The organism is Candidatus Paceibacterota bacterium (assembly GCA_035452965.1).
Classification (GTDB): domain Bacteria; phylum Verrucomicrobiota; class Verrucomicrobiia; order Limisphaerales; family UBA8199; genus UBA8199.
Genome location: DAOTCE010000039.1, coordinates 1 through 49,063, shown reverse-complemented (window position 1 = coordinate 49,063; position 49,063 = coordinate 1). Strand labels below are relative to the sequence as shown.

The window sequence follows — 49,063 nt, the reverse complement described above, 5'->3', positions numbered from 1 at the left end:
GGTGAGGCTGACATTGGGGGCCAGCGCATGACCAGGCCGCAGCGGAGGCCAGCGAGCTTGCGAGCGTTTCTGGAGCCGGGACTGGTGATGCGCTGGCCGGGGTTGCTGTTAGTTCCTCCTTTGGTTGCCTTTGAGCGCGTAGCCTTGGCGGAGCGCGAACTGGATTTCTTTCGAGCCTTGGTCGAGCTGGTTTCCTTTGCCCTGAAAGGGCTACTCAGCCGCCCACGGAGGACGCTGACGCGACGGACGCAGCCAACCGGAGAGAACGAGCCAACGCCACACGAACGGCTGCCACCAGGGAACACGAGGACGGAACTGAGGAGGACAACCCGCCGCACGCCAGAACTGCACGGGCAACGAAACGCGCTGGAAATAGAACGCAGCAACCCGACACTGGAAACGCTGCCAACGAACGCCGACCAGGAGATGCCAACGCCTAGCGGCCCTACCGACCTGAAAATGCTCTCTCACACTTTTTTATTGAGAGAGCATTTTCAGGGCGGTAGGGACGCGGGCAGCACTGGAGGCGTAGGATCACCCACGACGCCCGACAGCCCGAAGGAGTCGTGATTCTAACTTTGTCTTTTTCCGGAGCGAGTGGCAGGGCGCATTCCAATTGTCGCAGCAGGCGTGCCAGCCGCGGGGTTAAGGGGAGGCTGGCGCGACTGCTGCATCGTAAACGCGCCCGAACGAAGCTTCTGGGGGCGTGCGACGTTCTACTGGCGTTGGTTTCGGGGCGGGCGTTCGTGGTCGCGGTGGGGCATCCGAACTGGCACGAGCGGAAGCAGCAAGCGTGACAGGCCGGGGTTAAGGGGGGCCTGGCGCGCTAGCTGCGCCGCGGACGTCCGAATTGGCAAGGCGTGTTCGACGGCGCGAAGCGGGAGCGCGGTCGAACGGCATTGCTGGTTGGAATCGCAAGGGCGTATCGAGGTCGCGCCAGCTGGGTGATGGTCGAATCACCTGACTGTGAGCCGCAGGCCCCGCCACAGCCCGTTGCGTAGCACAGGGCTGTGGCGGGGCCTGCGGCGGTCGTGGCGGCCTAAGCGACTGACAGGCGGAGCGCCGGTTGCGCCGCCGAGGCGCATCCGGCGCGGAGCCTGGCAGGAGCGGTGCCTAGTGCTGGAGGTCGTCAACGGTTTCCTTCAGGAAAAGTGAGGACTCCTGATAGCGGGGGATGGCTGCTGATAGCGTGTGATGACACGGCCAGTGGGGCATCGGTTAGAGGGCAAAAAGCGATGCTAAGGTTGCGCCGATGGCCGTAAATGCGACTCATCCTGATTACGACGCCGCGTCCGTGGAATGGGCGCGAGCGCGTGATGTCCTGGCCGGCGAAGATGCCGTCAAGGCTGGGGGCGAGAAGTACCTGCCTCGGTTGGACTCGCAGACGGATGAGGAGTTTTCGGCCTATGTGAAGCGCGCCTCCTACTTCAATGCCAGCGCGCGCACGTCGGAGGCGTATCTCGGCCTGATGTTCCGGCGTCCGCCGTTCGTGAAGCTCCCCGCTGATGGTGCCGGTGTTGGCCGGGCGATGGCGGAGTTCCAGAACGACGCCGACATGCTGGGCACCACCCTCACCGGCTACGCGAAAATGGTGGTGGGCGACGTGATTGGTCTCGGTCGCGCCGGCTCGTTGGTGGACTGGGAAGATGCGGTCGAGCATCGGGCGTACGTGGTGTTCTATCGCGCCGAGCAGGTCATCAACTGGCGGGTCGAGAGGGTGAACGGCCGCAATGTGCCGACGCTCGTCGTGCTGAAGGAGCAGGTGCTTGCCGAGCCCGGTCCGGATGATGATGGGTTTGACCTGCGGCTGGTGGACCAGATGCGGGTTCTGAGGCTGGTGCCCAGCGATGGTGAGCCGGTGGCCGGCAAGCACGACTACCACTGCATCGTTGAGCTGTGGCAGCCGAAGAAGACGCAGCGGCGTGGCGCTAAGATCGAGTGGCAGCTTGTGGGGACGAGGATCCCGCTGAGGTTGGGCAAGCCGCTGCCGCTCATTCCGTTTGTGTTCCATGGGCCGCGGCACTCGCGGCCGGAGATAGATCGTGGTCCGCTGGAGGACATCATCACGGTGAACCTCGACCATTACCGCCTCAACGCTGACTTCAAGCACGGCTTGCATTTTACGGCGCTGCCCACTGCCTGGGTGAGTGGCTTCGATAAGGGCGCGTCTCTCCGCATCGGATCGAGCACGGCTTGGGTGAGTGAGACGCCAGGTGCCACTGCCGGCTTCCTGGAGTTCACCGGCCAGGGGCTGACGACTCATGAGCGAGCGATGGACCGCGACGAGCGGCTCATGGCTATCCTCGGTTCTCGAATGCTGGAGGACATGAAGAAGGTCGGCGAGACCGCGACCGCAATCGAGCTCCGGCAGGCTGGTGAGTACAGCATCCTCGGGAACGTAGCTCTCAGCTTGAGCGAGTCCATGACGCAAGTGTTGCGTTGGGTCTATTGGTGGAACTCCACGGAGGAACTGCCTGACGATGTGAAGAGCGAGCAGGTGCTGATGACACTGAACACGGATTTCAGCACGAAGGGGCTCGCGAGTCAGGACGTGCAAGCAATCGTCGCTGCCTGGCAGGCCGGTGCAATCAGCCAGGACACGATGTTTGATCTGTTCCGCCGTGGTGAGGTGCTGCCCGAAGGCAGGACGAACCAGGAGGAGGCGGCCTTGCTTGAACAGCAAAGGCGCGAGGACGCGAAGAACGGTGTGGCGAATGGCACGAATGGCCAATCGCATGTGACGGTCGGCAAATCGAGCGGCGTACCCATGGGTAGCGCCCAATCTGCGTGAGTGAGTTATGGCACTGAAATACAAGTTCAAATCGAAGGATGAAATCCCGGCTGGAATCGCGGAGCACTATGTGGAGCGCGATGGGGCCTGGGTGTGTGAGATGGAGGGGGCGGTGGAGAAGGCCCGGCACGATGAGATGCGCGAGAGGGTCATCGCGGTGAGTAACGAACTCAAGGCGGTGAAGGAGCGATACGATGGCATCGATCCAGACCAGGTGCGCAAGCTGGCGGAGGAGAAACAGCGGCTCGAGGAGGCGCAGCAACTCAAGAGCGGTGAGCTGGACAAGGTTGTCGAGAACCGACTCAAGACCGCGAAGACCGAGTGGGACAAGCAGTTCGCTGCCGTGACCTCCGAGCGTGATTCACTGAATGCGCGCCTGACTGGCATTCAGATTGATCAGGGCGTGATCACCGTCGCTACCAAGCGCGGCCTACGGCCTACGGCTATCCCTGACATCACTGCACGTGCGCGAACTGTGTTCCGCCTGGTGGATGGCGCTCCTCGCGCGTTTGAGCCCGACGGCCAGACGGTGCGTGTTGGGAAAGATGGAATCACGCCCATGACTTTGGATGAGTGGGTTGAGCAGCAGGTTGCTGACGCTCCTCATCTGTTCGAATCGAATGCGGGCAGCGGTGCTGCCAGCAACGGCTCCGGTGGAGTCGGTAACAAGTCCGTGAAGAACCCGTTCCGGAAGGACACGTGGAATCTCACGGAGCAAATGAGACTGCAGAAAACCGATCCGGGTTTGGCGGCGCGGCTAAGAGCCGCGGCGTAGCCCTGGATCACAACCGGAGACTGAAATATGGCTAAGACGTTAGTGGCGGATGTGATCATCCCCACAGAGTTCGAGAAATACGCCATTGAGCGGACGGCTGAGCTGTCGCGCTTTGGCGAGTCGGGCATTATCGAGATGGCGCCCGAGTTTGACACATTGGCGCAGGGGGGCGGTCGTGAGGTGAAGATGCCGTTCTGGAAGGACCTGACTGCGACCCGACAGTTGCTCAACGATTCGGCGTCGCTGACGGTGAACAAGATCGCGGCGGACACCGACATCGCGCGCATCCACAACGATGCGCAGGTGTGGTCGGTCAACCACCTGGCCAAGGTGGTATCGGGCGATGATCCGATGGGTGCGATCGTGGACCTGGTCGGCGCCTACTGGGCGCGAACGGATGAGTCGCTGGTGATCTCCTGCCTGAAGGGCATGTTCGGTGCCGCTTCCATGGCGGGCAATCTGCTCGCGATTCATTCTGAATCGGTGGCAGGCACCACTTCCTCGACCAAGCTCAACGGTGCGACCTTCGTCGATGCTTGCGCTAAGCTCGGCGATGCGGCCAGCAGGCTGACGGCCGTGGCGATGCACTCGGCTACCGAGGCGGCACTGAAGAAGCTGGATCTGATCGACTTCCTGCCCGACAGCGAAGGCAAGCCGAGTCTGGCCAGCTTCCAGGGCCGGCGCGTGGTCGTTGATGACAGCTTGCCGACGCGAGCTGGCACCACTGATGGCACGGTTTACACGACCTACCTGTTCGGTCAGGGCGCGTTCGCCAAAGGTGTTGCTCCGCTGAGTGGCACGCCGCTGCAAGGTGGCTTCGGCACTGAGGGTGTGGAACTGGCGCGCGTGCCGCTGGACAGCGACACGGTCCTCATCAACCGCCGGCGCTACATCCTGCATCCCCGCGGTGTGAAGTTCACCAGCGCTTCTGTGGCTGGTGACTCGCCCACTGCGGCGGAGTTGGAAACGGCCGCGAACTGGGTGCGCGTTTGGGAAAACAAGAACGTGCGCTTGGTCGCAATCACCCACAACAACTGAGCATGAGCCGGGGATGGCAGCATCCCCGGCGCTTGGCTTCTACGAAAGGACACAAGTATGGGCAAATTGATTCCCTGGAGTTTCGAGAAGATTCGGAGCGGCGAGCAGATTCAGCCTCCGACCTTCACCAATGTTGCCGCCGCCAACGCTGCTGGTGTGACTGCGGCTAAGTTCCCGCGGCGCGTCATCTACCTGAGCGCCGGCGGGACTGGCTCGGTGCCGTGCCTGGCGATCAGCGACGGCGCGAACTGGAAGCAGATCGCGATTGGAGCCAACGCCATCTGAACTATGAGCGGATTGCTTCCAATCATCCGACGGGTGCGGCGTCCGCTGTTGCCTGTAGAGGCACCGGCGGACACCAAGCCTGCGGCGGTGCCCGCTGCTGCTGCTGGCAACAGCGCGGCCACAACTAGACCCTCCAACCAACAGGAGCCCAAGAAGAATGGCCAAGTTGCTACATCTCAGCCAGCCGAGTAGGGGGCTCAGCAATATCGTGCGGACGTGGCTGGCACTGCGACAGCAGCGACGGCGACGTAGCGCAGGCAGCGGAACGCCGTCGGCGCCGGTGATTACAGGCCTGAACCTGACGGAGAGCGAGGGCGAGCCGCTTTACTGGTTCGACGTGCTGATCGATTTCTCTTTCGAGCAGGGGCGCTTTCCTGATGGCACGATCGAGCTCTACTGGTCGCGCGGGTCACAGACCTGGATAGAGGAGTACGTAGGCGCCGTATCGAGCACCGTGCGGCAGTTCCGGCACGTGCGAGCGTTTAGCGACTTCGAGAATGACGATGTGTCCTACCGGATGCGCTACCGGTGCGGCACGGAAGTTATCGGGCCGTTCGGGCCAGCTTACGAGTGGTACTACTGCGCGCCTTAGAAAGGAAGTTGTATGGCTCTGACACTGATCAAAGAAGACGGCACTGGCAGGACGGACGCGAATAGCTACGCCACGGTGGCTGAAGCGGATTCTTACTTCGAGGCGCATCTGTATGCGTCGGCATGGACGGCGGCGACTGCGACGACGAAGGCCGCGGCGTTGGTGATGGCGACGCGCTTGGTGGATTCGCAGTATCAGTTCAACGGTTACCGAGCGCATGACACGCAGGCGCTGCAATGGCCGCGTGAACGTTGCCCTGATCCTGACCGCAACCTGGTGACCAGCACGACGCTGTCGCCGGTGCTGACGAATTTCGTGCCGAGCACGCAGGTGCCGGCGCCCGTTGCGTTCGCGGTGTGCGAGATGGCTCGGGAGCTCCTGATTGCGGATCGGACGGCGGCGCCAGCCGGCGAGGGCGTCGAGTCCACGGCGACAGCAACCCACACAAAGACGAGCAGCTCGGACACGAGCAACTCGTCCACCACAAAGTACAGCAAGAGCGACACGCGGCCGATTATCTCGCGCGTAGCGCAGGCGATGCTCTCGAAGTATGGCGCTTTGATTGTCGGCGGCAGCGGCTCGGTTCAATTGGTGCGCGCATGAAGTGGTTCTGGACCATTCTGATGTTGGCCTGGCCTGTCGTGGCCGCTGCACAGCGGTTGACGCTGGCGTGGGATGCGTCGCCGTGCGCCTGCGCTGCCAGCTACAGGCTCTACTACGGCACGAACACTCGGTCCTACCAGTTGGTGACCAATACAGGGCTGGCGCTGACGCAGTCGGTGGTGTTGCCGCACGGCGGGCGTTGGTTCTTCGCGGCAACTGTGGTCAGCACCAACGGCTTGGAATCGGACTTCAGCAACGAGGTCTCCTGGGAAAGCAAGCCGACAGCGCCGGTGATGGCGGGCAGTTCGTGGGTGCGACTGACTCCGGTCTTTGGGCGGAGCACGAACCTGGCGAGCTGGGGAAGTGTGACCGGCGAGGCGACGTGGTTCCCGGCGACGAACCGAGCCGAGTTCTTCCGAGTGAATCGGCTCCTGATGGAGAGAGTGATGGTGCCATGACGAACATGAACATGAGTGAATTTCTGCGGGGCGTGGACCACGCAGCGGCAAAGGATGATCGCTGGCTCTTCATCGCCAGTCTGGTGGTCATCGGACTCTTTGGCGTGTGGGTCGTGCGTTACTTCGTAAAACAGCACGAGCAGTTGCTCGCTGACCACAAGCAGTCTCGCGAGTGCTACCAGGAAAGTTTGCGCGGCGTGGTGGCCGAGCAGAGCGCGACGAACGCCAAGCTCGTCGTGTGCCTGGACAACAACACCAAGGTTCTTGAGGAGTGCCGGGATGAACTCAGGGGCTCCTCGCGCAGGAGAAACAGAAAATGAAAACAGCAAAGGTCGGTATGTGGTGTGGTGCGGCCGTAATGGTTGCGGCAATATTGGCGGTCGGCGGAATGAGCGGGTGCTCGACGCTGCACCGGGCGTACAAACAGGAAGTGACGTGGACCAATGCGCCGGTGGTGCATCTGTTCACCAACACAGTGGTGGTCACGAACACGGTCCCTGTGGTGACGGAGCGGACCAATATCGTGTACGTGACCAACGCGGCGACCGGCGCGGTGTCCGGGTACATGTCGCACGAGCCGGTGGCAACCAACATGGTGACCGCCGTCGTGACCAACTTGGTGCCGGTGTTTTACACGAACGTCGTGCAGGTGCCGGTAACGAACTTGGTGGCCAAGCCGGAGGCCGAGGCGGTGATTCAGGCCGCGGGGTCTGTGGTCAACACGTTCGCGCCAGGCATTGGCAGCATCCTGGCGCTGGCCCTGGCGGGGTTCTATCACGGCTACCGACAGGTCCGCAATCACAAGGTGAATGAGGCGCTGGTCCAGGGCGTGGAGACGGCGCGGGCGGTGCTGACGACTACGCCGCAGGGTCAGGCCGCTGACGCGCAGTTCGTCAAGTGGCTGAAGGAGCACCAGAAGGAGGCGGGTGTCTTCAGCACGGTGTCAAGCTTGGTCGAGCAGCTCAGCGACAATCCGGCGGCAAAGCTCACAGCACAGGAGATCGCGCAGCGGGTGCAGCAGGCACAGCAGCAGCGGACGGCGAGCCAGACGGCCGTGGCCGCGTGAAGATGGTGAGGGAATCCTTTCTCGAAGCAAAGTCTTATGAATAGCGACACTATCCACGTGGCAATGAGGACCTGGGCGACGAAGGAGCTTCCGGCGCGCCTCCACGCGACGCAAGTCGCCAAACTGCTGAACTGCTCGTCGGAGGACGTGGCGATCCTCGTCAGCGCGGGCACGCTGCGTCCGTTGGGCAAGCCTCGGCCCAGTGCCGTGAAGTACTTCAGCACGATCGAGCTGATTGCCCTGTTCGCGGACCGGGACTGGCTCGACGAGGTGACGAAGACCGTTAGCTCGTACTGGCGGCGAAAAAACGAACGCCGCAAGGGCGCCCTGGTGGCGACCCGTGCGGCGGCGTTACAGTTGAACTAGGATCCGCTAGAGGCGGTTCACCCGGCTTGGGCCTGGGCGCTTTCGGGCGCCTGGGCCTGATTCGTTTCGGGGGCGGCGGGTTTGGCTTGGAAGTCCACCGCTACTACTTTCGGCTGCTGCACGGCGGCCGGGTCTTCCTTCCACTTCTTCTCCCAATCGTCGAGCGAAGGCACGGTTACTTCAGCGCGTTTGGAGTAGGCGTGATGCACCGCCATCGACTTGTGCCCCAGGGCCTGCTGCGCGAAACGCTCGGGGTAGCCGCACTTAAGCGCACGCTCGGCCCACGAATAGCGGTACGAGTGCAACGTCACGCCGCTGATGTCCAATCCCGCGCAGCGCTGCCTGAACTCCGTGGCCCGGTCGCCCGGTCGCACCGTGCGCAGGTAGGGGAAGAGCGGGCCGGACTGCGGGCGACGCCGCAGAAGGGCGGCGACCTCCTCGCCAAACCGGATCAGCGCCGGACTGATGGCGGCCCCGCGGGATTTGAGCTTCTTGCGCGAGTAGCAAATGGTGCGGCGCTCCCAGTCAACGTCATTGGCCGTCAGGCAGGCGGCGTCCGATTGCGAGGCGCCGGTGTGCCAGAGCAGCTCGTAGAAGTCGCGGCGTTCGGGGTTACGCTCGCGCGCCACGATGGCGGCGTGCTCGGCGGCGGTGATGGCGCGTTTCGGCTTGAAGACGAATCGGGGCCATTGCATGCGCGGGATGACGGATTTGAGGAGCCACTCCATGCCAAGGGCGTGGTTGTGAATGCGGCGCAGGAACATGTTGGTTGAAACTCTGCCGCCGGCCAGGGCGCGATCGAAGTGCTCGGCCCGGGTCTCAGCGACCTTGAGCTTGCGGAGGCAGTCGAAGTTCTTGTCTCGAATAGCCAACTCCCAGCGCGCACGGCTGCCGCCGGTCTTCTTTTCGACGATGTGATCCATCACCTCCTGCCAGGTCCTGGTGGCGAGCTTCGGGTCCGTGGCGTTGATGTAAACGCGAGCCAGGCCGAGGCTGATGCCGGGCTGGCGCTCCGCCTCGTTCATCGCGTTGAGCTTCTGTTCCGCCTCGGCCTTGACGCGGGTCTTGAGGCTGACCGAGTTGCCCGTGAGGTTGTCATACGCGTAATACATGCCCCAGGCGCGTTTGAATTTCCGATACCGTTGAGTCATATCCGTTCTCATCTTTCTTAGGATATGGAGGTCTGAACTCCCCTCGCATCCGGGCAACGGGCGTGTCCGCACCGTGCGTGCACCGGATAATTAACGAGGGTGAAAATCGTTGAAGGATTCGTTGGAGGTCCGCCCCTCATCTCGCTCAAGCCCTCGTGTTTTCAACCACTTAGGCAGCGAGGTGAGAGACCGGACTGAGCAGCAGAGCACAAAAAAAACATCATGAAGACCAAAGCAAATAAAAAATCGGAATCAGGGCTCCCGAGCCGTCCTGAGCAGTTGAGCACAGACAACAACACAGCAGCGCAGACCGAGGCTGCCGCCAAGAAGGAAACGCGGATTCTTCCGTATGTGAACTTCAAGCAGCGCGAGGAGAATCGCGCCCTCGCGACCGAGAAGGTTCTCGACCTCCTCCGGCAGTGGTTGCCCGCCGCCTACGACCTGGCCGAGGTTGTCGGCAAGTGGGTTTGGGTCACCTTCCCCGACCAGCCCGCCGAGCAGGTTCGCGGCCAGCTCTCGCAGTTCGGGTTCCACTGGAACAACACCCGCAAGTGCTGGCAGCACCCGTGCGGCCAGTTCGCCACCGAGGGCAGCGGCCAGGACCCCCGCCAGAAGTACGGCAGCCGGTTCGCCGCCGATCTCAAAGCCGCCTAGTTCACCCAGGGCGCGGCCCCTCGCGGGTCGCGCCCGCTTCCCCTACATGAGCATGAGCAATAACACACAGCACACAGACAGCCCCCAGTGGGATGTCGTTTACCAGTACACCCGCTCGCAGGCCATCGCCGACGGGTTCCAGATCGAAGTCACCAAGACCGCAGCCGAGGCGGGAATCCGCTTCCCGGTGTTCATCACTCGCGGAGTCTATGAGCAGTGCGTCGCCGTCCCGCCCGGTGTCACCGGCCAGGACGAGTCCGGGAGGTTGTGGGACCTGATTTGGATGCTTCGCTTCGCGATCATCCGCTCCCGCCCCGGCACCAGCCGCTTGACGGTCGCGCTCTACGTCCGCAACTCTGACACCCAGCCCTCCCGCCTGGTCAAGCTGGTCGCCACCGCCGGCGCGGTGGACGTGGACGACCCCGCGCCCGCCATTACTCTGATGCTGCCAGAGGAAGACTGACCTCCGCACGCTGGCCCCGGGCAACCGGGGCCAGCCCTTCACCATGAGCCAGACTTTCCTTTTCTTCGAGCAGCAGACCCGCGACGCCGAGCAGGCCGCGCTCGACGCCAAACGCGCCGCCAAGGAAGCCGCCGCCAAGGCCCGAGCCGAGGCCAAAGAGAAGGAGGAGCGCGAGAAGTCCATCCGCCGCCTGATGCGCCAAGACGCCTACCGCCGCAAGCACCCGCCCGGCCGCGCCCAGTGCGGCATCAATTGGTATCCCGCGGGCAGTGGTTGGACCCACTGCCACAAGTGCGGCCAGGCGCTGATCTACACCACCGACCCCGACGCCAAGCCCCAGGTCTGCGCCGGTCGCCGGCAGTGAGCTTAGGGGCAGCCACCCGGACGCCAGTCCGACGCGCGGCACACCAACACGCCAGCCGGTGGCTGCCCCGGCCTCCGGCGGCCAGGGCTCCCGCCCTGGACCTGGGCAGGGCTCGCCACCCTGCACCGGCCATCCTTTTCCGACCCCAAGGCGCTCACTCCCGCTGCCACGTCTCACGCCGTCACTCATCCTGCGTGCGCAAGCCTCGCGCCGTCATTCACCTTGCTGCTCCCGTTCGCTCCCCCACCCATCCCCCAGTGCTCGACCCCCTTCCATCCCCAAGGGGGTCTGCGCCATCACAGCCCACGCAACTTGCGTTGCGTGACCGTCCGCGACTTCGTCGCGACCAGATACCGAAGCGCGTCGGCGGCATCGTCGCCGCCGACGCCCTCCTCGTCCGCATCGACCTTCAGCACGTCCTCAGGCCGGTTCGGATCGTGCTGGAGGCTGGGCAGCGTCTCCACCAGGCGCCCGCATCGCCGGTGGATGAACAAACGGGGCGAAATTTTCCCCTCAGGGTCGCCCAACCGCTGCAATAACTCTGCCCAACCGTTGACCCGGTCCATATTCGCAGGCCGGAGGGTGATTCCCTCCCGCCCGTACTGGGCTGCGATGGTCGTCCCATCACTCTGCCGGCTAAAGACATCCGTGCCCGCCACGAACCGGCGGAGCTGCTCCACGGTCAGGCCATGCCGTGCCAGCATGGCCTTAACCGCCGCCGCGTGCCGCTGCGGCAGCCAAAGCCGTTCGGCATGCTCATCGACAACAAAGATGTTGCCGTCACCATCCGTGCAGCCGAGCAGGACAACGGTGTAGTGGGCAAAGCCGTAATCCAACGCACAGAACCACTCCCGCGCCCTGGACTCGTCGAAATCGGCGACTACGTGAACGTCGCGCCGGAACATCGTGAAGTACTGGCCCGCGGCCAGATCCCAGTCACCATCCAGCCAGGCCCGACGCTGCCAGCCACTCAAACCCTCCAGCACCCGTTGATATTCCGGGTTGTTGAACGCGCTATCGGTCACGCGAGCCGGCACGAACCGTGTCTCCCGCTCCCGCTTGTCCATGAATGGCTGCACGAACCTCATCCGGTACCACGCATGACCAATCCCTCCAGGATTGGTCGTTGAGTAGATGCGCGGGCGCCAGTTCGGCTTGCTGGTCCGGCAGCAGGTCGTGATGTCCTGGTGCTTGCGGCTGGACAAGGTTGTTGCCTCCTCAATCCCGATGACGTCGTACTCCAGGCCAAGGTAGGCATCAATGTCCTTCTCGGCCTGGAAATGGCCCGCGATGATACGCGACCCATTCCCGAAGGTCAGAACCCCACGGTAGGCGGAGAAGTCATGCTTCAACCCGCCGAAGAGCCGGCGCCGCAGGTCCTCGAAGTGCTCCATGTTGGCTTTGCCAACCTTTCGCAGCAGCAGGCATTTCAACTCCGGCACGCGCTGACAGTCGTCAGCGCCCATCTGTGCCAAGAGCCAATGGCTCTTGCCGCCGCCCCGGGCCCCGCCGTAGCCGACGGCCGTCGGCCCGTCGGCCCGGTCACACAGCCGCGCCGCCGCCGAGGCGGCGAGCTGGCGCTCCTGCAGGATGACGCCAGCCCGCTCGAAGTTGTCCATCTGGTCCGGCGGGCATCCCACCGACCGGCCGACCTCAAAGTAGCGCTCCAGCTCAGTCATGCCTCGCCTCCTCAGCGGCGGCAGGCAGCGCCGGCCTCGCTGGCTCGACCTGCACGTCCACCACCTCGCCCGGTAACGGCTTGCCGTAGATCTTCTTCAGTGCCGCCTGGACCTCCACCCGGATCGGCCCGCCGTCCGGGCCGGTTACCTCGGCCCGCTCCGTCGGCTTCTCACAAGCGCTGTGCCCGAGCTTGCTCGCCAGCTCCAGCAGGCGGGCATAGCCCTCCAGGGTGCCGCATCGCTCCGCTCGCGCCATCCAGCGCCGGCGGACCTCAGCCGCGAACGTCACCAGGTCCCAGCGTTCCTGCCACTCCGCTTCGCGGAGTTCCTGATACCGCTTCGCCCAGTCCACCCCTTTGACCCGTGTCATCGCCTCGGCTGCCTCGCGCTCGACCAGGGCCATGTGGGCTCCGTAGGCCACCACCCGGGCACCCCAGTCGAACTTGCTGGACCATTTCTCCATCAGCACCTTGCTGCGGCCAAGCTTCTTGGCCACCTTCGCCAGCGACCGTTCCGGTCCCTGGCTCAGGTAAAGGCTGAAGGCGACGAACGCCTTGTCGCTCTCCTTCGGTTGCTGCTCAAACGCTAACGCCATATGTGTCCTTTCCTGCAGCCGTAACGGCAGCGGCGGAAGGGCAACCCGACCCCAAGGAGGGTTGCTCCTTCCCCACTGCCTGTCTGGTTTCCTGCTGCATATTCATTTAAGGCATGTTGCAGTCCTGCAGTTCACTGCCCTGGTGCCCAGTAAAGTCCCCCGCCTGACCGGATTAAGCCCTTGGCAACCAACCGCTTCAGGTAGGTGGCAGTGGTCCTCGGACTCATCTTCAGTGCGGCCTTGGCGTCACTCACGATGGTGGTGAAGGCCTTGCCCTCCGAGCTAATCACCGCCTCAACAAACTCCCTGTCCGAACACACCTTGTTCTTGGACTGGGGCCGGCGCAGGGCGCTGGGATTAAGCTCAGGCGCCAGGCGCATCAGGGGGTAATCCCACTCGACGACGAACTCGTCCACCTGGGGCAGGTTGCGCAACACGGTGCTGACGGTGAAGCAGTCCGGCTCCTCGTGCGGGGTGAGCACGAGGATGCTGTCAGGGTCACGCGCCCAGGCCCCGGCCCCGCTCATCCGGTCAATCGCGTGCTTGGCCGAGCTGTCGCCCTTGGCGAAATGGTGGGCGACCACCACCGCAGCCCCGGACGACTGGGCCAGCGCCTCAAACTCATTCATCAGGCTGGCGATCTCGCCGTTGGCGTTCTCGTCACGGTCGCCGAGCAACTTGTAGGCGGGGTCGAGGATGATCAGCCCGAACTGGTGCCGGGCGAGCTGCTCCTCCAGCTTCGGCCGGAGGAGGGTCAGATCCGCGTTGCGGCCCCGAAGGTTCCACAGCGCAAGCGTGTCCCCGAGACCCTTGCACTCCGGCCTGGCGCCGGCCAGCGCGTTGATGCGCTGCCCGATGGACCATCGGTGCAGCTCGAAGTTGATATAGACGACCGGCATCTTGGTGCAGCGCCGACCCCACCAGCTCTCGCCGCTGGCGACGCTGATGGCCAGGTCGAGCAGACACCAGGACTTGTTGCTCTTGCTGGTGCCCCCGAGGATCATCTTGCACCCGCGGTGCAGGATGCCCTCGATCACCTGCGGCGGCGGCACCGGCACGCTCGCCGAAAACTCGCGCAGAAACTCAATCTCCGGCAGCGGCGGCGGCAGAACGCCCAGGTCAACCGCGATGTCCACCTGTTCAGAAGGGTCGTATGTCTTGATCTCCATTCAGTTCCTCACGTTTCCGCGCGCGCAGCGCGCCAATTCCACAAGCCCCGTTAGGGGCGACCTGATACAAGCCCAGGGCAAGGCCGCCAGGCCGCCGCCCTGGGTACCAGCGCACAAAAGAAAAATCCCCCCTCTCCCCTTCCGAAGGGGAGAGGGGCCGGGGGTGAGGGGCCCCCTTTCACACCAGCTCTTTTTTGTTTGCCAGCGCGGGCAAAAACTGCTATCAATCAGCGCGTCAGTAGCCAAATACCAAGCTGTCGACGTAGCACATTTTCGCAGCCACTTATGAAGACGCTGCTCAAGGCATTCCAGCCCTTGGCAGTGTTCTACACCCTCACCTTGCTCTCGTGGCCCACGCCGCTGGCCGCGCAGGCTGAAGACTTCACTTGGCGGACCAATAATGGCACGATCACGATCCTGCGATACATCGGCCCCGGCGGTGCGGTGACCATCCCCAGTACGATCACCTACCTGCCCGTCGTCACCATCGCCGATTATGCGTTCAATTCCTGCCTCACCCTCACCACCGTCACGATCCCGGACACCGTCACCAGCCTCGGGTACAATTCCTTCAGTGGGTGCCGCAACCTGACCAACGTCACCCTTGGCGCCAGCGTCACCAACATCGGAGAAGCCGCGTTTTATTACTGTTTCAGCCTCCGCGCCGTCATCATTCCCAGCAGCGTGACCACGATCAGAACCCACGCATTCTCCTGGTGCACCAACCTGAACAGCGTCACGATCAGCAACGGGCTCAAGACCATCGAAGGCTCTGCCTTCGACTATTGCACCGGCTTGACCAATGTAACCATCCCCAACAGTGTCACCGGTATCGGCCTCGGTGCCTTCACCCGGTGCGCCAGCCTGATCACAGCCACGATCGGCGACGGCATCGTCACCATTGGCGGCAATGCGTTCGCGTTTTGCACGAATCTCACCCACATCACCATCGGCAGTAGTCTCACCAGCATCGAGAACTACGCCTTCTATTCCTGCACCAACCTGACAGGACTCTATTTCAAGGGTGCTGCTCCCACCCTTGGTTCGGGTGTGTTCACCGGTGATGACAATGCGACCGTCTACTACCTGCCGGGCACAACAAACTGGGGTTCCACGTTCGGCGGCCGTCCGACCGCCCTCTGGCGACCGCAGATTCAGGCCAGCGACGCCAGCTTCGGCGTGCGCACCAATCAATTCGGCTTCAACATCGCGTGGGCCAGCGGCATGAGCATCGCGGTGGACGCTTGCACGAACCTTGCCACCCCCGATTGGGTTCCCCTGCAAACCAACACGCTCACCGCTGACACCTTCTACTTCAGCGACCCCGACTGGGCCGATCATCCGCGCCGCTTCTACCGCGTGCGCTGGCCGTGAGCCTCCGCGCCTCTGCGCCTCTGCGTTAGAATCCGTGTTCATCCTGTCATCTGTGGTTACTGCCTTAACCAAATGAGACGTTGCAGCCGGCCATCGCGGAATGCTCCGGGCACCCGCACCGGCTGCGAATACGTGAAAACTTTCGGGTCACACCCGAACACCACCAGCGCCGCCTTGAGCCGCTCCTCCGTTACGCGGTTGCGCGGCGCGTCGAACCAGCCGTGCAGGCTCTTGCCGGCGGTGTCGATAATGGCGTGCAGGGTAAAATGGAGCCGCCGGTTGAGGTAGGCGAAGATCGCGCCGACCTCATCCCGGGCCAGGGTGTCTGACTCAATGACGAGGAACCGATGCCCGCTCAGCTTGTCGTTGCTCCGGCTATGGCAGCCAGGCTTGAACGACGAGCCGCAAGTGTAGTTCCCCATCACCGGCCCAATCTGGTACCACTCGGCAACAGGCCGGAAATGAGTCCGATGCTCCGGTTTGCCGGAACTGTACACGTCGCCGATCCAGACGGTGGAGCACGCCGGCCAAAGCTTGAGCCAGGTCCGGAACTGGTCCTCAGCATCCCGGTTAGCGACCAGCAACGGCGAATCCTCGAGGATTTGCGCCATCGGCCACCCGAAGAAGTCGAACAACTCCGGCCGGAAACCCTCCGCCGCAACGCGGAGGGTTTCCAACAGCAACTGCTCGCCCGCTTCGCGGCCTTCGGCCTTGGCGCGGGCTTTCACGACCTCACGGGGCAGGACCACCCCGCCGGCCTGGAGCACGTCGCCGCTCCGCAGCAACTTCCCCCCCGGGAGCCGAAGCTCCCAGGGCGAGGCGCCCAGCTCCCGGCGCAAGCGCCGGTTCGCCTCGGCGACCGCCGGTGCGCACGATGCGTGGAAGCAGAAGATCGTCGGCGCCCCGTCCACGTTCACCCGGCAATCCTTCTTGCCGTTGGTGCTGGTGTGGAACGCCTCGCCGGGGCACCGGCAGAACCCGGAAACCTCGGTCTGCCAGTCAATGGCACCAAGGAGCTGGGAAGCGACATGGCGGGGGTCCGGCATGGAAAAGGGGTCATTTTTGACCTCTGCCGTCAGACCGCCACGGTCCGCTGTCTGCACCCTCGCCCGGGCCCCCGTGTTGCCACAGGGCCAGCGGGCACAGAAAAAGCCTCATTAGTGCCGGTCTCGCGGCTTAACTGCCTACATGACCAGCTCTCCGCCCAGCCCAACGACCGGGCGAACTCGAAAGTCCGGAGATACGCCCCGGCGACCGAATAGGCCACCCGTCGCCCGCCACTGATACGCGCCAGGGCGCGCGCCTGCTCGGGCTGATGTACCTGGATCCAGACCACTCCCGGCGCCACCTTCCAGCAGGCCGGCTTCATTCGTTGTGTGACTTGTGTTCTCATTTGTTTCCTTTCGCTAAAAATCCTCATGGGCCACCGCCTCCGACTCGGCCACGCCATGCACTCGTGCATGGCACTTCCGGCACAAGCCGACCAATTCAAAGGCGAACTCAGCCCCGACATGGTCGTAGGTCAGGTGATGAACATTCTCGATCGGCGCCGACAGGCACCCCTGGCAAACCACATCCCGCTTTACCACGAGCGCTCGGATGGCAGCCCATTCCGGGGTAGCCAGGTAGGCCGCATACTGAGCCCGACGCAGGGCCGCAGCCTCCTCTGCCTCCCACCGCTTCGCGGCGGCATCATCCTCCCATTGCTTCCGCTGCGCCTCCTGTCCGCGCTGCTCCAGTTCCCGGTCCAACTCCGGCGGGTCGCTCTCGTCCCGCTTCACCTTGTAGCTGGTGTGCCGGCCGCAGGTCATGCACTGGAGGCAGTGCAACACCACGCCAGCGGCATTCTTGTACTGCCGGCGTTCTAGGCGGGCGTCGCTGCACTCGCGGAGGTCTTTGCAGCAGCCCTTCATTCCAGGGCCAGTTCCGGCTGGCAGTAGCGCTTGGCCGCGGTGATGAAGTCCGCCGGCCTTTTCAAAATGGCTGCCGCCACATGCGGCGGCAGATAAAACAGATTCTTCGCCCCGTACCGGGCGGCGATGAAGCGGAGGACCTGGTCCTCCGTCACCGGGTCGCCGCCCAGTACGCGCTCAAGCCGCTGCACGGTCACCACGGGCAACCGCGCTACCGAAGGCTCAAAGCTGGCGAGAATCTTCATGGCCTCAGCACCCTCGGGCCACCAGCACCAGCGGCGCCCCGGCCTCGCCCGCCTGTTCCTCACCGGGGACGTAGTCCTTCTCGATGCACCAAAGCCGGTGCGCCGCATAAAACGCCTCCAACCCCCGACCCAGGTCCTCCTCGCGCCACACGTGCTCAACGGGTCGCCCCGCCTGCAGTGAGTTCACGATCAGGTTCAGGCACTTGACCGGACGCTCGTCCCCAATGACCACCGCATCCCGGTAGGCAGCCAACTGGTAGCACCACGATCTGTACGGCCTGGGCTTATCACCCGCCCGCACCTTCATGGTTTTGAGATCCACCAGACACAGCCCATGCTCGCGGTGCTCCACCAGTAGGTCAGCGGTGCCCGCGAACCCGCGCAACGGCTCGACCAGCGTTCGTTCCGTCCAGTGCAGCGCCGTGACCTGTGCTTGATACCAATCCCGGTAATGCCGGAGCCAATCAGCCGCCGGATGCTCCGGGTCCACTTCGAGCGTCTCCGCCACGCGCTGCGCGCCGTGGTGGAACGCCGTGCCGAAACCGGCTGCGTTGTCGCGTGTGCTGAGAGAGTCCTCCACCACCCGCTTGGCGAACGCATCTTCCGATTCCCCCTCGGCGCGTGGCAGCGTCAACGCCGCCATCACCGCCTGCTCCTGCAGCCAGGCCGTCAGCTCCGGCTTGGCGATCACCCCCAGGATATTTGTTACGCTCGGCAGCAAGCCGAGCTTGCGAGCGTCCCGCACCGTAGTCGGTCGCGGTTCGCCCTTGGCCGACGGGACGGAGTGCAGTGGCTCCCCGTCCCGCTGGTACCAGTGAGCATTTTCAGAGTTGAAAAGCTTCATGGGATTATGTCATCCGGGTCATGCGGACCGGCTGCTCCGGCAGCCGGTCCCGCAAGATCAGAACCCGACCTCGGGATCGAAGTCGGCCGGGGCCGCCGGCGCCGCAACCGGCGCGGGGCTTTTGGGCGCAGGCTGTGCGGGCTGCTGCGGGAAGGCCGCCCCCACCGGGTTCAGCGGGCGCCCGCCGCCGCCGGCCTGAGCCTGACCGGCCTCGCGGGCTTTCCATTCCGCGATCCTCTGCCGCGCCAGCGCCGGGTCGTAGCTGCCCGACGGCACCAGCCGCTTGCTCGGCTTGCTGATGGCGTCAATCGAAGCGTAGGTCCGCCCCACCAGATTCTGCTGGTGCGAGATGACCAGCGTGCAATTCGCGCCGATCAACTTCGAGAGGTCAATGCTCTCGCCCGGCACCACCGGCCGCCCCCGCCACTTCCCCAGGAAGTCCGACAACTTGGACTTCGGGTGCAGGCTGGCGGTGAACGTCTTGGTGACGATGCAGTTCTTGCCCTCCTTCGTGCGCTGTTCCGTCTCCCAAACGATGCGCGCCTTGTTGGTCCAGCGGCGCACCCCCTGCCACTCCGTTTCCACCAACCCAAGGTCAATCACGTCGAGGCAGATCGCCGGGTGAATGCCCTCGGGATGCGGCTCAAAATCGCCGCCCACTTTTGATTCGAGTACTAGTGCCATATGTTTTTTATCTCTCTTGTGCTTTGTCTTTGTTGAGTTCCTGGCGCTCCGCGCCAGTACGCTCCGGCGGCAACGTGCCGCGGAGAAATTCGAAGAATGCTTCGCCGGTCATGGTGACCACCCAGCGCCCGCCAGGACGGCGGTGCGCAAGAAGGGCAACCCGGCCTCCGGCGCTTCGCTTCGCTTGCGCCATCGCCTCATGGATGTTCAGCCGACTGCCCTCGCGGACCTGGCAGAACGCCCAGGGCAGTCCGGCAAACACCGGCGCGGGCGACCCACCGCCCATGCGCTCGGCCCAGTCGCCCGTCACGTCCACGCGCAGGAGCCGGTAGAAGCGCTCCGCATCCATGCTGACAAGCCACGGCCAGAAGTTCCGACGGTGAGCAACGAAGGCCGCCCGCCCGCCGCAGTCGCGCCGGGCCTGGTCCATCGCAGCGTAGATGTCGAGGCGTTCGGCGAGCTTCACCTCGAAGTGCGCCCAAGGCAGGCCGTCGCAAATCACATCCGGTGAATCGGGCGACCCGCTGAATTGCTGGCCGCGCCTGGCGGCGTAGCCATTGGCGCGTAACTCGTCGCGCCACTGCCGCTCGCCCCTTACCCCTTTTGCACGGCTGTTCACTGGCCACCCCCGTCAGCCGGCACAAGGACCTTCTCATTCATCCGCTTGATGGCCTCCTCGATGCTGAACCGCTTGATCCGCTTCCCGATCTGCCAGTACGAGATCTCGCCCCTGGCAATCATGCCGTTGAGGGAACGAACCGAGATCTGAATCACCCCGGCCATCTGCGCCTTCGTCAGACCGACCACGCCCATGGCCCGCAACTCCGCCAGGCTCTCGACGCAACGGCGCTTCACTTGGTCACCTCCATCTCGCCAGCCGCAGCCTGCTCCCGCGACAGCGCATTCAGAAATTGCAGCATGTCGCCAACGTGGAAGAGCGTCTGGCCCCGGTTGGCTCCCGGTGTCCGCAGGTTCACCACCCGCACGTGTTTCCGTGCGAGCCCGTCAGCGGCCAGCAGGTGATAAAGCTTTGCGTGCTTTAATCCCGTGAACTGGCAGCGTTGCCCGTTCGGCGCGATCGGCGTCCAGCGGTCAATCACTTGGCTCGCTGCCGCACTCGGTTCCTCAATCACAAGAGTTTTCATAACCACGAGTGTTTTAACCCGGGTTTTTTGAGCGAAATGGGCGCCGTGGTTTTCCCCGCGCAAGCAGGGGAATCAGCGGCGCAAACGGGGAGTTGGAAGTCGCAAGCGGGGGTCCCGCCGGAGCAAGCGGGGGAAAAGATTTCGCAGAAAGTTTTTGACGGGGTACGCAAAAAAGGCCCAGCGGCGAACCGCTGGGCCTGCAATTAGAAAATTCTTCTACCTACTTGCGCGTCTTTGCCACCGCGAACTGCTCCTGCCGCATCACCGCCAGCCAGCGCGCCACGATGGGGCACTGCATGAGCTGCGGATCGCGGAACGCGGTGTCCGGGTCTGCAACATAACCCTTCACCCGCTCGACACTCTTGTTGAACGCATCCTGGTCCCAAATCCCAAGCGGCTCCCAGGCGTGCTCCATGCATCCCCTAAGCAGGTCCGGCCCATCGGCTCTCAGCGCCAGAACCTCGCAGCTCTCATAGTGGCCTTTGGCGAGCCGGAGCAATTGCCCAAGGTGGCGCCCACGGGTGGCCTCAGTTTCATTCTTGGCCTGGAACAGAGCCTTGAGACCGGCATCGTTGCCTGGCCCGTAGCCCCAGACCTGGCTCACCGCCAGCCCGGCGCGGCAACGTGCAGTTTCCCGGCTTTCCCGCACCCTCTTCGGCGACATCCGGCCCGGTGCCGCGCTCGCCAAATCGTTGTGAGTCAGGATCAGCGCTTCCGCATGAGCGGTCCAATCCTCCGCATTCAGAAGCAACAACCCCCTCATCAACCCGCGCGCCTGGACCTCAGGGAGCAGCTCCCGGCCTGCCGCATCCCAAATCTGCCGTGCCACGGCGACCAGGTCGCCGACGTTCACATCCCCGCTGGTTCCCCTCGCCAGAGTGGCGGCCAGGTGCGCGAGCTGAAACTGCCTCGGCGGCTTCACCGCCGCAGTGAGCGGAGCGGCAGTAACGCCCTCCGCTTCCAGTCGCCCGCTGTAATTGTACTGCTTCTTGCTGCCCGCCGCCGGCTGGCTCGTCTGCCCGTTCTTCTTCATAGCGCAATCTTCGGCAGCTTCTTCACTGCCGCCCTCAGCGTATCAAGCTGGGTGTGAGTGTAAACCCCGTGACTCCGCTCGTCAGAGTGGCCGGCCAGTAGTTGCCGCACGTCTGGCGCGATGCCCGCGTTCGCCAGCGACGACACAAAGCTGTGCCGCAGGCTGTGGAACGTATACTTGTTGAACTCGTGGCCCGCCTTCCCCCCGGCCGCAATCGTCTCCTGCTGGATCTCAGCCCTCGCCAGGATGGTGTGGAACTGGATGCTCAGGCCATATTTCCCGCTCACCTTGCGCTTCGCGAGCGTCGGGCACAGCAGCCCGCCGGCATCGGCGACCGGCAGGTCCAGGACGTGGGCCTCAAGTTGAGGGTGGAGGGGAATGATCAAATCCCGCTTCTTCCGGCTCGTCTTCTGCGGGCGCACCTTCAAAACGTGCTGCTCAAGGTCGAAGTTCCCGAGCGTCATGTTGACCGCGTCGCCCAGCCGGACGCCGGTAAAGAACCCGATCATGATGCACGTTTTCCACTCCTGCCAATCAGCCGCCTTCTCAGGCTGCTCCTTCGCGAGCGCCCCAGTCGCTTTCAGCAACAGGCCAACCTGCTCGGCGGTGAACGGAGCGCGGCTCTCCTTCTCCCCATCAGGGATTTCCGCCGCCGCCACCGGATTCATGAGCATGAGCCCCTGGCGCACCGCCAGCGCAAACGGTGCATTCAGAATCTTGCAGTCGGTCCGCACCGTGCTGGGGTTCCGCCCGTTCTCAAGGCGCGACTCGATAAACTTCTGCACATCCTGGACCGTGACGTCCGCCATGGCAGCCTTCACCTTTGACCCGAGCGACTTCTTGAAGTTCTTCACGATGCCGTTGTAGCGCTCGTAAGTCCCGCCCGACTTCGTCTTCTCGGCCCTGCCCAGCCAATCATCCAGGAACGTCTCGACTACCTTGAACTCCATCCGGCGCTCATTCACCCGCTCGGAAATGTCCCCCAGCAACTTCCGCCAATGCGCCTCAGTGGCGTTGCCCCGCTCGGCCTCTTCCAACCGCGTCGCCATCTCCATCGCCAGGCGCCGGTTCGTCGCCGCCTTGACGGCCCTCTCTTTCGTGTCCTTGCCTGAGGGTCCGTGCTCGATCTTCGTGGAGACAAAGTGCTGCTTCCCGGCCGCGTCTCGGTATGAAGCAAACCAGTAGCTCCTGCCCGACTGCTTGTGTATGCTCGCCATGTGATGTCCTTCGATTGCCGTTGTTATGGTTCCCACCGGCAGACCCACCGCCTGCCGGTGCATAATATTTGCATAACAGACAGTGCTAGTCAACATGGTTTTGTCAGTTTTATTGAAAATCACAAATCACCTGTAAACATTGGTCAGAAGTGACTTTTACCCAGAAACAAGGACCTTCGGAGAATTGCGGTGATTGAAATGAGGGTTCGATTCCCTTCACCCGCTCCATTGATTTTATTGGGTTTTATTGAGGTGTGCAAGTAAAGTGCAAGTAAATCCCCCCTCCCTGTGTCCCTAGAAAGTATTCGAGAAGTCCCGCGTTTGGGGCCGATTTAAGGGAATCGAACCAAGCGTCACCAAACTCCGTACCGCACTGGGAAAACCCGACCTTTGAACGACCCCCGCGAGAGTGCAAGTAGAGTGCAAGTAGATCAGCCGCCCTCCGACACTTACCCTGTCGCGCCGCTTACCTGTCTTCCAAGAGAATCCGCACCGCCCGCGGTGGCAACCCCTCGAGGCTCATACGGCGTTCGCTGGCAACTCTCGGTTTAACCCTCTCCCTCGGTTCGAGACCCCCCGAGCCCAAGCCAGCCTGCACCCGACGCCACTCCGTAAAATCTTGCCAGAACACGAACCCCCGAAATACCGGGAAGCCTGGAACGCGAAACCACTCCAGCGCCGAGGAGTAAGAAATGCCGGCCAGAACCGCGAACTCCTTCGCGTTCAGCGCCTGATCCAGCCGGCGCTTCTCAATCACTGCCTCAAGGGACACCCCACGGAGCTGCTTGTCCTGCGTCATAACCAACTAGCGCCGCATTCCCGCCTCAGCCCGCCGCCACCGTCGTCTGGCTCGCCGTGCGTTGGCTCTGTGCTCGCTGGACTCGCTCCGCAATCTCCTGTGCCGACATCTTCGCCGCAGGATTGTCACTGAGCTGCTCGACCAGGCCGGACACCGTTGTGAACACGCCCGCCTCCTTCTGGTGATCCATCAGCCATTTCACGAATTGCGCATCCGCCGCCTGCCCCTGCGGCGTTGTCGTCAGGATCGCCCGGGCCGTCTCGACACCCTGAACCAGCGCCTCATTCACCTTCCGGTGGCGCACCTGTCGGTACCCGTGATAAAGCCCTGCCAGCGCGAGCGCCAGGATGCTCCCGATGCCGGGCGCGAAAGTATTGACCACCGACCCTGTAGCCTCAATCACCGCCACTGCCTCCGGCTTAGCCACGAGATTCGTTACCGGCACCCGCACGACGTTCGTGTAGAAGACCGGCACGAAGTTGGTCACCACCGCCGAAACCAAATTCGTCGCCACCGGCTCACGCTCCAGGTAGCCCGCCACGGCTCCAGTCATAGCGTTGGTCACATACACGACGTTGGTCCGCTCCATCACCACCGGCACCGTGTTGGTCACCACGACTGTACTCGTGAACACATGCACCACTGGCGCATTGGTCCATGTCACTTCCTGCTGATAGGCCCGGTCCAGCGTCGAGCAACCGCTCAAACCGCTGACCGCCAACATTGCCGCAACCACGACGGCCGCACCACACCACACACCGACTCTTGTCTTTCTCATTTTCTGTTTCTCCTGCGCGAGGAGCCCCTGAGTTCATCCCGGCACTCCTCAAGAACCTTGGTGTTGTTATCCAGGCACACGACGAGCTTGGCATTCGTCGCGCTCTGTTCGGCCACCACGCCGCGCAAACTCTCTTGGTAGCACTCGCGAGACTGCTTGTGGTCGGCGAGCAACTGCTCGTGCTGCTTCACGAAGTAGCGCACGACCCAGACACCGAAGAGCCCGATCACCACAAGGCTCGCAATGAACAGCCACCGATCATCCTTTGCGGCGGCATGGTCCACGCCTCGCAGAAATTCACTCATGTTCATGTTTGTCATGGCACCATCACTCGCTCCATCAGGAGCCGGTTCACTCGAAAGAACTCCATCCGGTTCGTCGCCGGAAACCAACTCGCCTCGCCGGTCACGCTCCCCCAGGCCGCCAAGTTCGTGCTCCGCCCAAACACAGGCGCCAGCCGCACCCAGGCCTTGCCCGTCATCACTGGCGGCGCCGGCTTGCTCTCCCACGACACCTCACTGCTGAAGTCCGACTCCAGTCCGTTGGTGCTATACGCCGTCGCCGCAAAGAACCAACGCCCGCGCCACGGCAACACCACCGACCGCGTCAGCACCAGGCCCGCGTTGGTCACGAACGGATACGACCGCGTATTCGTGCCGTAGTAGAGCCGGTAACCCGACACGCCCGCCGAGGGCGACGGATCCCAAGCCAGCGTCAGCCGCTCAGCGCCGACCGCTACAGCAGCGCACCCCAACATCAGCATGGTCCAAAGCCACTTCATGCCCTCACCAGCCGCACGCTCCCGCTTCCCCCCTGAATCAGCGCCCCATACTTCGCCAGCATCGCCTGGGCGACCCGCGACACAATCGGCCGCGTGTCCTCCTTGCTGTAGCTGATGCTCGTCTGGCTGCTGGACCCGCCGCTCGAATCGTGGGACGACGTGCTGCTCTGCTGCGAGCTGATCCCCTCACCCGGCGGCGCCGCCGTCCGGTCCGCGATCAACAATTCCCGCGCCATCTCGCACACCGCTTCCACCACACCCTTCGGCACTTCATCATTCGGCACGAAGCTGCTCAGCACCGGCGACTGCAGTGAGCTCGTCACTGCATTCCGGTCCGGGTCCGGGCACCGCTCCCGCGGCCACTGCAACGCCTGCTCCTCATGCGCCCGATAGCCGTTGAACTGGTATTGCGAATCCACCAACCGCGTCGCCATCACCAACGCCGCGGCCTTCGTAGTCGCAGTGGCAGCCGTCCACGCCGACGCATACAAGTGCGCCTCGAAATAGGCGTCCCCGTCCGCCACGCTCGCGTAGCTGTTCGCGTCCGCCTTCCCCGTGCCATCCTCTTTGATCAGTGTCAGTGCCATAGCTCAGATCACGATTTGAATCGCCAGCTCATTCGAAAACGGCCCCAGCTCCCCCGTCGCGCTCCGATACCGCGCCTTGTACACCAGCAACTCCTCGCCATAGGCGGCCGGCACATGCAAATACTCGCCGATGTCGCTCGCGACCAGATCGAGAAACGCGAACCCGCCTTCGTTGACATTCAGCCAAATCTCCACCATCGCCTCAGGCCAGCCTCCCAGGTCCACCTGCACCTCAAACACAGTGTTGAACCATTCCTGCTGGGCATAGTAAGACCCGTTACCCACCAACACCGTTGGCAGCGGCGGCAACTCCGGCTGGCCTTGCCGCCGCCGCCGCTTTTGCCGCCGCATCACCCACCAGGCGCGCAGGGCTTTGCTAACGCGCGTATTCGGTCGGTTGAGATGGAGCAACTTGGCCATTCTGCTTGGGCTCCGGTGGGTTGGAGGGTTTAGTCGTGGCCGCACTGATGTCAGAACCAGCAGCGGGCACCACCGCGGGCTTGGCGTTCGCCTGATGGCCGCCGGCAAGGCCCTCCACCGGCAACAGCGGACGCCTCACCCGCCGAATAATTGGCAGCAACTCACTCATTTCTGCTTTCTGCTTTCTACTTTCTGCTTTGCCTAAATGGCGTTCGCGCCAATCGCGACCTGCTTCCAGTTGGTGCCGTCGCTGATGGCCAGGCACGGCACCGAGCCAGTCCCGCCCGCGCTCAAGTGAATGATGCGCCGCGGGAACTTCGCCGCCGTCACACCGGCTGCCACGGCGGCGGCGACATTCGTGAATGTCGGATACTGAATCTGCTCGCCGCTCCGAATCCTCTCGAAGCTGCGCGGAATCTCTTTGCCCATATGTGTGTCCTTTCAGGAAAGGCGATTGCCGAGGGCTCTAGGCCCCCGGCACTCGCTTAGTTATTGTGGGTGATGGCGACCAAGCGGACGTTCTTGTTCTCCCAGATCCGCACCCAGTTGCTGGAGGTCTCCAGCTCCGCGTTCGTCGGCGAGTCAGCAGCCACCGAGGCACTGGTGAACTTCACGCCACGCGGATGGAGGATGTAACGACGCCGGTTGATCAGCACCGTGTCGCTGTCCAGCGGCACACGCGCCAGTTCCACACCTTCGGTGCCGTGCCCGCCCTGCAGCGGCGCGCCATCCAGCGGCGACACTCCCTTAGCGAACGCGCCCTGGCCGAACAGGTAGGTCGTATAGACCGTCCCATCCGTGGTACCAGCCCGCGTCGGCAGGTTGTCGTCCACCACCACCCTCCGACCCTGGAAGCTCGCCAGACTCGGCTTGCCCTCGCTGTCCGGGATGAAGTCAATCAGGTCGAGCTTCTTCAGCGCCGCCTCCGTTGCCGAGTGCATCGCCACCGCCGTCAGCCGGCTGGCGGCATCACCCAGCTTCGCGCAAGCGTCAATGAACGTCGTCCCCGTCAACCGCGTGGTAGCGGACTGCCCCGCCACCGACTCCGAGTGAATCGCCAGCAGGTTCCCCGACATCGAGGCCGCCGCGAACATCCCCTTGAGGCAGGAGATGACCAGGCCCTCGTCCTGCCGCGCCCAATAGGCCGCCACCAGGTCCACGATCGCCTGCAACGGGTCATCGCCCGAGATCACGCTCGCCAAGTGGTTCACGCTCCACGCCTGCGCGTCGTTGTGGATCCGCGCGATGTCCTGGTCCGCCTGGATCTTGTTCACCGTCAGCGACGCCGAATCGCTCAGCAACTGCCGCGTCGCGCTCAGGTCCTTCCAGAACGGCATCTTCACCTCGCGCCCGCCCTGCGCCGCGATCCGGTCAAACGCATCGCCCGTCTCGACGATGCCCGATCTGCCAAAGCGCGACAGCTCGGCTGTCCGCTCGATGGCGTATTTCTCAAACTCCGTGGGGATGATAATGTCCGCCACTGCTGTCTTAGCCATACTTCACAATCTCCGGTTGTGATCCGCAAAGTAGGGCAGGCGTCTCGCCTGCCTTCCCCTATGCAGCCGCCCTCAATCGGGCCGCCAACTGCGGATCGGATTTCTGCAACTTCATTTGCTCCGTGAGGTTCCACGTCTCCTTCCGGAACGGATTCCTCGCGGACCTGCCTGCTCGCGCCCCTGCGCCTCCCCCGGAAGCGTCGCCGGCAGCCCCGCCACCGGCGTTGGACTCGAACAAATGAGGAGCTTCGGCGACCTGCAGATCGACCCACTCCTCCAAATTCAACGGCGTGATGCCATCCTTGCCCACGCGCACCGTCTTCCCATCGGCCTCGAACGCGGTGGGAACGCCCTTTTCCAGCCGGAACACATTGCGCGCCCGCGCCGTGATGTCCGGGATCGCCGTCGGCCGCAGACCCTTTTTGGTCGCCACCGTAATCACGCCCTGGTCAATCTGGATGCGCGTTAGCTGCGCCGTCGCCGTATTCAACTCCCCCGTCACGCCCGAAAGCTGCTTTTCCAGGTCGGCCCGCACCGTCTTGAGCCGGTTCTCGTAAACCTTCTCCACCTCGCCGGCCTTCAGTTGCTGCTCTTCCTCCAGCCGCCGCTTCTCCTCGGCCAGCTTGCGCACCTCCTCTGGATCAATGCCCTCAAACCGCTTGCGCGTTTCCTCGATCTCTTTCTTCAGCGCCACGTTCGCCGTCCGAAACTCATCATGTTTCGCCTTCTCCACGGCTCCGCCATCCACATCGAGCATCCACTCGCCTTCCCGCTCCACGTACAGCGCCTGCTGTTCCGCCGGAACTTCGTCCTTCGATTTGAACTTCAATTTCAGTGCCATAACTCACTCACGCCGCTGTGGCGCGGCTACCCGCCGTGCCGTTGGTTTTCCCATCTGCCATTTGCGATTGGCCACTCGTGCCATCCGCCAAAGCCTTCTTCGCGTCTTCGCGCCTTTCTTGTTCAATCAATGCGGCCTCCTCCTCGTTTGTTCTGCCCTCGGGCAACACTTCACCCCGCCTGAACAACTCGTACATCGTGTCCTGGCTGATCGCTCCCGCTTGCCAGGCCGCGACAATCGCTTGCACATCCTGGCTCGCCAGCCCCTTCGTGCTGAAATCCGTGTTGAGCTGCATCAGCACCTGCGTGTCGCTCACGTCATCCGGGAGTTCCTCCGTCGAGTTCCACCAATACACCCAGCGCAACACCTGCGTCAGCGATTCGCTCACGCTGAAGGCCACACCACCAAGGATGCTGTATTCGCCCGACTGCCGTAGCTCGATCGCTGTAGCCGTCTCGCCCACGCGCTTCGCCTCTTCCAGCATCCGGGAGCCGAGGATCGTCATCAGCCGCTCGTCCCGGTCCATCGCGCGCTCGAAGGTCTCCAAACCCTGCCCCCTGAACTCCAGGAAGCCAGCCGTCGCCCCGGGCGTCTCGCTTACCCAAGCCGTGCTGGAACCAATCCTCAGGCTCGCGCCTTTGTCGAAGCCACTCACCCAAGCCGTGGGTAGCGCCGTGAAATGCAGCCCGTGCTTGAAGTCCGCATCGAGACGATAGTGGTCGAGGTTCACCGCGATGATGTCCTCCAGCGGCCCCCGATCCACATCCGGCCGCGAATGCCGCGGCCCATGGAACACAAACGGAACCAGCGGCAACGGCTTCCCGAGCCGGCGCGGCACGTGCGACTCCACCAACACCCACTCACGCTTGCCGCGCCGAAACTTCCGCGAACCCGGATCAAGCTCTTGCCACAGGTCAACCCGACAAAACGGCTCGCCATTATCATCCGCGACCAACCGCAGCACGCGGATCTGATCCACCATCCCCAGCTCGAACTCATCGCTGTCCTGGCCGGGCTTCCCGATCACCTGCTCCCGCAGCACCACCAGAGTAGGAACATTCCGCCCATTCACTCGCTCCACCCGCCAGTTGACAACCTGCTCCGCCCGATAGAACACCGCATAGGCCCGCTGCTCCGCCTCCGATTCCCAATCCACCAGCGTCCCCGCTCGCCCCAGCCCAATCACATCGCCGACAACCATCTTCGCGTAGGCAGTCAACGACGTCCCCAGCATGTCGGAATCATTCGCGAACTCCTCCATCGCCTTACCCAGGCCGGAACCGCCTTCCGGCAATTTCACAAACGGAGGTCGGCGGAAGATCAAACCCTGGTAGGCTTCAGAAGTGCGAGCCGTCGCGTTGAAGAACGACGCCCGCTTTACATACGCCGCAAACTCCTCATCCGTCTGTGAATCCAACCGCGGGAGATAATTCTCGCCCCGGGCCTTCACCGCATCCTCGCCCGCGAGGACGTCACGCGCCCGCGCCCACTCTGTGGCCGCGGCGTCGTAATCAGGATGCGTCGAATTTACTGCCATCGCCGCCACCCTAACATCGACTTTTCACGTGCTACGCACGTGCGCCGAGCATCAGTTGCGCACGGCTGCGCCCAGACCCCTTTGCGCTGCGCCGCGCTGCAACATATTTTTCAACAACCCCCTTGACGACTTCCCAGACGCCGCCACCCGCTCCTGTCAGGCTCCGCGCCAAATGCGCCTCGGCGGCGCAACCGGCGCTCCGCCTGTCACTCGCTTAGGCCGCCAACACTGACTAACTCTCGGCGTTGAGGATCTTCAGATAGCGATCGTAAGCGTACAACCGACCATACTTGCCGCCGGTCGTTTCACGCACGACCCCGAGCTTCTCAAGATGCTGAAGAGATGTGGTTACCGTTGGAAAACTGAGGTTCAACCTCTTGCTGGCAGCGGCGATAGAGATCAGCGGTTGGGCCTGCAGCACCCGATGCACCCGCAGGGCAGAACCCGATGCCTTGCCGATCGCCTGAATTCGCTTCTCATCCGCAGCCGCCAGCTCCATCAGGGCGCGCGCAGTGCCAGCGGCCTGGGCGGCCGTCTCCGCTACGCCCGTAAGGAAGAACCGCAGCCACGTTTCCCAATCACCAGTCATCCGCACGGACTGGAGCAGTTCATAATACCTCTGCCGGTTCTGTTTGAAGTACAAGCTGAGATACAGCAACGGCTCGCGCAGCGCGCCTTCCGCGCAAAGCAGGAACGTGATCAGCAAACGACCCAGGCGCCCGTTGCCATCCAGAAACGGGTGAATGGTCTCGAACTGAACGTGCGCCAGTGCGGCCTTAATCAGCACCGGAGTCTTGACCGGGTCGTTATGCAGGAACTTCTCCAATGCGCCAATGCACTCCAAAATCTGGTCCGGCGGCGGAGGCACAAAAATGGCGTTGCCGGGGCGGCTGCCGCCAACCCAGTTCTGCGACCGCCGAAACTCGCCCGGCTCCTTCTTGCTTCCGCGTCCCTTGGATAGCAAAACGCCATGGATTTCCTTGATTAGCCTCAGCGACAACGGAAGTGTCTTCAGCCGGTGCAACCCGTGGTTCATTGCGGCAACGTAATTCGACACCCCCTGCACATCATCCAATGGCACCCCGGGCGTGGCGTCATTCTCGAAAAGCAATAGGTCATCCAGGCTGGATTGCGTCCCCTCAATTTGGGAGGAGAGCACAGCCTCCTTCCGAACGTAGGAATAGATGAATAACTCTGGATCCGGCAACACGGCCGCCAAGCCATCGAGCCTCCCAAGACTCAGCATCGCCTGCGACACAAGTTCCTGAAGCTCGGGCTGAAGATCGAGCGGCGGATGAGGCGGAAGCGGATTCGGAACGAAAGCCCGGGCCTTCTCCCCGGCAGCCGAAGGGAGCGGCACGTAGTGACCTGTCAGACCTCTGAGCATAGAGCACAATTAAACAAGTTTTGATTCCGACTGGACGAATTAAAAGATAAGCCCGCATCCTTTAATTGTGAAGCTCAAAATTAAAGGTTGCCACAAGCCCCTGGGAAGCCCTCCAGAAGGCCCGGCGCCGTACACCGCCGCTGCCTCCTCCACTCGCCTGTGCTTCGCAACGGCGAGTGGAGGAGGCAGCGGCTCACTACCAGGAACCAGCACTCCGCCGACACGACCATGTACGCCAGCCGCGATCCCAACCACCGCGACCGCAGCCATCGCGCCAGCCCCGCAAAGACAATGTTAGTGGGGTGTTAATGGATGCGGGGCTGTCACGCTGGCTGCTCGCCCTGGGCAATTCGGATGTCGCAGCGCGAGCCAACGTCCCACCGCTTCGCGACCACGAACGCCAGTCCCGAAACCAGCATCTCGCCACATCGAACGTCCCCCCGCTTCGCGCCGTCGATACTCCTTAACCAAGTCGAACGTCCGCGAGCAGTCAGCGCGCCAGTCGCCCCGCCACCCTCCCGCCTGTCACGCTGTCTGCTTCGCTCGTCCCAGTTCGAACGCCCCACCGCTTCGCGTCATCGAACGCCCGCCGCGAAACCAGCGCCCGTAGAACCACGAACGCCCCCGGAGCGCTTCGTTCGGGCGCAATCACGATGCAGTAGTCGCGCCAGCCTCCCTTTCCCCCAACAGGCTGGCACGCCTACTGCAACAATTGGAATGCGCCCTGCCACTCGCTCCGGAAAAGACCAAGTTAGTTGAAACGACTCCTTCGGGCTGTCGGGCGTCTCGGGTTCTCCTACGCGTCCAGTGCTGCCCGCGGCCCTACCGCCCTGAAAATGCTCTCTCAAGAAAAAAGTGTGAGAGAGCATTTTCAGGTCGGTAGGGCCGCTAGGCGTTGGCATCTCCTGGTCGGCGTTCGTTGGCAGCGTTTTCAGTGTCGCGTTGCCGGGTTTTATTTCCAGCGCGTTTCGTTGCCCGTGCAGTGGTGGGTTGCGTGTGGTCGGCCCCCTCAGTTTCGCCCTCGTCTCCCTTGGTGGCAGCCGTTCGTTTGGCAGTGGCTCGTTCTTTCCGGTTGGCTGCCTGCGCGTCGTCAGCGTCCTCCGTGGGCGGCTGAGTAGCCCCTTTCGGGGAACCGCCCGACAACACCACCTTGGAACCCCGCGATAACTTCACGCTTCCTTCCAATGCTGTCTTGGAGACAGCATCTAAAACTCGAACGCTCTTCGTGCAATCCAACCAGGGGTTCTTTCAGAACCCCCATGTAAAACTTGGACGTCTTCACTGCGATCCAACGGCCTGGATTCGTCGAAACAGTCGCAGTGCAACCGAACGCCCGTCCCGTGAACCGAACACGCCACAGCAAATCAGCCACACTCCCTGGAGGAGTGTGGAACACGTGGAAACTCAGACCCCCAGAACGAAGACTCCAACCCCGGCCAGCGCATCACCAGTCCTAGCTTTGGAAACGCTCTCAAGTTCGCTGGCCTCCGCTGCGGCCTGGTCATGCGCTGGCCCCCAATGTCAGCCTCACCTCTGGCCGGGACTGCGGAGCGCTTGGCCTAAAGGCTCACCCTGTAACCCTTGAGCCACGGCCAGGCGCTCCGCACTCCCGCCCAGAAGTGAGGATAGCGCGTGCCCCCGCGACCCAAACGAAACGCGCCAGACTGCCAGCTATCAGCACCGCAAGCTAATGCTGAAAGCTGGCAGACTGGCGCTTGAGGCAAAGTCAGTCTGGCCTCTGCGCCGGCTCCACTACGCGCAGCGGGCGACGGCTCCCTATCCCCTCAGCCGACGCCCGCCATCGCTTCGTTCCGCCGCCGCAGAAGCCAGAACAGCGCGACCCCCGCGCCCCCCACGAACCGCGACCCCGCCAGTTACGATCCGCTTCGTTCGGGGTGTGTCATGAAGGATGCTTTCGGCTCCAGCCACAAGAGGATGTTATCTATAGAGCCGCAAAGACCGCACCGGCACCCGCTGACGCAGGACCCCCGGTGCTGGCGGCTCTAAAGATAACACCGTCTTGTGGCCGGGAGCCTGTCGCGCCTGTCACGCTCACTGCTTTCACCGGCCTCTTCCCCCCCGTCCGGTGGCAGTGCGCGCGCCAGTCGCTCCTGCATCCTTCACGCCACACCCCTCACTCCGCTGCTTTGTTCAGTCAGGCGGGGTCGCTGCCCACCCACCCCCTGAGCGCCGGCCACGCCGTGGCCTCGCCCCCTCCATCCCAGGGGGCTGCGCCAGTACAAGAAAACCGCCCGGTGACAGACGCCAAGGAGGTGGGCGTGGGGAACGCCGCTGAAGAAACGTTCTGTCACCGGACTATACCTCTTTTCTCACATGCCCTCGCTACTCGCTACATGTCCTTTGCCATTTGCTAACCTCATTTTGTCTACAAGCCGCGCAGCTTCCGCTGCGCCACCGTTCGCGACTTCGTCGCGACCAGGTACCGCAGGCAGTCGGCGGCGTCATCGCCGCCGACGCCGTCCTCGTCGGCATCCACCTTCAGCACATCCTCGGGCCGATTCGGATCGTGCTGCATCGCCGGCAGGCATTCCACGAGCCGACCACACCGCTCGTGGATGAACAGCCGCGGCTTCACCCCGTTCGCCGGATCGCCAAACCGGTGCAGGATCTCCGCCCACCCGTTTATTCGGTCCATGTTCGCCGGTTTCAAAGCAACTCCCAACGTCGCGTACTGCGACGCCACAGTTGACCCGTCGCTCTGGCGGCTGAACACATCGGCGCCGGCCACAAACCTCTTCAGATCGCCTATCTGCAATTGGCGATCGGCTATCCTGTGCCTCCCGAGCATCGCTGCAATGGCCGGCGCGTGCCGCTGCGGCAGCCACAGCCGCTCCGCGTGCTCATCCACGACAAACAGGTTGCCGTCGCCATCCGTGCAGCCGAGCAGCACCACGGTGTAGTGGGTAAACCCATAGTCCAGGGCGCAAAACCATTCCCGCGCCCTGGTCTCGTCGAAGTCGGAAACGATATGCACCTCCCGCCGCAGCGTCGTGAAGAACTGCCCGGCCGCAATATCCCAATCCCCATCCAGCCAGGCCCGGCGCTGCCATCCCGTCAGCCCTTCCAGCACGCGCATGTATTCCGGGTTATTCCACCGGTTGTCGGTCACCCGGGCCGCGACGAACCGCGTCTCAGTCTCCGCGTGCCGCTGCCACGGCTCGATGAACCGCTTGCGATACCACCCGTGCCCCACGCCGCCGGGATTTGTTGTCGAGTAGATGCGCGGCCGCCAATTCGGCTTGCTCGTCCGGCAACAGGTCGTGCTGTCCTGGTACTTCCGCGCCGTCAACGTCGTGGCCTCCTCAATCCCGATCACGTCGTATTCCAGCCCCAGGTAGGCATCAATGTCCTTCTCGTTCTGGAAATGGCCCGCAATGATGCGCGACCCGTTCTTAAACGTCAGGATACCCCGAAACGCCGAAAACTCATGCCCCAGGTTCGCGAACAACTTCCGGCGCAGATCCTCGAAGTGCTCCAGGTTGGCTTTACCAACCTTCCGCAGCAGCAGGCACTTCAGGCCGGGCACCCGCTGGCAGTCATCCACGCCCATCTGCGCCAGAAGCCAGTGACTCTTGCCGCCGCCCCGGGCCCCGCCGTAGCCGACTGCCGTCGGCCCGTCGGCCCGGTCGCACAGCCGCGCCGCCGCCGAGGCGGCGAGCTGTCGCTCCTGCAGGACCACGTCCGCCGCTTGAAACCGGTCCATCTGGTCCTTCGGGCAGCCAGCCCGCCGCCCGACCAGGAAATAGCGCTCCCAGGGCGTCATGTCTCGGCCTCGCCTGTTTGCGCCCTCAATTCCCCTGTTTGCGACCCCAGACTCCCTGTTTGCGCTCCCGAATCCCCTGTTTGCGCCACCAAAACCTTGTTTTGCACCTGCGGCTCCCCTCCAGCCACTTCAACATCCACAATGGCAGGAGGCGCCGCCTCTTCCCCTGGAAGTGGTTGGCCGTAGATCTTCTCGAGCGCGACCGTGACCTCGACCCGCACCGCCGGCAGATCGTCCCCCTTGCGCCCCTCGCCGTCGGTGCCAAGCCCCGTCGCCAGCCGCCCCAGCTTGCTGGCGATTTCCAGCATTCGGGCAATGTCCGCCAGGTTCGCATACACCTTCTCGCGCTCCATGTAGGCGTCCAGGCCCTTCTTCGCCGCGGCGATGGCCCGCTCGTGCATCGCCCACTCCGTTTCACGGAGTTTTTGCTCGCGCGCCTCCCATTCCGCCGCCTTCGCCCGCACGGTGACCTCGACCGCTTCGCGCTCGACGGTCGCCAGGTGCGCGGCGTGCGCCGCCACTCGCGCCGGCCAGTCGAATTTCGCCGACCACCTTTTGATTAGACGTGAACTCCTGGTGAACTTTTGGGCCACCGTCTCCAGCGACCGTTCCGGCCCCAGGTTCAGATACAAACTGAATGCCGCGAACGCCTTATCGCTCTCGCGCGCCTGCTGTTCAAAAATCAGTGCCATTGTCAACCTCCTGCTGCCTCGCCCGAAGCTCAGCGATGATCTCCTTCACCCTCAGCCGCTGGTCATGCGGCGGCTTCCACCAGTGATACCGCTCCGGCGAGTTAAACGGGATCCTCAGTGTGCCATCCGTATCGAAGTAGGGCATTCGCACCCCTGGCTCGGCGACTTTCGGCGGCTCCACGGCCGCCTCCACCGCCTCCCGGACGCTTCGGACGCCCCCATCCGACCCCGGCTCAGCCTCCGGTTGCGCCTCGGTTTCTCGGACGCTACGGACGGGGGGCGCAAACTCCTTGTAAGTACAGGACTCTTCCTTCTCATCTCCAAAGAACACCTCTTCATACCCGTTAGGGTTTAGGGACGTCCGTAGCGTCCGAGAATTGTCCGCAGCAACTTGGCTGGACTGTGAAACACCCGTCCGAGGCGTCCGAGCCTCATTCCGCACCCCCCATTCCCCATTCTGCACTTCCCTGACCCCGTCCGAGGCGTCCGAGCCGCTCAATTCCCCCTTCGGGCTTCGGATTTCGGATTTCGGATTTCCGAAGGCCCGTCCGAGGCGTCCGAGAATGCCGCCGACGACCTCCCCGCCGCTTTTCCCCGCCGCCACGCGCACCTTGATGACCCGCGGCGCCTTGTCACCGGTCAGGGCATGAATGCGCCGCCGGTGCTCCCGGTCCTTGGGATGCACACAGCAACCGAACCGCCCGTCCGGGTAAACCCGCAGGTGTTCCCCCTTCCGGTCGCCGCCGCCTTCGGCGCAAGCCGGACACCGCGCCTGGACGACTCCGTCGGCCAGCTCGCGGACCTTCTCCAGCCGCCGCACGTCCAGGCTCATTCCGCCCCCCCATTCTCCACTCCGCATTCCGCACTCCCCACTTCCCTGAGTCGCACCCCAGCGAACCCCCGCTGATTCTTCTCGTTCCGCTTCACGTCATGCCGCTTCGTCACCCCGAACAGGTCCAGCATGAGCGTCTCGAGCTTGGAGTGGACCTCCGTAATCGGCATTGCCTGCCACTTCCGCTCAGGACAGTAGGCGGCGTATGCCTCGACCAGCTCCGTCACAGTCGCGTCCCCCAGATCGTCCACCGCCACAGACTCCTGCAGGAAGTGTCGCAGGCTGTCGCTTTCGGCCAGCAACGACTCCACCAGGCCCCGTTGCCGCTCCGTCAGCACCAAATCCCCGCCTTCGTCGGGGATTTCCGCCAGCACCTTCTGCGCGCCCAGCAGCGCCCAGTTCAGAATCCCGCTTCCCTCGGTCCGCACCAGGTAGGCCCCAAAGTCCGGGACCTTCCTCGCCGGCGGCGGCGCCTCATACCGCACGATCGTCAGTCGCCGCTTCCAGGCGCCCACGTCTCCTTGCAAGCGCACCCGCAGCCGCGCGTTCGACGTGATGAGCACGTTGAAAGTGCCCTGCATCTGAAAATTACCCGTCCCGCCCTTCTGTTCGGCGTCGAACCAATCGCCGCCGACCAGGCCCTTCAGCACCGCCGCACCTTTCGTGCTCAGGAAATCGGCCTCCACGTCCACACCAACCAGCAGCGTCCGCCGTAGATAGCGAAACATCTCAAACCGCTCGGCCAGGTGCTTCGTGCGCAACTGCGTCACGTTCGGCATCCCCACCAGCCCCTGCATGACGTTGGCAAACTGCGTTTTGCCCCGCCCGGCTTCGCCGTCCAGAATCAGAATCCGCTGGGCCCGGTTGTCGCCGAGCAGAAACATGCCCGCGAACTTCTGCAACAGCTCGACGTCTTCCGGATGCACCGCCGGCAGCACCAGCTCATTCAGGAACCGGCCGCATCGCGCATCCCCGTCGAACGCAATCGGCGACCGATTGCGCGACCGATATTCGGCCGAGAACGGCCGCAGCTCCGCCTCGCCCTCCCTGAACGCGATCACCCCGTTGGCCAGGTGGATCGCGGTCTTCCGCTCCGCGAAAGCCCCGCGTTTCTCCACCATGCCCCGCAGGTGCGCCACCACGTTGCTCAACGTCGCCGTGCCGCGCTTCTTTTGCAGCTCGAACACTCGCGTCTGGCGCGACGCCTCCAGCATCCGGCACGAAACCGCATGGCGAATCACGTCCGCCGTTTCGACCTGATAAATGCCCGTCTCCGGGTTGTAGCGGTAAAAAGTCTTCTCATCCGGCTCGTGCAGGACGACGTTTTCCGCCGCATACATCCCCGCCCAAAACGCTTCATTGATGCCGGTGATCCCGCCCTTCTCGTTCGTGTAATACGGCTCGCCATAAAGCAGCCGCAGCTCCGCCTCCCCCTGGCCTTCCCACGGCAGCTCCCAACCGGCCGGCCACACAATGTCCGCGAACTTCACCACCACGGGCGCCGCGTCCACCACCAGGCTGTAGTCCATCCCCTTCGGATGCCGCCCGTAAATCGTCGAAAGCCGGTTGTCCGCCCGCCACTCAAACCGCTTGTGCTCGGGGTTGCAGCTCTCGGGGTATTCCCCCTCAATCCGCAGCCAGGCCATCCCACCGCGGCTGCCGCGCGACCGCAGCGTCCCTGCCAGCTTCGGATTCACCGCCAGAAACGCCGCCAAATCCTCATCCGCATCGAAATCAATCGCGCACAAGCCACCCGAGGCTTTGCCCAGGTAAACCGCGATGTTCGTCGGCTCCACCTCGAACAATGCCCGGTAAGCCGGCGTCTTGGTCCCCTCGAAAGGCCGGTCCACGTATGTCAGGATCGGTTTCTTCGTGCCCCACTCGCACGGCACGAAGAAAGTTCCTTCCCCCAGCAACGCCTCCAGCCTGTTCAACGCAGATTCCCTCAGCGCGGTCAATTTGCCTTCCGTCATTGTCTCCCTCATGCCACAGTCCCTCCATGCCAGAGCTCGACCACGATTACACGTACCGCGACATAGCCGCCCTCTATAAGCAGAACCATCCCGTGCTCCACTGGACTGTGATCCACGGTTCCCGCATCCGCGCGCTCCGCCTCCGAAAGGATTACAATCCCCGCATTTTTGACTCGCGCGCTCAGGTATGGGTCGGCGGCGACTCCCCCACCAAGGAGTGGGGCAACACCCTCGCCAACGACACCGTGGAAGTACCCCTCTTCGTCAAGAAGCTTAAGCGCGGCAAGTACACGTATCTCGGCATCTACGAAGTCCTTAGTGATGAGGCAACCGCGGCGGAATTGGCAGAGGCTCGGAAGAAAGTCCCTCACAATCGCGGGGTCTCTCGCGTCGTCTTTCTCAAGAAGAAATGACTCCCTGCGCCTTCCAGCGGCTAAAACATCCGTGTTCATCCGTGTCATCTGTGGTTAATCACGCCGCCTGCCTGTAAAACTCGATTGCCTCGGGCGACACATGCACGCCCTTGAACCATTCCTTGAACTGCAACCCGGCCAGCGTCCGCACCCGCGACACCGCCACATAGGCCTGCCCCGGCTCCCGCGCCGCCCGAATATCCAGGTAGGCCGAATCCAGCGTCAGCCCCTGCGCCTTGTGAATCGTCATCGCCCAGGCCAGCCGCAGCGGGTACTGGGTGAACGCCGCGGAGTCCGGGTCCTGCGAGTCATACCGCCAAGAAAACGGCTCGACCCGCACCAGCGCCCCGCCGCTCTTCACCAGCACCGCCCCGGGCTGCACATCCTCGACCGTCCCCATCTGGCCATTCACGAACAGCGGCTTCTGGGCACCGGGCACCGCCCGGTTCACGGTGAACATCACCAGCGCCCCACGCTTCACCCGCAGGGTTGCCGGCGTCAGCAGGTTCTTCGTCAGAAACGCCCGCTGGTGCTCCGGCCCGCTCTGCTCCGCCTCCAGAACGCTTTCGTCGCCCGGCAACTCCGAAAGCTGGTAACTGTTCCATTTGTCCACCTGGACGTTATGCGTGAACAGCCGCGGCATGTTCGCCGGCGGGAAATTCAGAACGCGCGTCTGCAGCAGTCGCGCCGAGTTGCCCCGGACGCGCCCAACGCGGAAGTCAGCCAGGGCGGCCACGAAGCCCGGCTCATCCTGCCGCCGCACCGTATCCAAAACGATCGTCTTGAATTCCGCCTCCTCCCAGATTGGCGACTGGAAAGCCCAGTCGTAAGGCTCCGCCTCACTGGTTCGCACCGGCGGCAACTGCAGGAAGTCCCCCGTCACGATGACCTGGCAACCGCCGAACGGCTCATCGCGGCCCCGCAATCGCCGGAACAGGAACTCGACAAAATCGAACTGCCGCCCCGGCAACATCGAGATTTCATCAATCACCAGCACCTCGCACCGCCGCACCCGGTTGAACCCCACCAGGATCGAGCGGCGCCGGTCGCGCTGCAGCAGCGCGAAACACTCCTCGTCCGACTGCCCGGGCTGAGGCCCGAGCATCATCCCGCAAAACCGGTGAATGGTCATCCCGCCCACGTTGAGCGCCGCCACCCCTGTCGGCGCCGTCACATCCACCTTCCGAGCCACCGCCTCGATAAACGCCCTGAGCTGCGTCGTCTTCCCCGTGCCGCCCATGCCCGTCAGAAAACAATTCCGACCGCCCAGCGCTGCCGCTTGGAACCGGTTCTCCGCCGCCACCGCCTCCCACTCCGGCCAGCGTGAATGCAGGGCGGGCGTCTCGTCTGCCCCGGCAATGCCAAAATTCAAGTCCGCTTGCATACTCGTTCAATCCCGCACGTGGAGGGGCCCCTCGGCTCTCACCGCCGAATCCGGCCTGATCAGCCCCAGCGCCATCGCCCGCCGGCACAAACTCACCGGGTCGCGCACCTCAAAGAGCCGATACAAATTCGCCCGGTGGTATTCCACGGTCTTGGCGCTGATGCCCAGCTCGGCGGCAATCGCCTTCATTCCCTTTCCCTCCCACATGCCTTGCAGAACTTCTCCGCGCCGGCCCAGGCACGACACCTTCTTCATCACTGCGGGATACAAAAGCGGATTCATGGGCTATTGCCTATCGGCTATCGATACCCCCATTTCTGCTTTCCCGGTTTCTGCTTCCCGTTTTTGCGTGGGATCGTAGTTGTTGGCGACCACCCACAGCTCCCGCGCCGCCCGAAACCCCCGCCAGTTCATTTCCATCTGCTCCTCGCTCCAGCGCCCCTCGATCGGCGCATGTGCCTCTCGCGAGTTCATGATCAGGGTCACGCACACCACCTTTTCCCCCAGCGCCGCCCGGTACGCCGCCATTTCGTAACCCCACGATCTGTAGGTGGACGGCCCCTCACCCTCCTTCACGTTCTGCAACTTCAGGTCCACCAGCGTTATCCCGTGCGCCCGGTGCTCGATCAACAAATCCCCCACGCCCGCGTAACCGAGTTCCCGGTTCACCAGCGGCCTCTCCGCCCACACCACCCGCACGCAGTTGGCCAGGAACCAGGCACGGAGCAGCCTCATCCACGGAGCCCGCGGATCAGCCGGGTCAACCTCAACCCACCTCGCCAGCCGCTCCGCCCAACCGTGCAGCTTCGTGCCAAAGCCCACTGCCGCCTGGCTCCGCGCCTCCATCACGCGCTCGAGGTAGGCATCCACGCTTTCCCCCTCCCGCCGCGGCAGCGTCAGCCCCAAGAGCACCGCTTGCCCCTGCTTCCAAACTTCCTGCTCCGGCAGGTGCACCACCTCTAGGATGTTGCTCACGCTCGGCAGCAGCCCAAGCTCGCGCGCATCGCTCAGCGTTGTCGGTCGCGCCCCGCCCGTGGCCGACAGAACCGAAGGCATCGGCACGCCGTCCTCGGTGTGCCACTGAGCACCATCAGAATGCGCGCCAATCGCGCGTCCCCGTGAATGAGAAACATGTGGTCTCATTTCTCAACTCCTTTCTATGCCGACGCTCGTCGGCCCAATTTGAGAACCCCAGCGGGGTTCAAGACGGTAGCCCGGGGTAAGGCCGCCAGGCCGCCACCCCGGGTTAACCAGCGAAAAAGAACATCTCCCCTCTCCCCATTCGATGGGGAGAGGGGCCGGGGGTGAGGGGCGTCTGTGCGAATCCGTGTTCATCTGTGGTTAAACCCTCAGTAAGTCACCGCCGGGGACTCGACCACGCCCAGCGCCTCGGCAATCCGGCCCGTCAGCTCCAGATCATTCCGCAAGTAGGCCAGCGCCTTCTCGCGGTCCGTCTGCCACAGCCGGGCGAAATCCTCCCCGTGGCCGTTTTTCTGACCAACGCCAAGGTGCTTAGCGATGGTGTCCAGCGAACCCCGCGCCTGGCGGTCCCCCAGTTGCCACTCCTCGCGCAAGTCCACCATCTCGTCGCCCCAGTACCGCCCGCGCCGAATTCCGTACGGCACTTGGACGCGATGCTTGAACGAGCGCCGGATCAGGAACGGCAAATCGAACAACCGCGTATTGAAGCCGATCATCCGGTTGATGCGTCCCATCTCGCCCCGGCACACCTCCCAGAACTCCCGCAGCGTCGCCGCCTCATCGTCATGGCCGATCACGGCCAACTCGCTGTCCTCAAACAGCAAACCGATCGCCACCACCCGCCCCGTGAGCGGGTCCAGCGCCGCGCGCTCGACGAACTCGCGCCGATGCGCCGCCTCGGCCTCGGCCAGCTTGGCCGCGATTTTGTCCGGGTCCTTCAAATTGCCCACCTTGACCTCGGCCGGGTCAAACGGCGGCACCATGACCGCCAGCTCCGCCTCCGGCAGCGGCCCTGTCTCAGTATCGAAATAGATCGTCTTCATATTTTGTTAGGTAGGGACCGTTCGCCGAACGGTCCGTCTTCTCCCTCTCACTCAGCCGACGTCAGTCGGCTCATTCTGCAGCCCTGAAAGGGCAAGGTTAAATCAGCCCAGGGCAAGGCCGGCCACGGCCGCCGCCCTGGGTAACGCCCCCGAAAGAACATCCTCCCTCTCCCCCGTCGCGGGGGAGAGGGCTGGGGTGAGGGATCTGTGCAAATCCGTGTTCATCGGTGGTTCACTTTCGGATTTCCGCGCGCGCCTAGAACGCGACGTCATCCTCCTCCCTCTCGCGCGCGGCGGCCCACCACTCCAACGCGGCCATGAGCCGCCTGTCATCCGCCGTCGGCTTGGCATTCGCCTTCGCCGTCGGCAGCCACTTCTCGACCAGCGCCTGCACCTGCTCGGGCGCCAGGTCGCGCAGTTCAAGCCCCTTGCAGCGCCCCACGTGGATCTTCACCGCCGCATGATCACTGACCTCTGGCCTCTGACCTCCGACCTCTGACCCCGGCTGCTCCGCCCGCCTGTACCCGCTCTGACCTCCGCCCTCTGACCTCTGACCACTGTCCCTGGGCGGACGATCCTTCACGCGGACATACTTCCCGCTGGGCTTCAGCGGCTCGCCCGACTTGTCCGGAGTGCAGGCGACGATGTTGGCGTACGTCTCGCCGTCCTTGTGCTCCTGCACCACCACGAGCTGGGCCGGCTTGCCGATCAGGCACTCCGTGTCGAAGTCCTCCAGCTCCGCCCGGGTCAAATCGCGCCCGAACCACCCACGGACGAACTTCCGGAAATTCGCCTTCTCATTGGTCGAAGGCGTAAAGTTCTTAGACCAGACGCAGTAACGGCTGCCGTCCGTCTTGAGCAGGTCCACCTCGAACACGAGCTTGAACACGTCGCGCTCGCCAAATTGACTCTGCTGCTTGCGCAGCGGCGTCGCGTCCACACACACACCCTTGCCCGTGTATTCCGGGCAAGCCTCGAACTTGCTGTTGTTTCCTTTGATGATCATACGTTTCGTTCTTCTGGAACCGCGCCCGTCAGAGCGCGGGATTCATTGTTGGTTTCTCTTGTTTCTGCTTCCGGTAGGGCGCCCGCGACAGCCCCGCCTGGGGCTCCGCTGAGCGCCGCCACCAAAATCCTTGTGTCTTGCCGGTGCTGCTCGATCCCCCAGCGAGCGAATCTCCTCTGAGCAATCGGAAGAACGTCTCCGCTTCCATCGTGATCAGCCACGGACCGGCTTCGGCAGGAGGCTCCACCGCGCGACGGTGGGCAATCACCGCTGGCCGCCCGGCCCCCCGTCGCTTCGCATTGGCCACCCTTTCATGGATAGTCAGCCGCTTGGTCTCCTCGACCTCCCATAGCAACCCGGCCAGCCCGGCCAACGCGGCCTCCGGTGCTCCGGCACCCATCCGCTCCGCCCAGTCGCCGGTCATGTCCCTGTTCAGCAGCCGGTAAAAGCGCTCCGCCTCCATCGTCACCAGCCACGGCCAATGATTCCGGCGGTGTGCCACGAACGGCGCCCGCCCGCCGCAGTCGCGCCGGGCCTGGTCCATCGCGGCGTACAGATCCAACCGCTCGCACAGCTTCACCTCGAAATGCGCCCACGGCAGCGCATCACAAATCACATCTGGGCTATCCGGGGCGCCGCTGAACTGCTGTCCCCGTCTAGCCGGGTAACCGTTGGCGTCCAGCACATCGCGCCACTGCCGCTCGCCCCTTTTGCCTTTCTCCCTGCTATTCACGATTTCCTCCCGTTGGTACGGCGTGCAGTCCCCTGCGCGCCGGCCGTAGGCACCCTCTCCGCTTTGAGGAGAGGGTTGGGTGAGGTGCTCCCTGCCTTTTCCCCGCTACTGTTCACTGGCCACTGGCCACTGGTCACTTTCAACCTCTCCAGCCGCTTACCGGCCGCCTTCTCCAAATCCTCGACCACATGCGGCAGATAAAAACGCACCAGCACGCCGCCCGGACGCATCACCCTCAGTTCGTTGTTTGCTACCATCTCATCCACCGTCCGAACCGAGGCCTTCAGCAACACGGCCAGCCCCTTCCGCGTCAGAAACACGATCCCCGCTTCAATCACAGCCTTGATCGCCTCCGCCACCAGCTTCTCGTCCATGGCCAACCGCTCCGCGCACCGCACCACCCGCAAATCCGTCTTCGTGGTTCTCATTCCGGCGCTTCCCCCTTTGTTTTCGGGCCTCGGACTTCGGACTTCGGACCTCCCGCGCCAGCGGGCGCCTCCTTCGTGCCCGCGATGGCCTCGACATCGGCGCGCCGAACCCGCACCGACCCCAGCAACTCCACCGGCTCAAGCCGCCCCGCTCTCACCAACCGCCAGATGGTGACCCGGTGGACGCCGAGCAATGCCGCCGCATCCTTGATCAGCATCAACAGCGGTCCCTTCGGCGGCTCCGGCTCCACCGGGATTCTTCCGTCAAGGATTCGGTCAATCGCCGCCTGCTGCTCCGGCGTCGCCTGCAAAAACCGCATCAGGCGCTCGTTCGGATTCTTAAGATTCGCTGCCATTTTCCGTTCTTGTTTTTCCAGCGTGGCGAGACTGTCTCGTCACCCTACCAGTCCGGAAAATTGCCGAATTAGGGCATAAAAAGAGGGAGCAACCTCGCGTTACTCCCTGTATCACAGGCAATTGCAACTTTTTCGGCAGTTGCGGCAATTATTGCGAAAGCTCCGCCCCGATCACCTCCACCAGCTCGTCCCGCACCTTGGCCCAGTTCTTCGGGTTCTGCATCCGCAGCAGCGACAACATCATCACCAGCAGCCTCGGATAGTCCACGTTCTCCGCGCCCTTGATCAGTTCCAGCACCTGCCCCAGCGTCTCCGGGTTCTCCGGTTTCCCGTCCGTTCCCCCGGACGCGATCGAATCCGGCAATTGCAACTTCTTGCACCGCCCCGCCTTCTTGCGCCAGGCGATCAGGCGCAGCATTGTCTGGTAACCCTGCGCCCGCTCCCCTTTCCACCGATCGATCTGCCCGTAGAAACTCCGCTCGGCCACTTCCAAGTGCTCTGCTGCCGCCTTCCGGTTCCCCAGCGCCATGATCACCGCGAACCTCCAGAAATCATCCTTCCTGACCTCCAGCGCAAAATCGAAGAATCGGTCCGCCAGCTTCCCGCGCAGCTCGTCGTTTTCCACCTGCAACCTGTCCGCATCCTTCCGCAGCTCGCAATTCCCCTTGGCCACCTCCCCGAGCTTATCCCCCATCACGGCCAGCGCCGCCACCACTTCCTGGCTGCCGCAGCACCCGCACCCGTTCGCCACCCGCACGCCGCCACCCGCCGACCAGTACACAAACCAGGCCCCGATCAACGTCTCGCCCGGCGCCGCTCCCGCCGCCCCTGCCGCCGCTCCCATCTCCGCAGTCGCCTTGGCAACTACCGCCAACACCTTTGGCGATGCCTGCGCGACCCGGACTGAATCCCCGTTGGGAGGAGCGCTCTTCATTCCATCGGCTCCTAACCATCCAACCCCTTTCCTCCCTCGCTCCTCTTACCAGCCCTGAGCCCATCAAGGCTCTCCGCTCGCAGACTGCTGCTTCGACCGGTCCGCCTCAGACCTTGCCGCTTCTTCCGTGTCGCCGAATTTGTTCTGCTCGTGCGCACGCGGAGACAATAAGGCCACCTCTCCGCCAACCCGACCCGCCCCCGGGTACGGGCCAAAATCCCGGGCATTACTCCTTATGACTCCTTATGACTCCTGAGGACTCAGTGTTTCTCCTTGTGACTCGCCCGGAAGCCGAACCCGCGCCGAAACGCGACAAAAAATGGAGAACTAAACGCACAGGATGACTAGCCAGCTTTTTGCGAGAATTCACCAAATCCTCGCCCACCCTCGCCAGACCCTTGCGCCGCCGCGCTGCGCGCGATGTTTCGATCAATCAGTACGGACCATCCACCGCCAATACGCGCCGCGTATTACGCGTCACGCCCCACCCTCGTCGCCTTATTCAGCGCCGCGCGCGCCTCCATCCACAGCCGCTCGCTGACAGCCCCGCCTGGCCCGTACGACTTGGCAAGCTTCCTGACCACAGCCAGCAGCGCCGCCTGAATCTCCCGCAGCTCCTTGACCTCGGCATTATGAGCCTCGCAGATCCGCTCCGCCTCCTCCTTCGGCGCGACCCCCATCACCTCATCCCGTGTGAAACCATCGGACGGCGTTTTCAGCAGTCCCATGATGCTCCAGTACCCCTCATTGAAGTGCGTCATCGTCCACCTCGACGCCGTGTGGACCTCGGACTCGTATTCCCAATCGTCCGTCTTTCTCGCTCTTCTTCTCATGTCACTTATTCCGATGTAATCCCCGGAGCCCCGGCTCGCCCCAAAGAAGCGCCGGGCCCTCTCCTCCTTCCCGAGGAGAGGGCCCCACCATCCATCCCCCCCCCACGGCTCAATGCCTACTTCTCCCCGCCGCCCTCCCCGTTCTTCAATCGCTTCTCCAGCCATCTTTCGACGTCCCGCCGCCGAAAAAGCACCCGCCGCCCAACCTTGATGAACGGCAGCTTTTCCTTTCGACAGTAACGGTCTATCGCCCCTACACACACCTTCAGCCAATCGGCCAGCTCCTGCCTGCTCATCATTTCATCGTCCCCGCTCTGCTGGGACTGACGTGTCTTTTTCTTTACGCTCACTGGGGTATTCCTCTCTTCTTTCACCGGCGCGCCCGCTCACGCCCCTGCCGGCCTAAGTTTCATGGGTCTGTTACATTCGTGTGACGCCTATTGCCAAATCCACACGATCCGCGTATATTCTCCCGTAATAGAACGTAATAGGGACGTTTTTGAAGATAATCAGGGGTTCAGGGCGGTAAGGCAGTGTGCAGTTGGATGCCCGGTCCAGTCGGAAAAAAGGCACAACGACAATGGCACTATGACGTGTAGCTTTTCGCACAGCTACCCGGCAGAATACCAGAGAGTGAAGGCCCATGTCAACCCCCCTGTTTTATTGAGAAATATTACGCTTTTATGCTGTTGACCACTGCCAAACCGGCAGTTTAACATGAGGAACGTCGTGAAAGAGCGATCGCCAACGAATACGTCCGTCTGCATCTCCCTCGAAAGGGACCTGCTTGCCAAGATCGACAAATGCGCCAAGTCCTACGGCCTGGCCCGCAGCCGCTTCATGGCTCTCATCGCCAAGCACGCCGTCAGCAAGAACGGCGCGTCTCCCCTGGAGCCGCAATCCACCCCAGGCCCGGAGCCGATCAAGCCCCTTGACCTCACGGAGGCGGTTTACGACTTCCTGCTCCTCGCCATCCCTGCCCTGGACGACTTCGCTCGCCAGCAGGAAGACGAGAAAGCCCAAGGCACGGCCCCCGAGCCCTCCAGCGAAATCGCCAACAGCAAGCTCTGGCGCTTCTTCATGCTCGAGCGCGAAGAGATCCTCCGTCACAAATATCTTCGCTCGAAGGAGCTCGGCTACGACATCGGCCTCCCGCAAGCCATCAAAGAGTGGCTCCAGCTCCACCGTGCCCTCTGGGCCGCCGCCCATCCCCCCGCCGAGGACTAACCGCCCCTCGTAACGTGGCCCGCCAGGGCCTCGACATCCGCGCGCCGGACGCGGACCGCCCCTAACAATTCTACCCCCTCCAGCCGGCCCGCCTTCACCAACCGCCAGATCGTGGCCCGGTGGACGCCGAGCAATTCCGCCGCGTCCTTGATCATCATCAGCAACGGCCCCTTCGGTGGCTCCGGCCCAGTCTCAGCCTCGCCCTCAAGAATGCGATCAACGGCCGCGAGCTGCTTCGCGCTCGCACTCAGGATTCTCAACAACCTTCTCTCAACGTCATCCATCATGACTCACCTTCTCACGTCCGCGTCCAAGCCGCACCAACGCCGGCCCCCAACCCACCGCTTACACTCCGGACCGAGCGGCCGGCGCAACATGCGGAGCTCTCCGCACGCCGGCCGCCACAACAAATCAAAACAAAGGTTACACAAATGCTAAGTCCATCAACCGCGCGGAAATTCTTCGACCCGCTCAACGTTCGCCGCCTGCCGGCCAGGCTCACCTCCGAGCAAACGGCGGCTCTCTTAAGCTGCTCTGTCGACGACATAGCCGTGCTCGTCGCAGCCAGACTTCTCCAGCCCCTCGGCAAGCCGAAGCGTAACGGCGTCAAGTACTTCGCCACCTGCGTCATCGAGCAGCAGCTCTCTGACCGCCAGTGGCTGGACGCGGTAACAAAAGCAATCAGCCACTACTGGAAGAACAAGAACCTCAGAAGGCTGGCAGCTTCAGACCGGGAAGCCGCCGCCGAAGACGAACCAGCCCTCCAACCAAAGGACTTCCAAGCTCCGTAGGAGCGACCCGACAATAGCCCAGGGCCAGCGCCAGCGCCGCCCTGGGTAACGTCCCCTGAAACATAATCACCCCTCTCCCCGCGCGGCGGGGAGAGGGTAGGGAGAGGGGCTCCTCTTTCCGCGTCATCCGCGTCATCCGCGGTCGCCTTCCTCCTTCGCCCCCCAGCGTTCGCCAACGTTGCCCAGGGCTTGCGCCCTGGCCAACGACGCCTCCCGCCCCCAATTCAGCCTCTCACCACTCGGCCTCACCGGCTCGGTGTGGAGAGACGGACCGCCAAAGCCCTTCGTCCTTCGAATTTCGGATTTCGGATTTCCTTCGGATCTCGGACTTCGGGCTTCGGATTTCCCGGCCCTCGGCGGGCCGGGAAGTGTCTTTTCAGGCGCTTTTTTGGCCGACCCAAAACGCACATCCGCCGCCTCGGCCGGTTCTATCGGTCCTCACGGCCAGCCTTTGGTCGGGGGCAAAAGCGTGGTGCCCGCCGGGTAAGAGGATGGCCTTGCGGCCATCCCCTCCCCTTGGAAC

At 63.3% G+C, this 49,063-nt stretch carries 58 protein-coding genes; 17 read left to right on the top strand and 41 right to left on the bottom strand.

Going from position 1 to position 49,063, the window contains the following annotated elements:
- The first annotated feature begins 1,252 nt into the window (after positions 1 to 1,252).
- The 10 genes from P5205_19770 (at position 1,253) to P5205_19725 (ending at position 7,974) form a co-directional block, all read left to right on the top strand.
- The gene (locus P5205_19770) at positions 1,253 to 2,791 is read left to right on the top strand and encodes a DUF4055 domain-containing protein (GenBank protein ID HSA12605.1); all 1,539 of its coding nucleotides are present in this window, start codon (positions 1,253 to 1,255) and stop codon (positions 2,789 to 2,791) included.
- Positions 2,792 to 2,798: 7 nt separating this feature from the next.
- Positions 2,799 to 3,566 (top strand): hypothetical protein, encoded by a 768-nt coding sequence (locus P5205_19765; protein ID HSA12604.1) that lies wholly within the window; start codon positions 2,799 to 2,801, stop codon positions 3,564 to 3,566.
- Between the two features lie 27 nt (positions 3,567 to 3,593).
- Positions 3,594 to 4,604, top strand: a complete 1,011-nt coding sequence (locus P5205_19760) for a coat protein (protein HSA12603.1) — start codon at positions 3,594 to 3,596, stop codon at positions 4,602 to 4,604.
- Between the two features lie 57 nt (positions 4,605 to 4,661).
- Positions 4,662 to 4,889, top strand: coding sequence for a hypothetical protein (locus P5205_19755; protein ID HSA12602.1), 228 nt, complete (start codon positions 4,662 to 4,664; stop codon positions 4,887 to 4,889).
- Between the two features lie 157 nt (positions 4,890 to 5,046).
- Positions 5,047 to 5,481: a hypothetical protein gene (locus P5205_19750; GenBank protein ID HSA12601.1), complete on the top strand. Its 435-nt coding sequence runs from the start codon at positions 5,047 to 5,049 to the stop codon at positions 5,479 to 5,481.
- Between the two features lie 12 nt (positions 5,482 to 5,493).
- The gene (locus P5205_19745; protein HSA12600.1) at positions 5,494 to 6,084 is read left to right on the top strand and encodes a hypothetical protein; all 591 of its coding nucleotides are present in this window, start codon (positions 5,494 to 5,496) and stop codon (positions 6,082 to 6,084) included.
- The gene (locus P5205_19740; GenBank protein HSA12599.1) at positions 6,081 to 6,542 is read left to right on the top strand and encodes a hypothetical protein; all 462 of its coding nucleotides are present in this window, start codon (positions 6,081 to 6,083) and stop codon (positions 6,540 to 6,542) included. The genes P5205_19745 and P5205_19740 overlap by 4 nt, the downstream gene beginning before the upstream one ends.
- Positions 6,543 to 6,553: 11 nt before the next feature.
- On the top strand, positions 6,554 to 6,862 hold the full coding sequence (locus P5205_19735; protein HSA12598.1) for a hypothetical protein: 309 nt from the start codon (positions 6,554 to 6,556) through the stop codon (positions 6,860 to 6,862).
- On the top strand, positions 6,859 to 7,608 hold the full coding sequence (locus P5205_19730; protein ID HSA12597.1) for a hypothetical protein: 750 nt from the start codon (positions 6,859 to 6,861) through the stop codon (positions 7,606 to 7,608). The genes P5205_19735 and P5205_19730 overlap by 4 nt, the downstream gene beginning before the upstream one ends.
- Before the next feature lie 36 nt (positions 7,609 to 7,644).
- Positions 7,645 to 7,974, top strand: a complete 330-nt coding sequence (locus P5205_19725; GenBank protein HSA12596.1) for a hypothetical protein — start codon at positions 7,645 to 7,647, stop codon at positions 7,972 to 7,974.
- A 17-nt stretch (positions 7,975 to 7,991) separates the two neighbouring features.
- Here the strand turns inward: P5205_19725 and P5205_19720 are convergent, their stop codons facing one another.
- Entirely contained in the window at positions 7,992 to 9,137 is a 1,146-nt protein-coding gene (locus P5205_19720; protein ID HSA12595.1) for a tyrosine-type recombinase/integrase, read from the bottom strand.
- Between the two features lie 210 nt (positions 9,138 to 9,347).
- On the opposite strand from P5205_19720, the gene P5205_19715 reads away from it, so the two are divergent.
- From P5205_19715 to P5205_19705, 3 genes are read left to right on the top strand one after another with little or no spacing between them, the layout of a single operon-like run.
- Positions 9,348 to 9,779: a hypothetical protein gene (locus P5205_19715; protein HSA12594.1), complete on the top strand. Its 432-nt coding sequence runs from the start codon at positions 9,348 to 9,350 to the stop codon at positions 9,777 to 9,779.
- A 52-nt stretch (positions 9,780 to 9,831) separates the two neighbouring features.
- Complete coding sequence (locus tag P5205_19710; GenBank protein HSA12593.1) at positions 9,832 to 10,242, top strand: hypothetical protein; 411 nt, start codon at positions 9,832 to 9,834, stop codon at positions 10,240 to 10,242.
- 43 nt (positions 10,243 to 10,285) lie between these two features.
- Positions 10,286 to 10,606, top strand: a complete 321-nt coding sequence (locus P5205_19705; GenBank protein HSA12592.1) for a hypothetical protein — start codon at positions 10,286 to 10,288, stop codon at positions 10,604 to 10,606.
- 296 nt (positions 10,607 to 10,902) lie between these two features.
- Here the strand turns inward: P5205_19705 and P5205_19700 are convergent, their stop codons facing one another.
- From P5205_19700 to P5205_19690, 3 genes are all read right to left on the bottom strand, one after another.
- Positions 10,903 to 12,285: a terminase family protein gene (locus tag P5205_19700; GenBank protein HSA12591.1), complete on the bottom strand. Its 1,383-nt coding sequence runs from the start codon at positions 12,283 to 12,285 to the stop codon at positions 10,903 to 10,905.
- A complete protein-coding gene (locus P5205_19695; protein HSA12590.1) occupies positions 12,278 to 12,880 on the bottom strand; it encodes a hypothetical protein in 603 nt (200 codons plus the stop codon). The genes P5205_19700 and P5205_19695 overlap by 8 nt, the downstream gene beginning before the upstream one ends.
- A gap of 131 nt (positions 12,881 to 13,011) precedes the next feature.
- Positions 13,012 to 14,049, bottom strand: coding sequence for an AAA family ATPase (locus tag P5205_19690; GenBank protein HSA12589.1), 1,038 nt, complete (start codon positions 14,047 to 14,049; stop codon positions 13,012 to 13,014).
- Between the two features lie 285 nt (positions 14,050 to 14,334).
- On the opposite strand from P5205_19690, the gene P5205_19685 reads away from it, so the two are divergent.
- Positions 14,335 to 15,423 carry a leucine-rich repeat domain-containing protein gene (locus tag P5205_19685; GenBank protein ID HSA12588.1) on the top strand — a complete coding sequence of 363 codons (1,089 nt, stop codon included), beginning with the start codon at positions 14,335 to 14,337 and terminating at the stop codon, positions 15,421 to 15,423.
- A 56-nt stretch (positions 15,424 to 15,479) separates the two neighbouring features.
- Here P5205_19685 and P5205_19680 read toward each other — a convergent pair whose 3' ends face one another.
- From P5205_19680 to P5205_19560, 25 genes are all read right to left on the bottom strand, one after another.
- Complete coding sequence (locus tag P5205_19680) at positions 15,480 to 16,469, bottom strand: hypothetical protein (GenBank protein ID HSA12587.1); 990 nt, start codon at positions 16,467 to 16,469, stop codon at positions 15,480 to 15,482.
- A 360-nt stretch (positions 16,470 to 16,829) separates the two neighbouring features.
- Positions 16,830 to 17,336 carry a hypothetical protein gene (locus P5205_19675; protein HSA12586.1) on the bottom strand — a complete coding sequence of 169 codons (507 nt, stop codon included), beginning with the start codon at positions 17,334 to 17,336 and terminating at the stop codon, positions 16,830 to 16,832.
- Entirely contained in the window at positions 17,333 to 17,581 is a 249-nt protein-coding gene (locus P5205_19670) for a hypothetical protein (protein HSA12585.1), read from the bottom strand. Before P5205_19670 ends, P5205_19675 begins: the two co-directional genes overlap by 4 nt.
- A 4-nt stretch (positions 17,582 to 17,585) precedes the next feature.
- Positions 17,586 to 18,425 carry a hypothetical protein gene (locus P5205_19665; GenBank protein HSA12584.1) on the bottom strand — a complete coding sequence of 280 codons (840 nt, stop codon included), beginning with the start codon at positions 18,423 to 18,425 and terminating at the stop codon, positions 17,586 to 17,588.
- 57 nt (positions 18,426 to 18,482) lie between these two features.
- Positions 18,483 to 19,109 carry a hypothetical protein gene (locus P5205_19660; protein HSA12583.1) on the bottom strand — a complete coding sequence of 209 codons (627 nt, stop codon included), beginning with the start codon at positions 19,107 to 19,109 and terminating at the stop codon, positions 18,483 to 18,485.
- A gap of 7 nt (positions 19,110 to 19,116) precedes the next feature.
- Complete coding sequence (locus tag P5205_19655) at positions 19,117 to 19,728, bottom strand: hypothetical protein (GenBank protein ID HSA12582.1); 612 nt, start codon at positions 19,726 to 19,728, stop codon at positions 19,117 to 19,119.
- Positions 19,725 to 19,964, bottom strand: a complete 240-nt coding sequence (locus P5205_19650) for a hypothetical protein (GenBank protein ID HSA12581.1) — start codon at positions 19,962 to 19,964, stop codon at positions 19,725 to 19,727. The genes P5205_19655 and P5205_19650 overlap by 4 nt, the downstream gene beginning before the upstream one ends.
- Entirely contained in the window at positions 19,961 to 20,254 is a 294-nt protein-coding gene (locus P5205_19645; protein HSA12580.1) for a hypothetical protein, read from the bottom strand. Before P5205_19645 ends, P5205_19650 begins: the two co-directional genes overlap by 4 nt.
- A 220-nt stretch (positions 20,255 to 20,474) precedes the next feature.
- A complete protein-coding gene (locus P5205_19640; GenBank protein ID HSA12579.1) occupies positions 20,475 to 21,287 on the bottom strand; it encodes a hypothetical protein in 813 nt (270 codons plus the stop codon).
- Complete coding sequence (locus P5205_19635) at positions 21,284 to 22,504, bottom strand: tyrosine-type recombinase/integrase (GenBank protein HSA12578.1); 1,221 nt, start codon at positions 22,502 to 22,504, stop codon at positions 21,284 to 21,286. Before P5205_19635 ends, P5205_19640 begins: the two co-directional genes overlap by 4 nt.
- 466 nt (positions 22,505 to 22,970) lie before the next feature.
- A complete protein-coding gene (locus P5205_19630) occupies positions 22,971 to 23,303 on the bottom strand; it encodes a hypothetical protein (GenBank protein ID HSA12577.1) in 333 nt (110 codons plus the stop codon).
- 25 nt (positions 23,304 to 23,328) lie between these two features.
- The gene (locus P5205_19625) at positions 23,329 to 24,081 is read right to left on the bottom strand and encodes a hypothetical protein (GenBank protein ID HSA12576.1); all 753 of its coding nucleotides are present in this window, start codon (positions 24,079 to 24,081) and stop codon (positions 23,329 to 23,331) included.
- A complete protein-coding gene (locus P5205_19620; protein ID HSA12575.1) occupies positions 24,078 to 24,386 on the bottom strand; it encodes a hypothetical protein in 309 nt (102 codons plus the stop codon). Before P5205_19620 ends, P5205_19625 begins: the two co-directional genes overlap by 4 nt.
- 11 nt (positions 24,387 to 24,397) lie before the next feature.
- Positions 24,398 to 24,862 (bottom strand): hypothetical protein, encoded by a 465-nt coding sequence (locus tag P5205_19615; GenBank protein ID HSA12574.1) that lies wholly within the window; start codon positions 24,860 to 24,862, stop codon positions 24,398 to 24,400.
- On the bottom strand, positions 24,859 to 25,449 hold the full coding sequence (locus tag P5205_19610) for a hypothetical protein (protein ID HSA12573.1): 591 nt from the start codon (positions 25,447 to 25,449) through the stop codon (positions 24,859 to 24,861). The genes P5205_19615 and P5205_19610 overlap by 4 nt, the downstream gene beginning before the upstream one ends.
- A gap of 3 nt (positions 25,450 to 25,452) precedes the next feature.
- Positions 25,453 to 25,869 (bottom strand): hypothetical protein, encoded by a 417-nt coding sequence (locus P5205_19605; GenBank protein ID HSA12572.1) that lies wholly within the window; start codon positions 25,867 to 25,869, stop codon positions 25,453 to 25,455.
- A gap of 201 nt (positions 25,870 to 26,070) precedes the next feature.
- The gene (locus P5205_19600; protein ID HSA12571.1) at positions 26,071 to 26,298 is read right to left on the bottom strand and encodes a hypothetical protein; all 228 of its coding nucleotides are present in this window, start codon (positions 26,296 to 26,298) and stop codon (positions 26,071 to 26,073) included.
- Between the two features lie 56 nt (positions 26,299 to 26,354).
- Positions 26,355 to 27,365, bottom strand: coding sequence for a coat protein (locus P5205_19595; protein ID HSA12570.1), 1,011 nt, complete (start codon positions 27,363 to 27,365; stop codon positions 26,355 to 26,357).
- Between the two features lie 58 nt (positions 27,366 to 27,423).
- On the bottom strand, positions 27,424 to 28,206 hold the full coding sequence (locus P5205_19590; GenBank protein ID HSA12569.1) for a hypothetical protein: 783 nt from the start codon (positions 28,204 to 28,206) through the stop codon (positions 27,424 to 27,426).
- 7 nt (positions 28,207 to 28,213) lie between these two features.
- Positions 28,214 to 29,743 (bottom strand): DUF4055 domain-containing protein, encoded by a 1,530-nt coding sequence (locus P5205_19585; GenBank protein ID HSA12568.1) that lies wholly within the window; start codon positions 29,741 to 29,743, stop codon positions 28,214 to 28,216.
- Positions 29,744 to 29,975: 232 nt separating this feature from the next.
- Positions 29,976 to 31,130, bottom strand: a complete 1,155-nt coding sequence (locus P5205_19580) for a Fic family protein (protein ID HSA12567.1) — start codon at positions 31,128 to 31,130, stop codon at positions 29,976 to 29,978.
- 2,386 nt (positions 31,131 to 33,516) lie between these two features.
- Positions 33,517 to 34,914 carry a terminase family protein gene (locus P5205_19575; GenBank protein ID HSA12566.1) on the bottom strand — a complete coding sequence of 466 codons (1,398 nt, stop codon included), beginning with the start codon at positions 34,912 to 34,914 and terminating at the stop codon, positions 33,517 to 33,519.
- Positions 34,911 to 35,606 carry a hypothetical protein gene (locus tag P5205_19570; protein HSA12565.1) on the bottom strand — a complete coding sequence of 232 codons (696 nt, stop codon included), beginning with the start codon at positions 35,604 to 35,606 and terminating at the stop codon, positions 34,911 to 34,913. The genes P5205_19575 and P5205_19570 overlap by 4 nt, the downstream gene beginning before the upstream one ends.
- Positions 35,590 to 36,438 (bottom strand): hypothetical protein, encoded by an 849-nt coding sequence (locus P5205_19565; protein HSA12564.1) that lies wholly within the window; start codon positions 36,436 to 36,438, stop codon positions 35,590 to 35,592. The genes P5205_19570 and P5205_19565 overlap by 17 nt, the downstream gene beginning before the upstream one ends.
- Entirely contained in the window at positions 36,435 to 38,411 is a 1,977-nt protein-coding gene (locus P5205_19560; GenBank protein ID HSA12563.1) for a bifunctional DNA primase/polymerase, read from the bottom strand. Before P5205_19560 ends, P5205_19565 begins: the two co-directional genes overlap by 4 nt.
- 26 nt (positions 38,412 to 38,437) lie before the next feature.
- On the opposite strand from P5205_19560, the gene P5205_19555 reads away from it, so the two are divergent.
- Positions 38,438 to 38,824, top strand: coding sequence for a hypothetical protein (locus P5205_19555; GenBank protein HSA12562.1), 387 nt, complete (start codon positions 38,438 to 38,440; stop codon positions 38,822 to 38,824).
- Positions 38,825 to 38,882: 58 nt separating this feature from the next.
- Here the strand turns inward: P5205_19555 and P5205_19550 are convergent, their stop codons facing one another.
- The 11 genes from P5205_19550 to P5205_19500 form a co-directional block, all read right to left on the bottom strand.
- On the bottom strand, positions 38,883 to 40,208 hold the full coding sequence (locus P5205_19550) for an AAA family ATPase (protein HSA12561.1): 1,326 nt from the start codon (positions 40,206 to 40,208) through the stop codon (positions 38,883 to 38,885).
- A gap of 6 nt (positions 40,209 to 40,214) precedes the next feature.
- A complete protein-coding gene (locus tag P5205_19545) occupies positions 40,215 to 40,490 on the bottom strand; it encodes a LuxR C-terminal-related transcriptional regulator (protein ID HSA12560.1) in 276 nt (91 codons plus the stop codon).
- 3 nt (positions 40,491 to 40,493) lie between these two features.
- Entirely contained in the window at positions 40,494 to 41,264 is a 771-nt protein-coding gene (locus tag P5205_19540) for a hypothetical protein (GenBank protein ID HSA12559.1), read from the bottom strand.
- A 293-nt stretch (positions 41,265 to 41,557) separates the two neighbouring features.
- Entirely contained in the window at positions 41,558 to 42,232 is a 675-nt protein-coding gene (locus tag P5205_19535; protein ID HSA12558.1) for a ribonuclease H-like domain-containing protein, read from the bottom strand.
- A gap of 256 nt (positions 42,233 to 42,488) precedes the next feature.
- Complete coding sequence (locus tag P5205_19530; GenBank protein HSA12557.1) at positions 42,489 to 43,238, bottom strand: hypothetical protein; 750 nt, start codon at positions 43,236 to 43,238, stop codon at positions 42,489 to 42,491.
- 28 nt (positions 43,239 to 43,266) lie between these two features.
- Positions 43,267 to 43,971 (bottom strand): hypothetical protein, encoded by a 705-nt coding sequence (locus tag P5205_19525; protein ID HSA12556.1) that lies wholly within the window; start codon positions 43,969 to 43,971, stop codon positions 43,267 to 43,269.
- Positions 43,968 to 44,399 (bottom strand): hypothetical protein, encoded by a 432-nt coding sequence (locus P5205_19520; GenBank protein ID HSA12555.1) that lies wholly within the window; start codon positions 44,397 to 44,399, stop codon positions 43,968 to 43,970. The genes P5205_19525 and P5205_19520 overlap by 4 nt, the downstream gene beginning before the upstream one ends.
- Positions 44,396 to 44,755, bottom strand: coding sequence for a helix-turn-helix domain-containing protein (locus P5205_19515; GenBank protein ID HSA12554.1), 360 nt, complete (start codon positions 44,753 to 44,755; stop codon positions 44,396 to 44,398). The genes P5205_19520 and P5205_19515 overlap by 4 nt, the downstream gene beginning before the upstream one ends.
- Before the next feature lie 148 nt (positions 44,756 to 44,903).
- Entirely contained in the window at positions 44,904 to 45,689 is a 786-nt protein-coding gene (locus P5205_19510) for a hypothetical protein (protein HSA12553.1), read from the bottom strand.
- A 470-nt stretch (positions 45,690 to 46,159) separates the two neighbouring features.
- Positions 46,160 to 46,522, bottom strand: a complete 363-nt coding sequence (locus tag P5205_19505) for a hypothetical protein (GenBank protein ID HSA12552.1) — start codon at positions 46,520 to 46,522, stop codon at positions 46,160 to 46,162.
- A 116-nt stretch (positions 46,523 to 46,638) separates the two neighbouring features.
- Positions 46,639 to 46,872: a helix-turn-helix domain-containing protein gene (locus tag P5205_19500; GenBank protein ID HSA12551.1), complete on the bottom strand. Its 234-nt coding sequence runs from the start codon at positions 46,870 to 46,872 to the stop codon at positions 46,639 to 46,641.
- 367 nt (positions 46,873 to 47,239) lie between these two features.
- Here P5205_19500 and P5205_19495 point away from each other — a divergent pair, with 367 nt between their 5' ends.
- A complete protein-coding gene (locus P5205_19495; protein ID HSA12550.1) occupies positions 47,240 to 47,749 on the top strand; it encodes a hypothetical protein in 510 nt (169 codons plus the stop codon).
- On the opposite strand, the gene P5205_19490 is transcribed toward P5205_19495, so the two are convergent.
- The gene (locus tag P5205_19490) at positions 47,746 to 48,036 is read right to left on the bottom strand and encodes a helix-turn-helix domain-containing protein (protein ID HSA12549.1); all 291 of its coding nucleotides are present in this window, start codon (positions 48,034 to 48,036) and stop codon (positions 47,746 to 47,748) included. The genes P5205_19495 and P5205_19490 overlap by 4 nt on opposite strands.
- A gap of 144 nt (positions 48,037 to 48,180) precedes the next feature.
- Here P5205_19490 and P5205_19485 point away from each other — a divergent pair, with 144 nt between their 5' ends.
- Positions 48,181 to 48,540 (top strand): hypothetical protein, encoded by a 360-nt coding sequence (locus tag P5205_19485; protein HSA12548.1) that lies wholly within the window; start codon positions 48,181 to 48,183, stop codon positions 48,538 to 48,540.
- Positions 48,541 to 49,063: the final 523 nt, after the last annotated feature.

Coding starts and splice junctions, on each gene's coding strand:
- P5205_19770 (HSA12605.1), top strand. CDS start 1,253: ATGGCCGTAAATGCGACTCATCCTGATTACGACGCCGCGTCCGTGGAA.
- P5205_19765 (HSA12604.1), top strand. CDS start 2,799: ATGGCACTGAAATACAAGTTCAAATCGAAGGATGAAATCCCGGCTGGA.
- P5205_19760 (HSA12603.1), top strand. CDS start 3,594: ATGGCTAAGACGTTAGTGGCGGATGTGATCATCCCCACAGAGTTCGAG.
- P5205_19755 (HSA12602.1), top strand. CDS start 4,662: ATGGGCAAATTGATTCCCTGGAGTTTCGAGAAGATTCGGAGCGGCGAG.
- P5205_19750 (HSA12601.1), top strand. CDS start 5,047: ATGGCCAAGTTGCTACATCTCAGCCAGCCGAGTAGGGGGCTCAGCAAT.
- P5205_19745 (HSA12600.1), top strand. CDS start 5,494: ATGGCTCTGACACTGATCAAAGAAGACGGCACTGGCAGGACGGACGCG.
- P5205_19740 (HSA12599.1), top strand. CDS start 6,081: ATGAAGTGGTTCTGGACCATTCTGATGTTGGCCTGGCCTGTCGTGGCC.
- P5205_19735 (HSA12598.1), top strand. CDS start 6,554: ATGAGTGAATTTCTGCGGGGCGTGGACCACGCAGCGGCAAAGGATGAT.
- P5205_19730 (HSA12597.1), top strand. CDS start 6,859: ATGAAAACAGCAAAGGTCGGTATGTGGTGTGGTGCGGCCGTAATGGTT.
- P5205_19725 (HSA12596.1), top strand. CDS start 7,645: ATGAATAGCGACACTATCCACGTGGCAATGAGGACCTGGGCGACGAAG.
- P5205_19720 (HSA12595.1), bottom strand. CDS start 9,137: ATGAGAACGGATATGACTCAACGGTATCGGAAATTCAAACGCGCCTGG.
- P5205_19715 (HSA12594.1), top strand. CDS start 9,348: ATGAAGACCAAAGCAAATAAAAAATCGGAATCAGGGCTCCCGAGCCGT.
- P5205_19710 (HSA12593.1), top strand. CDS start 9,832: ATGAGCAATAACACACAGCACACAGACAGCCCCCAGTGGGATGTCGTT.
- P5205_19705 (HSA12592.1), top strand. CDS start 10,286: ATGAGCCAGACTTTCCTTTTCTTCGAGCAGCAGACCCGCGACGCCGAG.
- P5205_19700 (HSA12591.1), bottom strand. CDS start 12,285: ATGACTGAGCTGGAGCGCTACTTTGAGGTCGGCCGGTCGGTGGGATGC.
- P5205_19695 (HSA12590.1), bottom strand. CDS start 12,880: ATGGCGTTAGCGTTTGAGCAGCAACCGAAGGAGAGCGACAAGGCGTTC.
- P5205_19690 (HSA12589.1), bottom strand. CDS start 14,049: ATGGAGATCAAGACATACGACCCTTCTGAACAGGTGGACATCGCGGTT.
- P5205_19685 (HSA12588.1), top strand. CDS start 14,335: ATGAAGACGCTGCTCAAGGCATTCCAGCCCTTGGCAGTGTTCTACACC.
- P5205_19680 (HSA12587.1), bottom strand. CDS start 16,469: ATGCCGGACCCCCGCCATGTCGCTTCCCAGCTCCTTGGTGCCATTGAC.
- P5205_19675 (HSA12586.1), bottom strand. CDS start 17,336: ATGAAGGGCTGCTGCAAAGACCTCCGCGAGTGCAGCGACGCCCGCCTA.
- P5205_19670 (HSA12585.1), bottom strand. CDS start 17,581: ATGAAGATTCTCGCCAGCTTTGAGCCTTCGGTAGCGCGGTTGCCCGTG.
- P5205_19665 (HSA12584.1), bottom strand. CDS start 18,425: ATGAAGCTTTTCAACTCTGAAAATGCTCACTGGTACCAGCGGGACGGG.
- P5205_19660 (HSA12583.1), bottom strand. CDS start 19,109: ATGGCACTAGTACTCGAATCAAAAGTGGGCGGCGATTTTGAGCCGCAT.
- P5205_19645 (HSA12580.1), bottom strand. CDS start 20,254: ATGAAAACTCTTGTGATTGAGGAACCGAGTGCGGCAGCGAGCCAAGTG.
- P5205_19640 (HSA12579.1), bottom strand. CDS start 21,287: ATGAAGAAGAACGGGCAGACGAGCCAGCCGGCGGCGGGCAGCAAGAAG.
- P5205_19635 (HSA12578.1), bottom strand. CDS start 22,504: ATGGCGAGCATACACAAGCAGTCGGGCAGGAGCTACTGGTTTGCTTCA.
- P5205_19630 (HSA12577.1), bottom strand. CDS start 23,303: ATGACGCAGGACAAGCAGCTCCGTGGGGTGTCCCTTGAGGCAGTGATT.
- P5205_19625 (HSA12576.1), bottom strand. CDS start 24,081: ATGAGAAAGACAAGAGTCGGTGTGTGGTGTGGTGCGGCCGTCGTGGTT.
- P5205_19620 (HSA12575.1), bottom strand. CDS start 24,386: ATGAGTGAATTTCTGCGAGGCGTGGACCATGCCGCCGCAAAGGATGAT.
- P5205_19615 (HSA12574.1), bottom strand. CDS start 24,862: ATGAAGTGGCTTTGGACCATGCTGATGTTGGGGTGCGCTGCTGTAGCG.
- P5205_19610 (HSA12573.1), bottom strand. CDS start 25,449: ATGGCACTGACACTGATCAAAGAGGATGGCACGGGGAAGGCGGACGCG.
- P5205_19605 (HSA12572.1), bottom strand. CDS start 25,869: ATGGCCAAGTTGCTCCATCTCAACCGACCGAATACGCGCGTTAGCAAA.
- P5205_19600 (HSA12571.1), bottom strand. CDS start 26,298: ATGGGCAAAGAGATTCCGCGCAGCTTCGAGAGGATTCGGAGCGGCGAG.
- P5205_19595 (HSA12570.1), bottom strand. CDS start 27,365: ATGGCTAAGACAGCAGTGGCGGACATTATCATCCCCACGGAGTTTGAG.
- P5205_19590 (HSA12569.1), bottom strand. CDS start 28,206: ATGGCACTGAAATTGAAGTTCAAATCGAAGGACGAAGTTCCGGCGGAA.
- P5205_19585 (HSA12568.1), bottom strand. CDS start 29,743: ATGGCAGTAAATTCGACGCATCCTGATTACGACGCCGCGGCCACAGAG.
- P5205_19580 (HSA12567.1), bottom strand. CDS start 31,130: ATGCTCAGAGGTCTGACAGGTCACTACGTGCCGCTCCCTTCGGCTGCC.
- P5205_19575 (HSA12566.1), bottom strand. CDS start 34,914: ATGACGCCCTGGGAGCGCTATTTCCTGGTCGGGCGGCGGGCTGGCTGC.
- P5205_19570 (HSA12565.1), bottom strand. CDS start 35,606: ATGGCACTGATTTTTGAACAGCAGGCGCGCGAGAGCGATAAGGCGTTC.
- P5205_19565 (HSA12564.1), bottom strand. CDS start 36,438: ATGAGCCTGGACGTGCGGCGGCTGGAGAAGGTCCGCGAGCTGGCCGAC.
- P5205_19560 (HSA12563.1), bottom strand. CDS start 38,411: ATGACGGAAGGCAAATTGACCGCGCTGAGGGAATCTGCGTTGAACAGG.
- P5205_19555 (HSA12562.1), top strand. CDS start 38,438: ATGCCAGAGCTCGACCACGATTACACGTACCGCGACATAGCCGCCCTC.
- P5205_19550 (HSA12561.1), bottom strand. CDS start 40,208: ATGCAAGCGGACTTGAATTTTGGCATTGCCGGGGCAGACGAGACGCCC.
- P5205_19545 (HSA12560.1), bottom strand. CDS start 40,490: ATGAATCCGCTTTTGTATCCCGCAGTGATGAAGAAGGTGTCGTGCCTG.
- P5205_19540 (HSA12559.1), bottom strand. CDS start 41,264: ATGCCTTCGGTTCTGTCGGCCACGGGCGGGGCGCGACCGACAACGCTG.
- P5205_19535 (HSA12558.1), bottom strand. CDS start 42,232: ATGAAGACGATCTATTTCGATACTGAGACAGGGCCGCTGCCGGAGGCG.
- P5205_19530 (HSA12557.1), bottom strand. CDS start 43,238: ATGATCATCAAAGGAAACAACAGCAAGTTCGAGGCTTGCCCGGAATAC.
- P5205_19520 (HSA12555.1), bottom strand. CDS start 44,399: ATGAGAACCACGAAGACGGATTTGCGGGTGGTGCGGTGCGCGGAGCGG.
- P5205_19515 (HSA12554.1), bottom strand. CDS start 44,755: ATGGCAGCGAATCTTAAGAATCCGAACGAGCGCCTGATGCGGTTTTTG.
- P5205_19510 (HSA12553.1), bottom strand. CDS start 45,689: ATGAAGAGCGCTCCTCCCAACGGGGATTCAGTCCGGGTCGCGCAGGCA.
- P5205_19505 (HSA12552.1), bottom strand. CDS start 46,522: ATGAGAAGAAGAGCGAGAAAGACGGACGATTGGGAATACGAGTCCGAG.
- P5205_19495 (HSA12550.1), top strand. CDS start 47,240: ATGAGGAACGTCGTGAAAGAGCGATCGCCAACGAATACGTCCGTCTGC.
- P5205_19490 (HSA12549.1), bottom strand. CDS start 48,036: ATGATGGATGACGTTGAGAGAAGGTTGTTGAGAATCCTGAGTGCGAGC.
- P5205_19485 (HSA12548.1), top strand. CDS start 48,181: ATGCTAAGTCCATCAACCGCGCGGAAATTCTTCGACCCGCTCAACGTT.